Annotated in this window: 52 protein-coding genes and 1 tRNA gene; 26 read left to right on the top strand and 27 right to left on the bottom strand. The window is 38.0% G+C overall.

From position 1 onward, the window contains the following. Positions 1–134: 134 nt before the first annotated feature. Positions 135–803, top strand: a complete 669-nt coding sequence (locus VB797_RS17950; RefSeq protein WP_323239087.1) for an HAD family hydrolase — start codon at positions 135–137, stop codon at positions 801–803. Positions 804–862: 59 nt separating this feature from the next. Beyond that, complete coding sequence (locus VB797_RS17945) at positions 863–1363, top strand: SgcJ/EcaC family oxidoreductase (protein WP_323239086.1); 501 nt, start codon at positions 863–865, stop codon at positions 1361–1363. A gap of 214 nt (positions 1364–1577) precedes the next feature. On the opposite strand, the gene VB797_RS17940 is transcribed toward VB797_RS17945, so the two are convergent. The 5 genes from VB797_RS17940 to VB797_RS17920 form a co-directional block, all read right to left on the bottom strand. Continuing rightward, complete coding sequence (locus VB797_RS17940; RefSeq protein ID WP_323239085.1) at positions 1578–2597, bottom strand: 3-oxoacyl-[acyl-carrier-protein] synthase III C-terminal domain-containing protein; 1020 nt, start codon at positions 2595–2597, stop codon at positions 1578–1580. A gap of 24 nt (positions 2598–2621) precedes the next feature. After that, positions 2622–3782, bottom strand: coding sequence for a hypothetical protein (locus VB797_RS17935; protein ID WP_323239084.1), 1161 nt, complete (start codon positions 3780–3782; stop codon positions 2622–2624). Between the two features lie 13 nt (positions 3783–3795). Continuing rightward, positions 3796–4197 (bottom strand): amino acid-binding protein, encoded by a 402-nt coding sequence (locus VB797_RS17930; RefSeq protein ID WP_323239083.1) that lies wholly within the window; start codon positions 4195–4197, stop codon positions 3796–3798. 609 nt (positions 4198–4806) lie between these two features. Further along, positions 4807–5100, bottom strand: a complete 294-nt coding sequence (locus VB797_RS17925; RefSeq protein ID WP_323239082.1) for a hypothetical protein — start codon at positions 5098–5100, stop codon at positions 4807–4809. Between the two features lie 39 nt (positions 5101–5139). Beyond that, positions 5140–5433 (bottom strand): YggT family protein, encoded by a 294-nt coding sequence (locus VB797_RS17920; protein WP_323239081.1) that lies wholly within the window; start codon positions 5431–5433, stop codon positions 5140–5142. 303 nt (positions 5434–5736) lie between these two features. Here VB797_RS17920 and psbX point away from each other — a divergent pair, with 303 nt between their 5' ends. From psbX to VB797_RS17900, 4 genes are all read left to right on the top strand, one after another. Next, a complete protein-coding gene (gene psbX / locus VB797_RS17915) occupies positions 5737–5856 on the top strand; it encodes a photosystem II reaction center X protein (RefSeq protein WP_193923243.1) in 120 nt (39 codons plus the stop codon). A 397-nt stretch (positions 5857–6253) separates the two neighbouring features. Further along, positions 6254–7192, top strand: a complete 939-nt coding sequence (locus tag VB797_RS17910; RefSeq protein WP_323239080.1) for a Ycf66 family protein — start codon at positions 6254–6256, stop codon at positions 7190–7192. A gap of 26 nt (positions 7193–7218) precedes the next feature. Further along, a complete protein-coding gene (locus VB797_RS17905) occupies positions 7219–7788 on the top strand; it encodes a hypothetical protein (RefSeq protein ID WP_323239079.1) in 570 nt (189 codons plus the stop codon). Positions 7789–7857: 69 nt separating this feature from the next. Continuing rightward, positions 7858–8379: a Tol biopolymer transporter periplasmic protein gene (locus VB797_RS17900; protein ID WP_323239078.1), complete on the top strand. Its 522-nt coding sequence runs from the start codon at positions 7858–7860 to the stop codon at positions 8377–8379. Positions 8380–8382: 3 nt separating this feature from the next. Here the strand turns inward: VB797_RS17900 and VB797_RS17895 are convergent, their stop codons facing one another. The 9 genes from VB797_RS17895 to VB797_RS17855 all read right to left on the bottom strand — a co-directional run bounded on the left by VB797_RS17895 (position 8383) and on the right by VB797_RS17855 (position 15700). Next, positions 8383–8670, bottom strand: coding sequence for a hypothetical protein (locus tag VB797_RS17895; protein WP_323239077.1), 288 nt, complete (start codon positions 8668–8670; stop codon positions 8383–8385). Positions 8671–8853: 183 nt separating this feature from the next. Next, positions 8854–9690 carry a GNAT family N-acetyltransferase gene (locus VB797_RS17890; protein WP_323239076.1) on the bottom strand — a complete coding sequence of 279 codons (837 nt, stop codon included), beginning with the start codon at positions 9688–9690 and terminating at the stop codon, positions 8854–8856. A 130-nt stretch (positions 9691–9820) separates the two neighbouring features. Further along, positions 9821–10219, bottom strand: coding sequence for a bis(5'-nucleosyl)-tetraphosphatase (locus VB797_RS17885; RefSeq protein WP_323239075.1), 399 nt, complete (start codon positions 10217–10219; stop codon positions 9821–9823). Positions 10220–10338: 119 nt separating this feature from the next. Then, the gene (locus tag VB797_RS17880; RefSeq protein ID WP_323239074.1) at positions 10339–11541 is read right to left on the bottom strand and encodes an AAA family ATPase; all 1203 of its coding nucleotides are present in this window, start codon (positions 11539–11541) and stop codon (positions 10339–10341) included. Between the two features lie 765 nt (positions 11542–12306). Beyond that, on the bottom strand, positions 12307–13296 hold the full coding sequence (locus VB797_RS17875; RefSeq protein WP_323239073.1) for an RNA ligase family protein: 990 nt from the start codon (positions 13294–13296) through the stop codon (positions 12307–12309). Positions 13297–13457: 161 nt separating this feature from the next. Beyond that, on the bottom strand, positions 13458–13892 hold the full coding sequence (locus VB797_RS17870; protein WP_323239072.1) for a hypothetical protein: 435 nt from the start codon (positions 13890–13892) through the stop codon (positions 13458–13460). Between the two features lie 573 nt (positions 13893–14465). Beyond that, complete coding sequence (locus VB797_RS17865; RefSeq protein WP_323239071.1) at positions 14466–14858, bottom strand: alr0857 family protein; 393 nt, start codon at positions 14856–14858, stop codon at positions 14466–14468. Between the two features lie 16 nt (positions 14859–14874). Next, positions 14875–15435: an HNH endonuclease gene (locus VB797_RS17860; RefSeq protein WP_323239070.1), complete on the bottom strand. Its 561-nt coding sequence runs from the start codon at positions 15433–15435 to the stop codon at positions 14875–14877. A 58-nt stretch (positions 15436–15493) separates the two neighbouring features. Beyond that, positions 15494–15700 carry a hypothetical protein gene (locus VB797_RS17855; protein ID WP_323239069.1) on the bottom strand — a complete coding sequence of 69 codons (207 nt, stop codon included), beginning with the start codon at positions 15698–15700 and terminating at the stop codon, positions 15494–15496. 118 nt (positions 15701–15818) lie between these two features. On the opposite strand from VB797_RS17855, the gene VB797_RS17850 reads away from it, so the two are divergent. The 3 genes from VB797_RS17850 to VB797_RS17840 all read left to right on the top strand — a co-directional run bounded on the left by VB797_RS17850 (position 15819) and on the right by VB797_RS17840 (position 19535). Further along, positions 15819–16154, top strand: coding sequence for a hypothetical protein (locus VB797_RS17850; RefSeq protein ID WP_323239068.1), 336 nt, complete (start codon positions 15819–15821; stop codon positions 16152–16154). Positions 16155–16920: 766 nt separating this feature from the next. After that, the gene (locus VB797_RS17845; RefSeq protein ID WP_416350883.1) at positions 16921–18975 is read left to right on the top strand and encodes a GAF domain-containing protein; all 2055 of its coding nucleotides are present in this window, start codon (positions 16921–16923) and stop codon (positions 18973–18975) included. Beyond that, positions 18972–19535: an SRPBCC family protein gene (locus VB797_RS17840; protein ID WP_323239066.1), complete on the top strand. Its 564-nt coding sequence runs from the start codon at positions 18972–18974 to the stop codon at positions 19533–19535. Before VB797_RS17845 ends, VB797_RS17840 begins: the two co-directional genes overlap by 4 nt. A 64-nt stretch (positions 19536–19599) precedes the next feature. On the opposite strand, the gene VB797_RS17835 is transcribed toward VB797_RS17840, so the two are convergent. Continuing rightward, a tRNA-Glu gene (locus VB797_RS17835) sits at positions 19600–19672 on the bottom strand. Between the two features lie 372 nt (positions 19673–20044). Between VB797_RS17835 and VB797_RS17830 the strand changes: the two genes are divergently transcribed. After that, a complete protein-coding gene (locus VB797_RS17830) occupies positions 20045–21964 on the top strand; it encodes a cation:proton antiporter (protein WP_323239065.1) in 1920 nt (639 codons plus the stop codon). Here the strand turns inward: VB797_RS17830 and VB797_RS17825 are convergent. Further along, positions 21931–22572, bottom strand: a complete 642-nt coding sequence (locus tag VB797_RS17825; protein WP_323239064.1) for a cytochrome b N-terminal domain-containing protein — start codon at positions 22570–22572, stop codon at positions 21931–21933. The genes VB797_RS17830 and VB797_RS17825 overlap by 34 nt on opposite strands. Before the next feature lie 83 nt (positions 22573–22655). Next, the gene (locus VB797_RS17820; RefSeq protein ID WP_323239063.1) at positions 22656–23345 is read right to left on the bottom strand and encodes a lipase; all 690 of its coding nucleotides are present in this window, start codon (positions 23343–23345) and stop codon (positions 22656–22658) included. 629 nt (positions 23346–23974) lie between these two features. Here VB797_RS17820 and VB797_RS17815 point away from each other — a divergent pair. Beyond that, the gene (locus VB797_RS17815; RefSeq protein WP_323239062.1) at positions 23975–25678 is read left to right on the top strand and encodes a hypothetical protein; all 1704 of its coding nucleotides are present in this window, start codon (positions 23975–23977) and stop codon (positions 25676–25678) included. A 576-nt stretch (positions 25679–26254) separates the two neighbouring features. Here the strand turns inward: VB797_RS17815 and petE are convergent. The 6 genes from petE to VB797_RS17785 all read right to left on the bottom strand — a co-directional run bounded on the left by petE (position 26255) and on the right by VB797_RS17785 (position 30171). Continuing rightward, a complete protein-coding gene (gene petE / locus VB797_RS17810; RefSeq protein ID WP_323239061.1) occupies positions 26255–26674 on the bottom strand; it encodes a plastocyanin in 420 nt (139 codons plus the stop codon). Positions 26675–26825: 151 nt separating this feature from the next. Further along, a complete protein-coding gene (locus VB797_RS17805; protein WP_323239060.1) occupies positions 26826–27032 on the bottom strand; it encodes a hypothetical protein in 207 nt (68 codons plus the stop codon). Positions 27033–27228: 196 nt separating this feature from the next. Beyond that, positions 27229–27720, bottom strand: a complete 492-nt coding sequence (psbV, locus tag VB797_RS17800) for a photosystem II cytochrome c-550 (RefSeq protein ID WP_323239059.1) — start codon at positions 27718–27720, stop codon at positions 27229–27231. 281 nt (positions 27721–28001) lie between these two features. Beyond that, positions 28002–28838, bottom strand: a complete 837-nt coding sequence (locus VB797_RS17795; RefSeq protein ID WP_323239058.1) for a carbohydrate ABC transporter permease — start codon at positions 28836–28838, stop codon at positions 28002–28004. Further along, entirely contained in the window at positions 28835–29716 is an 882-nt protein-coding gene (locus VB797_RS17790; RefSeq protein WP_323239057.1) for a sugar ABC transporter permease, read from the bottom strand. Before VB797_RS17790 ends, VB797_RS17795 begins: the two co-directional genes overlap by 4 nt. An 80-nt stretch (positions 29717–29796) precedes the next feature. Beyond that, on the bottom strand, positions 29797–30171 hold the full coding sequence (locus VB797_RS17785; RefSeq protein ID WP_323239056.1) for a hypothetical protein: 375 nt from the start codon (positions 30169–30171) through the stop codon (positions 29797–29799). A 226-nt stretch (positions 30172–30397) separates the two neighbouring features. On the opposite strand from VB797_RS17785, the gene VB797_RS17780 reads away from it, so the two are divergent. The 5 genes from VB797_RS17780 (at position 30398) to VB797_RS17760 (ending at position 36372) form a co-directional block, all read left to right on the top strand. Further along, a complete protein-coding gene (locus VB797_RS17780) occupies positions 30398–31474 on the top strand; it encodes a glutathione S-transferase family protein (protein ID WP_323239055.1) in 1077 nt (358 codons plus the stop codon). A gap of 255 nt (positions 31475–31729) precedes the next feature. Next, positions 31730–33340, top strand: a complete 1611-nt coding sequence (locus VB797_RS17775; RefSeq protein ID WP_323239054.1) for a pentapeptide repeat-containing protein — start codon at positions 31730–31732, stop codon at positions 33338–33340. Between the two features lie 40 nt (positions 33341–33380). After that, positions 33381–33929 (top strand): YqeG family HAD IIIA-type phosphatase, encoded by a 549-nt coding sequence (locus VB797_RS17770; RefSeq protein WP_323239053.1) that lies wholly within the window; start codon positions 33381–33383, stop codon positions 33927–33929. A gap of 303 nt (positions 33930–34232) precedes the next feature. Continuing rightward, positions 34233–35342: a glutamate 5-kinase gene (proB, locus tag VB797_RS17765; protein WP_323239052.1), complete on the top strand. Its 1110-nt coding sequence runs from the start codon at positions 34233–34235 to the stop codon at positions 35340–35342. Between the two features lie 319 nt (positions 35343–35661). Then, positions 35662–36372: a methyltransferase gene (locus VB797_RS17760; protein WP_323239051.1), complete on the top strand. Its 711-nt coding sequence runs from the start codon at positions 35662–35664 to the stop codon at positions 36370–36372. A gap of 158 nt (positions 36373–36530) precedes the next feature. Here the strand turns inward: VB797_RS17760 and VB797_RS17755 are convergent, their stop codons facing one another. The 3 genes from VB797_RS17755 to VB797_RS17745 form a co-directional block, all read right to left on the bottom strand. Then, a complete protein-coding gene (locus VB797_RS17755) occupies positions 36531–37616 on the bottom strand; it encodes an iron-containing redox enzyme family protein (RefSeq protein WP_323239050.1) in 1086 nt (361 codons plus the stop codon). Between the two features lie 49 nt (positions 37617–37665). Further along, a complete protein-coding gene (locus tag VB797_RS17750; protein WP_323239049.1) occupies positions 37666–38451 on the bottom strand; it encodes a class I SAM-dependent methyltransferase in 786 nt (261 codons plus the stop codon). A gap of 385 nt (positions 38452–38836) precedes the next feature. Further along, positions 38837–39886: a helix-turn-helix domain-containing protein gene (locus VB797_RS17745; protein WP_416350882.1), complete on the bottom strand. Its 1050-nt coding sequence runs from the start codon at positions 39884–39886 to the stop codon at positions 38837–38839. Positions 39887–40637: 751 nt separating this feature from the next. Here VB797_RS17745 and VB797_RS17740 point away from each other — a divergent pair. Then, positions 40638–41408, top strand: a complete 771-nt coding sequence (locus VB797_RS17740; RefSeq protein ID WP_323239047.1) for a helix-turn-helix domain-containing protein — start codon at positions 40638–40640, stop codon at positions 41406–41408. 183 nt (positions 41409–41591) lie between these two features. On the opposite strand, the gene gatA is transcribed toward VB797_RS17740, so the two are convergent. Next, a complete protein-coding gene (gene gatA, locus VB797_RS17735) occupies positions 41592–43055 on the bottom strand; it encodes an Asp-tRNA(Asn)/Glu-tRNA(Gln) amidotransferase subunit GatA (protein ID WP_323239046.1) in 1464 nt (487 codons plus the stop codon). 256 nt (positions 43056–43311) lie between these two features. On the opposite strand from gatA, the gene VB797_RS17730 reads away from it, so the two are divergent. From VB797_RS17730 to VB797_RS17690, 9 genes are all read left to right on the top strand, one after another. Then, a complete protein-coding gene (locus VB797_RS17730) occupies positions 43312–44679 on the top strand; it encodes an OB-fold nucleic acid binding domain-containing protein (protein ID WP_323239045.1) in 1368 nt (455 codons plus the stop codon). 252 nt (positions 44680–44931) lie between these two features. Beyond that, entirely contained in the window at positions 44932–45465 is a 534-nt protein-coding gene (locus VB797_RS17725; RefSeq protein ID WP_323239044.1) for a hypothetical protein, read from the top strand. A gap of 317 nt (positions 45466–45782) precedes the next feature. Continuing rightward, a complete protein-coding gene (locus tag VB797_RS17720; protein ID WP_323239123.1) occupies positions 45783–46139 on the top strand; it encodes a DUF6464 family protein in 357 nt (118 codons plus the stop codon). An 86-nt stretch (positions 46140–46225) separates the two neighbouring features. Then, entirely contained in the window at positions 46226–47554 is a 1329-nt protein-coding gene (locus VB797_RS17715; protein ID WP_323239043.1) for an SWIM zinc finger family protein, read from the top strand. A 124-nt stretch (positions 47555–47678) separates the two neighbouring features. Next, entirely contained in the window at positions 47679–49202 is a 1524-nt protein-coding gene (locus VB797_RS17710) for a DUF5691 domain-containing protein (RefSeq protein ID WP_323239042.1), read from the top strand. A 59-nt stretch (positions 49203–49261) separates the two neighbouring features. Beyond that, a complete protein-coding gene (locus VB797_RS17705) occupies positions 49262–50407 on the top strand; it encodes an ATP-binding protein (protein WP_323239040.1) in 1146 nt (381 codons plus the stop codon). A gap of 261 nt (positions 50408–50668) precedes the next feature. Then, positions 50669–51646, top strand: coding sequence for a hypothetical protein (locus VB797_RS17700; RefSeq protein WP_323239039.1), 978 nt, complete (start codon positions 50669–50671; stop codon positions 51644–51646). Between the two features lie 95 nt (positions 51647–51741). Continuing rightward, a complete protein-coding gene (locus VB797_RS17695; protein ID WP_323239038.1) occupies positions 51742–52323 on the top strand; it encodes a Uma2 family endonuclease in 582 nt (193 codons plus the stop codon). Positions 52324–52415: 92 nt separating this feature from the next. Next, on the top strand, positions 52416–54845 hold the full coding sequence (locus VB797_RS17690) for a DUF5682 family protein (protein ID WP_323239037.1): 2430 nt from the start codon (positions 52416–52418) through the stop codon (positions 54843–54845). Positions 54846–54882 lie beyond the last annotated feature (37 nt).

The raw sequence follows: 54882 nt of genomic DNA, 5'->3' as shown, positions 1-54882 counted from the left end.
GATACCAACTGTTTCTGTTTTTATATAAGTTGAAATTTACTTTAAAATTTACTTTTTATTTAGATTACTTGCCAAAGGTCTGTAGGATGAGCTTTTGTGTTATATTTTGAGCGTTGCAAGAGATGAATTAACCAATGATAAATTCCCCATTTAAAATGTTAGCAACTGATTATGATGGGACGATCGCAACGAGGGGTAAAATTACAGATAATGTTGCAAAAGCCTTATTGCAAGCGAAAAATAATGGTTTTTTAATTGCTATTGTGACGGGAAGGGGATTTGATGATTTATTACGTATATGTCCCCAAATTAAATTATTTGATTTAATAGTTGCAGAAAATGGAGCAATCTTATATTTTCCATCTCAAGACAAAATAGAGCCTTTAGCTAGCAATCCACCGATAGAATTTATTGCACAATTAATGCACCATAGAATACCATTTTATCAAAATACAATTATGGCAACAGTTCGCCGTAGGTTTGTAAAAAAAGTTAACGATTTAATTGACGAATTTAAATTTCCTATACATATAATTTGTCATAAAGATTATGGTTTAATTTTACCTTTGGGGATAAATAAAGCAAAGGGACTTGAAAAAGCATTATTACATTTTGATATTACAAAAAATCAAGTTATTGGTGTTGGTGATGCAGAAAACGATTTAGATTTTTTGGATTTTTGTGGGTTTAAAGTCGCGGTGGGAAACGCTGAAGATACCGTAAAAGCGAAAGCTGATTGGATAGCAACTTCAGATGAAGGTGAGGGTATGGTTGAATTTATTCAGGAATATTTACTTGCTTGACGAATTATTTCCACTTCAAAAAATAGCTGCCCCTTCTCTCCGAAAACTTGGATTCAAACTTGAATAAAAATAGATTATTAAATAATTCACAAATAGTAACTTTAATCGCTATTATTATTTACATCTTTAGCTGCTCATCTAATATACTTGAAGATAATAAAGTAGCCAAAAATTCAACAACTAATATCTCTTCATCGAAAGATTTGAATCTAGACATTCAAGAGCTTTTACAAAGACAGGCTCAAGCTTGGGAAACTGCAAATTCTCAAGCAATTATCGCCGACTTTGCAGAAAATGGTGTATTTATTGCTCCTGGTACTTCTTTAAAAGGCAGGGAAGATATTAAAAAAGCTGCGGAAGGTTATTTTAAGGAATTTACAGATACAAAAATAAAAATAACGCGAATTATTACAAGTGAAAAAGAAGGAGCAATTGAATGGACTTGGAGCGATACAAATAAAAAAACTGGGAAGAAATCCCAGATTGATGATGCAATAATTTTTGAAATTAAAGATGGGAAGATAATTTACTGGCGTGAATACTTTGATAAACAATTTTAATCAATTATCAATGTTAGTTTGTAGTTTGTAGGTTGGGTTAGACACGAAAACCAATTTTAAGAAAGCGACAAAAATCTATTTTATCGTGTCTAACCCAACATCCGTATTGTGGGTAAATTAGGATATTGCTTCATATCGATAATTAAATATTGGGTTAGGATGCTTGGATTAATTTTTAGTTAAAAACCATTAATATTTGTGCATTTAACCCAAGCTAATCGCTATATTTTACAGTTAATGCTGCCCAAGAGAATCCAGCGGCGCTACTAGCTAAAACTACTAAATTTCCTGGTTTAATTTTATTTGATTCTAAGGTTTTAGTCAAACAAAAAATAGTATCTACGGCACCTAAATGACCATGTTCAGGTAAAGAAATGAATGTCTGCTCGTTGCTTAATCCTAATGATTCAAGAATCTTTATTGATAAGCTTTTTTTGACTTGATTGGTAAATAAAAAATCTACATTCTCAATAGAATAAGCGCTTTTACGTAACGAACTATGAATAACCTTCTGATAGTTTTCTAAATAAAGTTCTGATAATGTACCTTCTAATTCCTTCGGATTAGCAACTTTTAAATAACTTAATTTTCGATCTATTTCTGTGTTATCGATGGGAAACTTTGTTCCTGCCAAAGGCACTTTGAGATAATCAGCCATCTTCCCGTTAGTCATCGCGTGATAAGAAAGAATTTGGTTGCTAGGTTCTCCTTTTTTCAAAATTGCTGCTGCCGAACCATCTGCAAAAATAAATGTTGATAAACAATCTAAATCTGTATAATCAAGCAGCACGGATAGTTTATCGCTGCAAATAATTAATGCATAAGTTAACTCATCATCTGCCAGCAACATATTCCGACATAGATGTATACCCAAGTTACCGCTATTACAAAAATTTCTGACTTCAAAAGCAAAAGCGTTTTCTGCGCCAATTTCATCTTGAATTTTGGCAGCAGGGGACCAAAATCTGTAATCATAATCCCCCGCACCACAATAAGCAATCAAATCAATTTCTTTTGCTGTAATTTCTGCCCGATCTATGGCTTTTAATGCTGCTTTAATCCCCATATCGCTAGGATGCTCATCTTTTGCAGCAATTGGTTTGTTGTTTATGCCAATTTTTTCAGTAAAAACCATCTCTGGTAAATTGCTGAGTTTTGCCATTTCCTCAGAAGTTAACACTCCTGAAGGCAGATAATAACCAACAGATGCGATACCAACTGTTTTTGTTTTCATATAAGTTAAAATTTACTTTGAAATTTACTTTTTATTTAGATTACTTGCCAAAGTTAACTTATTAACTAATTCATCTTTGAGTTCCTGAAAATAACTTGCAGCATCTTCCAAACCAGATGCTTTAGCATAACGAATCAAAGGTTCTATTAACCAAGACTCTGTGGGACTCATTTGAGGTTGCAAAGTACCATGATGCAAATTCATATCTACCCATTGCAGACTGGAAGGAACGTGAGTTGAGTGTTTTTGAGCGCTTTTTATAGCTCCGTCAAAAATGACTTCTATATCTTCTTGTAAATCGTAAACTTTGACCATTTGTCCTACCCTAAATACTTGATCGACTAATTCACGAATCCGAGATTGATAAGCAGAATTGAGAATTTCTCCAACTGTTAAAAGTTGAAAATGCCCTTGGGAATCAATCGCTAATAACTGTCCGAGTAAATTAACCATAAGATTCACCAGCGCTTTATCAAATTCCACGCGAGTCGCCGAAATATTTGCAGCTTCTTCAAACCAAGCTCCTCGTTCTGTCAAAATATTAATACAACGCGATCTTGTCTCAGCATTTCCTCCAGCAATTTGAGTTCTTCCTTTAGGTCCTGGACGATAAATTGTTTTAGCTCCACTTCCGATCCGCAATCCGGTTTGAATCGTGACACCACGCAGCAGTCGGCAGACAATCTGGGGTATTATATCCGGCCATAAGTCAGGTAAACGGGCAAACAGCGTTGCTTCTTCGATTTTTTCAATAAATATTTGTCGAAATCTTTGAAAATAGATGCCGTTTGAAGCAAGGATAAACAACGGGAAAGATTCATTTGGTGAAGATATCTGTCCTTGCTCGTACACAAGAACTAGCAATTCTACAATGGTTGTAATCGTATCTAAAAGTTGGTCGGGATTGGGACAGATGAGAACCACTTCTGGCAAAAAACCAGACTGAGCGCTTTTAATTAAATCCGGTTTGAGAATCTCTTCTGTAGATAAAGACTTGATTCCTTCTGAGGTGTCAATATTTATTTTGCCATCCTTGCGTAAAGCTTTGGCACTTTTAGAACCCCGTCTTTCCAACAAGTAGACACCATCTAATTGCTTTAATTTGTTACTCAAATGATAAAAAAAAGCAACTCCCAGCGCTCCAGCTGGCAAAATGCCAATATTCCCCTTATTTAAGCAAGCCACAAATTATTTCTCCTTACAATTCTGTGAGGATTTGACAAGCCTTTTTCAAATCGGAAACTTTCAATATTAAACGCATTTTGTCATCAGGGCGAACGGTGCTACCGTAAGTATATTCAATATTAATTTGGGCGCTGCCTAAAGCCTGAGTTAGTCGAGCTAATTCTCCCGGACTATCGGTAAGTTCAATCGCTAAGACTTCTGCCTCAATTACGTACAATCCTTCTTTTACCAAAAGACTTTTGCAGATAGCGGGTTCGCTACTTACCAAACGAATCACACCTTGCTCAATATTGTCAACAAGACTAATTGCCATAATATTAATATCTTGTTGAGAAATAATACTGCTAACAGTAGCTAGACGACCGGGATAATTTTCTAATGCAACTGTCAATTGACGTTGGGTTGTAAAATTCATAATTAAATTTTTTTTGCAAAAAATAGCTAATTTAAACCCGACCGATTTGGCTATAACGTGATATTATCTCAAAAACTTATATTTATTATTAGGACTTAGCAAAAAGGCACATTTTTTTGTAGGGTGTGTGACTAGGATGTTGACTTTGATAGAATTTACCCGTTTTTGGCTCATGCATTAACTGGTTTAACTGGTTCCCAGCCGGAGGCTGGGAACCCATGACAGTCGGCTCTGCCGACCGTCAAAAGCCAACACAAAAACTATATGAACTTTTAGCCCAAAAAAAACCACAAAGTCAACACCCTAGTGTGTGACGCTATGAGAAAATTTGAACGTAGTAATAAGGTTTATAGCGTCACGTACCATCAACCATTTGTGACAATAATGACGCTACCGCGTCACGCTCCGCTAACGTAAGTCCTGATTATCTATATAGCAATCTGATACTTAATTTAAATGTAAGAAAATACGTAGATTCTAAATTCATATTAAAAGTTAAATTTTATTCAAACCTGGCGATTATAAATCGCGGCTACACAAGCGAAACCCACCTGCGTGGGTTATTTCATGAAGTCCACGCAAGTGGACTTAGTTTGTATAGTAGCGAAATTATATTCGCCGGATTATATATTTATTATTGTACCAACAGGCAAATTGGTAGTTTGTAATTCCGTAGGAAACAGCTACGATCGCAGATGATACTTGTGCTAGTTGATTTGCCATCCCTCCTAGCATTTTGTCATCTTTTATTGCCTCAACCTTCGTAGATTTTTTACGTAAATCAATTGAAAACCAGTGAAATTTAATGCAATCGACTAGTACTCCACCACATAAGTTATGAGGAGTTAGCGTAGTGCGAGCGTCTCGCTCACCAATTGTAACGAGCGACCAAGATGGTCGCACTACGAATGTTTTACCCCGCTTTCTTAATGTGGTGAAGTACTAGCTGGTATGAGCAAGCATGGTCAGCAATCCTTGCTGACCTAACAAAATTTCCCGTGCCAAACTGAATATTCCTACCCAAATAATCGGTGTAATATCTACACCTCCAATGGGTGGTACTAGTTTTCGCAGCACGATTAAAAATGGTTCGGTAGGTTTCACTATGACATTAAAAGGAAAGCGATTCAGTTCCGCTTGGGGATACCAAGTTAAAATAATTCGGAAAATAAACAAAAAGGTCATCAGCCCCAATACAAGACTGAGAATCAAATTGCTAGCATCAAGGGTATTCATGATTTATCGAGCAAGATTTAAAGAAATGCATAAGCATCTATAATTATTTTATCGGTAACTTAACCAACCATACTGTCTTCTAGCTGCCGGATTCAACGATTAAGACTTAGTACAACGTGAGATCGATGCTCAAAAACGACCTTTAAACCGCTCTCACAGCTTCAGAAGTCGGGTTTTTAGATGCGAGTATCTGTAATACGGTTACAAATTTGATAAAAACCCAACTTCTCATCCCACTCACGTTAATACAATTCATTTCGTGGTATTAGAATTAAAGAAGAATGTAAAAAAAAGGTTGTAATTATGACTCCCTCTTTAGCAAATTTTCTTTGGAGCTTAGCCTGGGGTGCGGCGATTTTTGTGATTCCCGCAACAGTGGCATTAATTTTTATTAGCCAAAGAGATAAAATCCAACGTTCATAAGAGAATTTTAGATTTATATTACTCGGCGGGAAAACGCTTTCGCGTCATATGGATTTCGGATTAAAGACAAAATCTAAAATCTAGTTTCAAGCTACCGACTTGGGTTGTAGAGAATAAATTTTCGATTCTTGTCTTTACCCTTAACTTCGGATACGGGGTCAATCCAAAATCCAAAATCTAAAATCTAAAATCGAATGATTATTCCTCCCGCAGAGGATAAGTTATACTTAACCGACACGTCTAGTCTTGTTGACTTTAAGTAATAATGTAAAGGCGCGATTTTGAATAACTCCCGTTTGGAGTCAGACAATTCGCGTCTTTACTATATTTGTGTTTGTTTGCTGTAGAGATTTTAGTTGTGAATAGCTAACATAGATTTGATATCGGGAAAATAACAATGCTAACTTTTGGGCTGAACTCAGCCAGCGTTCTGGCTCAGGTAAATATAGGTACTACCCCAGTTACGATTTTAGGAATTTTTCTAGCTGTTGCTGGAGCCGGACTATATTTTCTGCGTACCATACGTCCGGAACTTTCACGCGATCAAGATATATTTTTTGCTGCTGTCGGCTTATTGTGCGGTTTTATTCTTATTTTTCAAGGGTGGCGATATGACCCTATCATGCAATTTGGTCAATTTCTTTTAGTCGTAACTACTTTCTATTTTGCTTATGAGAGTCTTCGTTTGCGCGGGATTGCTACAGCCCAAGCCAAACGCAGCACTCCAATTGTAGATCGCGATCGCGATGTCAGTGACCGTTATGATTATGATGATCGCGGTAAATATGGTGCTGAGGTAGAAGATTACGAGCGAGAGCCTTTACCTTACGACCCCTATTATGAAGAAGAGCGTCCAAAAGAGCGTCCGCAAATTCGAGGAAGTCGGGACACTCGTTCATCCCGCAACGACTACTACGAAGACCAAGCTCCCCGTCGTCCAGAGCGTCGCAACGATATAGAAAGAATCGAAGACGACAAACCACCCCGTCGTCGCAGTAATAGTAGCTCTAGCAGCAAGCGTACTACAAATCGCAGCACTCCCAGACTTGAAGAAAGCGATTGGGGTTCATCTTCCCGACCCGCTGCTGATGACTGGGATAATTCTATTGCTGAAGAAAGAAGAGCATCTCGTCGGAGCAACAGACCCCCAAGCTCTCCAAGAATTGAAGAAGATATTCAACCTAGAACTTCAAAAAAACGTCGTCCTAGTAGAGATTCAGACCCCAGACGAGAACGTGGGATTGATGAAGTCATACCGACTGATTATGAAGATTACAACCCAATTGTTCGTTTAGAAGACGAGAAAGATAATCCCATAAATCTGGACGATGTGTAGAGCGATAAACAGCGGAAAACAGTGAGGTGAACAAATTTATCCGCTTATGGCTCCAATTCAAATTTCATTGGAGTCTTTATATTAGTTTGGTTAGTTTGGTTAGTTTGCTTGTATCTTGTAGTTACAACGATACTCCTATTGGCTCTAACTCGCTGAATACTCGTAATACCGAAGAACAGCCAGCTTTGAGTGGAAACGGTCGCTTTTTAGCCTATGTATCAAACCGTAGCAGTACCCAGCAATTGTTATTGTATGACTTAGAACAGCAGCAGTTGATTCCCACACCACGTTTAAATCGACGTAACGCGATCGCTGAAAGTCCCAGCCTCAGCTATAGCGGACGTTACATAGTTTACAGTACAAACGACCGTGGCAGACCAGTTGTAGGGCTTTATGATCGCGCTGTGGGACAGTCGCAAATCCTTACCCCGACTTACAACGGCTCGATTAGAAACCCCAGTATCAGCCCGGATGGTCGATATGTTGTATTTGAAACAACTATTCGCGGACAGTGGGATATAGAAGTACTTGATCGCGGAGCGAATGTAGAATTAGACATTCCCAACGGTGCGCCAGTCAGTGTACCCTCTCAGTAAGGAAGATGGGGACACAGAGGGAAAAAGTTAGGAACTGTAAATTTATTGATAATTGATCATCGATGGTTGATGAACCGCTTTATTTTATTTTGTTTATCTATCAGTTTTGGATTATTAAGTAGTTGTAGTTCTCCACGTATATTGAGTTACCCGTTTGATAATGGTGGTAGAAGTCTGAATTCTGGTGCTTCGGAGTTAAATCCTCATATTTCCGGTAGATACATTGTTTACACGAGCGATCGTCAGGGAAGCCAAGATGTTTATATGTTTGATCGCGTGACTCGCAGTTTAATTAACTTACCTGGGTTGAATTCCTTTGATGCGATCGCAAATCATCCATCGGTTTCTCAAGACGGTAGATATATTGTTTTTGCTGTTTCTCAAGAGGGAAGAAGTAATATCTTTTTGTATGACAAGGAAATTCGTCAGTCGCGTAATTTAACAAGTAATTTACAAGCAGAAGTCCGCAATCCGACAATTAGTGCTGATGGTAACAGGATTGCTTTTGAGTATACTTTAAACGGACAATGGGATATTTTAGTTTATGACCAATTGGGAAGACGTTTGAATATACGTCAAGAACCACAATAATATTTATTTATTCTGTGTTTGAGCTATTCCTAATATTCCCATACTAATCAAAATTCCTCCAAGTGCTACCCAAGTTCCATCAAAACCAACATTAATGCGATGGGTATTTTCTTTGTGAGATGCAATAAACAATTCTTTTTGATCTGCTCCTTCACTCACCAACTTATCGAAATTTCGATTTGCTTTTTCTAAAGCTGAAAAATCATTAATACCCCACCAAGTAGATGCAATTACAGCAGCACTACCAGGAACTACTAATAGTAAGAATAAAATCGCTCTTTTTAAATTCATACAGCAGATTTCGTTTTAATGTAGTACATTCGGACGGTCTAAGAAGCCCCGCAGTCGCTACAACGGTCATGTTCCTCCGCAACGCGCTGCTTTCCATCCCACAAGAGTTTCATGATACATTTTTGTACCTCATTTAGCTGCAAAGTGCTGTAATTATCATGAATATTCACTAGATCAAAATCTTCAACAAAAAGAATAATTATTCCAGTCAGCTACAGGTTTATAACCAATTTGTTGATATATTTTATTAGAAGTCGGATTAGATAAATCGGTAAACAGAAAGCAGAATTTATAACCTTTATTGAGTAAAGTTTGACTTAAAGCTGTAACACAAGCACCTGCATAACCTCGTTTGCGGTGTTCGGGTGGAGTGTAAACCATACTTATTCCAATTCCATTAGGAGTGGAACGAGTACTGCAAGCAATGGAAACTGGAATTTCATCTTGCCATAAATAAGTAGTACCTTTCTCTAAACTTCTTTTGACCCAGCTTTCGCTATCCGATTCAATAACACCTAATGCTTCTAAACAAAAAGCATCATGCCAAGTTTTGAGAATTTCTTTATCACTTTCTGTAGCTAATCTGAAATTACCTTTGGCTTGTAAAAACAACTCTACTTTTTCCAATTTGAAAATACGTAATGCTTCTTTTAATTGATAAGATTTACCCGTTGATAAACACCATTTTTCTGCGAAAGCTTGTGCTTCAACAACAGGAGCATTTATATTCGTTAATGAATCATTCTCTCGCTGCAAATATTGAACAATAATATCTACTGCTGTTAAATCTTGAATTTTTGATAGTAACAAGTTATGAACAACTGTCATCATTGCCACTGCAATAATATTTCCATCCCTTTCTACTGCTGCTAAATAAGGTTTATTCTTATATCTATCTGGATTATTAATTAAAGTACTGCTAATTCCCAACTGCAAATTATGTAATACTTCATCTGTTAATAAATAATCTTTTACCGTTGTATAAAACAGATTTGCATCTTCAAATCTATGTAGCTTCATAATTGATATCTTGGATCTTAAATAAACATTAATCTAAATTGAAAGTAATACTAATAATATTAAATTTAATTAATGCTGAAACAGTAAGGAATTGCATCCCCTAGTGGTATTAATAATCTAATTTATCTAATTAAAGAAAATAGTCTTCTAAATATGATAATAAAGGATCGATGGTTTGTTGCTGAATAGAATGTGGTGGATTCCAATCTATCCATTTATAATCGGTATGTTCTTTACTAAGTTTTATTGCAACTTTTTGCCTCAGCCATCCTAAAAATATCACGAGTTTTTTTTGTTTATTTTTATCGTAAACGTAATGTCGAAATCCCATATCTAAATCTATATCTTCAGGTCTAATCCCTGTTTCTTCAAATAATTCTCTTAATGCACAAGTTTTTTCATCTTCTCCTGAATCCATACGACCTTTTGGTATATCATATGTATTTCTAGAATCTGAATTGAGCAATATAAGAAAACTTATTATAGCTTTCTCTCTCATTACGATAACGCCACAAGTAGTTCTTACCATTATTTTATAATTTACATTTAATGGGAATTGACCAACCTCGAAACCCTCATAGGATAGCAGGCTTTCTTAATTCACACAAAAGGTTGTTTATACAAGTAATGGCAAAGATATTACTCAAACTAAACATACTTATGATTAAATTCATACATCAAATCAACTCTACCTTTACGCAACATTGCGGGGTCTAATCTTTCTGTAGTATTACAAGTCATTAACATCACTAATTTCTGCTGGATTTGCAGTCCTGAGTCATCAATCACACTTTGATACAAGGTTCCATCCAACAAGCTCAAGATATGTTCTGTCTTGTTACTGTATTGAGCCACTTCACTAGCGCGATTTTGCGCCAGATTATCAGCTTCATTAATTATGATACAAATTCGTTCCAAATAAATTGGCGGAACAAAGTTAGAAATAGCATCATGATCCAAAATGAAAATCACATATCCCAAAGGTACAAGAATTTCTTTCGCAACTGCTTGTGTCCATACGGTTTTCCCCGTACCGGGTTCACCATGTACCAATACTGCTAGTTGACTTTGATTTAAAATCGCTTGCTGTACGTTATCTGTAAAATCCTGAATATCTTGAGGAAAGCTATTAATCGAAAACTGAGTATTAATTTTCCCTACACGACTTTGATATCCGCTTAACATTACGGCTAAATCGTAAGTCGATTTGTTAATTAATGGTGTTAAACTTTGTGCCATTAAAGTATATTGTCTTCTTCCTCTTTCGTAAGGGTCAATTTGCAGCCAAACATCGTATTTAGACCAGTAAGCATAAACCGTATTAATAACTTCCAAACGTTCCCAACTATTAAATTTTTCAATAGGTAAATAAAAATCCCTTTCTAAATAATATTGAGTAATTAAGTCAGGAGTTTCTAATAATGTGAGAACTCGAAATACTGTGATTTCTTGGAGTCTATTTAACAGATAATCAATGGGAATGCTGCTACGGCTTACAAATTGAACTATCGGGGTTTCTGTACTCAAAACATCTTTGTAACGATGGTCTGGTGTTAGTGGATCGGGAGTGATGTAGTTCCAGTATTTCTCAAATTCATAGCGAGTATCTTCAGAAGCCAGATTTATGAAATTAGCCCACCAAGCATAATGATTTCGTCCTATTGTCTGAGCAAGACTGCTAGTTAAATTTAAAGTTTTTTGAGTTAATTCTTGCGAATCACGAGATAATAGTTGCCACAGAAATTCCCAGTTCAATTCCCGGTAAAAAGGTCTCCAACCGCAAGCAAGCAAGCTTTGACGGTTGCTATTGGAGCGAGAATTTTCTTGTTGTCCAAAATAATCAAATCCCATATTTTCAGGTTTAGAGCCGTTATTCAGTATTCAGGAAGCTTATACTATTTTAGATTTTGGATTATAAAGACGGGAAGACGCTCCCGCGTCATTATATTTTGGATTTTAATTAAAGGATAGGCGATTATAATTTATAAATTACTCTTTCCAAAGTATTGTTAATAATATTTAAGATACTGGATATTATAAGTATTTGCTATAAACCACTTAGGGCAATTTTTTATTTAAAATATCTATTACTTAAAAGAAACTCCGGGAGCATAAAATTTTATACCCAACTGAGTTCCTACTAAATTAAATGAATTTATTAAATTGGAAGTAGGACGGGTAGTTAGAGTAGCAATATTCCTAGACCGTTTGAACGCGGTTTTCCCAAATTTGGCATCAGGGTGGTTAAAGTGCTGTACGTAACTCAGTCGCTGTCGTGTTACATTGTAGTATGTATTTTTTGGTTTTGTCAAGCAATTTGTTAGAACTAAGGATAGATGTTCTAGATAATTGAAAAGTATTAGTTTATTATTCATTTTTTTAACGCAAAGGAACGCAAAGTTTCGCGGAGAGGAAGAAAGAGATGAAAACAAACAAGAAGATCAACTAATTGATAATTGTTAAGTAAGTGGGTCAAATTAAATATAAAACCTCATCCTTAGTCTGGCTTCCCTCTCCTTAATAAGGGATTGAGAAGCCACTGCGTTGCGCGGGTTTCCCGCGTTGTAGCAAGTGGCGTGGTGAGGTCTTATCTTATATTTAATTACGCCTATCTACTTAATGTAATTCGCTTCCACCTTTACGAAGTAGATATTGATCGCTAATTAATTTCAAAGCTACCCTACCGAAAAGTGGATGAGTTCGCTCGCAAGCGGGTTGAATTACGACACCTTCCATCATGCAATCTGGGGAAAGTGCGCTATCTTTATTATTGAATTTAGAGACTATTTCCTGACTGTAAGCACCAGTGTAAAGTAGTGGTGCCGTTGGTAAATTAAACTCTTCGCAGAAAGCAACAAAACCTTCGTAATCAAGGAATATGCCGTTACGACGTACAGCAAATAAAGTAATACCAATTTTACCGTCTTTCAATCCGTATTTAATATCTTGTACGCCATATATTTCTCCAAAAACTTGAGTATCTGGGGGCAATTTTTGCAAAGCTTCGTTTTCGTGGTAAGCACGAATATAAACTAAGTTTTTATTTGTTTCGTTATCTTTCCAGAAATAATTGTGACTACCAATACGAATAGAATCAGCATCTACCAAAACAGTAAAGTTAGTTCCGTGTATCTTTTCAGTAACTACTATTTGCTCTCCTTCAGTTAAAATATCTGGATAGCGTTTGAGGTGTTGTGGAGCCGGAAATTTATAATGTCCGACATGACTTTCCATATCCCCGTTCATTGTTTTGGGGATTGGATATTCATATTTAGTAACGCTAAAATATTCGGTATAATCATCTCCGACATTGACTGTAAAATTCTTGTTTACAGGAATTAGCAACCCTTCTGAGAAAATTCCCCGCAGTTTTGCCGCACGAAGTTTTTTTGAATAGTAAGAACCGATGCCGAATTCCTCTACATATCGATCGGGAATCACGCTATCAATAGGAAAATAAAATGCTAAATCTCCGGCTTTAAAGTTTCCCTTTGCTGAAATTACTTGATATCCCATTCCGTTTATGGAAATAATATCTAATTTATCGGCATTAGGATGAATATTTACGCTATTGATTTCTACTACTTCAACTTTAAATATGCTCATATTTCACCGAGTAAAATTTTAAGGTCTGAGCAAGACGGATTTATCCGTGGTAATGACTCTACCGAAGCCCCTAAATTTAATTTATGGGGCATTAATTACGAATTACGAATTACGAATTATACTCACCTCTTTTACAAAATAATGAGGCTATAAATAACCTTTTAAATCAAATTTAAATCGGGTTCAACCCAATTAGTACGCGCTTCCCAAGACATTAATAAATCCCGGCTATAGTATTGAAACGGTAAATACTTATCGTCGTAGGTGCGAGAAACGGCAATTGCCATTTCCCCAATCGAATTCTTCTCCTTAGTAACCGATAAATAATCACTCACCATACGAATCCAAAACAGAGTCAGTGTTTCATGATAACCTCCGTCTTTTGTATTTTTAATACCTATGGCTGTGTTATACCGTTGGATACCTTGACGAATGCAATTTATGGCTTCTTTGTCATAGTGAATCAAATACCATAGTACAACGATTAAATGTGCTGTATGGTTCCACTCACAACGCGGTAAAGTACAGTTTTTAAACGCAGCAATTAAGCTTTTAATTTCAGCTTCTGTTTGGTAATTCCCAGTTTCATCGCTCATTATTAGTTACTTAAGGGATTTTGCTTCTCCTGCTGCTAATTTTTGTTTAATATCTTCAGCTTCTGCGATCGCAATTCCGCTTTTTACCATTTTAAGTACGGATTCAACAGCTTCAAGTCAGTTTAAAGACTTTAAATGCTCTACAATATTAATAGTTTTAATATACATAATCGAACTTCATACTTAATTTTCAAGTAACAGAATAGATTTCTAATTTTACAAACAACTCCGACGCTCTAAATAGTAGATTTCTTGAATTCTACGAACATATTCCGGTGGTTTTATAATTTGAGTTTTTTGAAAATTGCAATTAGATTCTTTCCCAGATTGCCAACCTTTCGCAGACGGTCGGGATGGTATAAATGAGCGAATATACAACATATTTGTACAAGCAATATCTTTTTGTATTGCGCTCCATTATTTTAATACTACAAATATACTACATAACTGTCAATGGCTTTCCTGAAAAAATCTTATTATTAAGTTGATCGATAAAATACATAGCAAAAAAGACCGGATAAAAAGTAAATTTTTCCAATCTAAATTGCCTAATTATTCTCAATATTTCAGCGCTTACTCTATTGCTAGGGAAGCACTTGTATGAGCTTCCAACCACAGTTTGTGCAAAAACAATTCAGTGCTATTGTTCATCGCTGTCACAAATCCACCGCTGATGTTTTGAGCGTTAACTGATAACCAATAACCCCGCAGAGCAACTTCTACATAATCTGTATCGCAAGCATAAACATCAATAATTTCCCTGTTATTATCTCGTTTTACTTCAGTATGTAATTGTCCTAATCCTGGTAAATTAGCAGGAAGTAAAAAACAAGCAGTGCTGGGTTCAACGCACAAACTTTGACCGACTCGCAAAATTAATAGTACTCTGGCTTGTATCCATTCTTCTATAGACTCAGTTAAAAGCTCTAGGTAAAAACTGTTTTCTGTATAAGTGAGTTTTAGCATTCCTCATGCTCTCCTGTTATTCCAGGTTTGCTTGCACAACACCTTTCCAAAACTGTTCTGCAAAAGAGATAGTTGGATGGACGGGTGCTTTTGGTTTTGTCCGGAGTTGCATCCCAGCTTCTTTGGGAGTGCGATAGCGAAGCGCTGCTGCAAGCAGATCGCTTTTTCGGCAGTTACATTTAGAACAAGCGGCTACAACGTTGTCCCAGGTATGACGACCACCACGAGAGCGGGGAATTACATGGTCAAGCGTTAAATCTTTGTTGGTACCGCAGTATTGACAACTGTAATGGTCTCTTCGTAAAACCTCACGTCGATTTACGGGTGCTACTTTCCACGTCCGCTCGCGAGAAGCAATTTTTAAACGGATATGCTGTGGTACGTAAACCACCAAGCTGGGTGAGCTAATATGCCATCCATTATCCGTGGTAATCTCTAATGGTTCCGCTTTATCAGTTACTAAAAGCACGACCGCTCGCTTAATATTTACTCGACACAGCGGCAGATAATTTTGGGAAAATACTACCACGGATTTTTCTAATACTTGCATCACGCTCATTACAGCTTGGCTCCTCATAAAAAACCCCCGCTTCTTTTTCCAAGGAAGCGGGGGTTAAATGTTGACTTTGAAGTCTTTATTTAATATTAGGTACAGCATTTATATGCCAATACTTCCCGCTTGTTTTATTTGGTTCTAGTAATTCGATAAAAGAAATAATTTTTGTATATTCACAATCTTGATTATTTTGTGTAAATTGCCCGTGATGTTGATAACGTTTGCCCATAAATAAATACTCCACTCCTATTGTGGCTAATTCCCAACTGGCTTGGCAGATGGACATACATGAGGAAGTAGAGTAAGTAGCAATAAATATCACAGAAAATTTCACCTGTTGAACATTTCTATAAACATACTACACTTGTATTACTATCCTGTCTATAGTTTTAAGGAGAAAAATCATGCATACAATTGCTCGCACCCCTACCACCGAAATGGAAGTAACCAGCATCCGCTTGGAACGTGAGTTAAAAGATAAGCTTAAAGAACTATCTGGGAATCAGGGGTATCAAGCATTGATTCGAGATATTCTGTGGAATTATGTCCAGCAAAAATCTGGTGAGTGGAAGCCGAGGTTTTCCCGTGCGGATATTCGAGCAAGTATAGATGCTACGTCCCAGCAAGAAGAGCGCTGCGTACTTACAGGTCAATTAATTCAAGCTCAAGAACCCATGTTGCTAGGACTGACAAAAACTGGGGATATGGTTCCCTTAAGTATAGAGAGTTTAGCTGGCTAAATTCTTCAACGAACGCAGCCCAATGATTCCATTTCAACCAATTATTGGGCTGCCTTATCGCTAGCTACATCTTGTTTTAAATTTTTAATAAAAAACAATATAAAGTTATATTTAATTAACTTTGCAAAATTTATTGAGTAAATAAGATCGTCTCAAAAAGCTTTTTTGCAAAGTTTTGACGATTTTTAGGGGGTGTGACAATACTTGACATATGCAAATACTGAGCCTAATAAGTAAGTGACAATCAAGTGTAGGAGTTAAAAATCAACGCTAAATAATGTTCAAAACAAGCAAATCACCCTACCTCCTAGTTGTCTTTTTTCTCAGTTTGTCCTTAAATAACAATTATTTTGACGATAACCGATAGAAAATATTTTTCTCAGAGCTTCTTGCAGCAAAAATAAATAGTACGATTATAATTCTTCCTCTCAGTGGTAATGCGGATAATATTCATGGAGTTTTTGACTTTACTCTAGAGAAAATACGGTTTGTCTGGAGTTGTAGAGAGGATATTCTAGGTCTGAGAAAAGTAAATAAAGCCAAATGCATCCACTAAGGCTTGCCTTAAGTGCAACAAGCATTTCAGTATACTAATAATATTTTTACTCGCAGAAAGATTTTTTACATACCAGTGACAAAAGTCATTTTAGATAGAAAAGGGCTATAACAGGTGAAAGAATTTATTTGTAGAACTGAAATCGGTTCATCAGGGTGCAGCTACGGAAAAAGAGGTAAATAAAATACCAGGAGGTTGGGTAAAACGACAATGGAGTCATTATCCAAAAGTGTGCCACAAATGAAAAAGCATATAATAACGTCACCGCCCCAGCGCCCGGATGAACAAGAAGAATTGGAAAAATACCACTTTAAGCTGATGCAGCATACTCTTACACCTGCCCATCGGTTGGTATCCGAAATCAATCAGATTATTGCTAGCAGCATACCTACCGATCAGATGCTGCTAGAAATCGCTCAATTAGTAGGAAATGCCTTCAAAGTAGATTATTGTTATCTGCTCACAGACCCAAAAGAAGGAGAACTAACCACTGCTAGTTGGAATGCTCAAGAGAGTTATTTGAGTTTACCGAACCCAAATGAAGCATTTTCAATTGAACAACTAGAATTACCCGTAGTACAGTGTGCTGCTGAACCGTTTACAATTGAGGACATTTCTACAATTCAAGAAAGTTTGGCAATTGGATGTCAAAATTTTCCTTTACCAATAAAAGCCGTACTAGCAATTCCGACTCGCTTTGGTGATGAAAATAATGGCGTAATTAGTCTGATCAAATCCGAACCTTATGAATGGAGTAATTCAGAAAAACAATTGCTCAAAGCAGTCGAGTCTTGCTGTGCGATCGCCTTTGCTCAAGTGGCACAAGCAAGGGTAATTGCTTCTCAAAAACAGCAGGTGCGAAAAAGCGAGCAGCATCAAAGTTTGATTCAGCAACTAACTATACTCAACCGCAGCAATTTGGAATTTAGCCAAATGCTTCAGTTGGTGGTTACTTCTACGGCTGAAGCTTTAGGAGCCGACCGTGGTTTATTAATATTATTAAAATATTCAGACCCTTTATTTAGGATTCGTACAAAAACACAAATTCCCAAAGCTAGAGCGACTGTTGTTAGTGAATGGTGTAGAGAAACGGATTCTTCGCTTTGTGATGAGTTAAAATCTGTTGAGCAATCTTTCTGGCTTGGAGACTGCGGTATATCTCAGCGTGCTTTCAAAGCATCTAAGCCCGTAACTATAAATGACAATTCAGGTAGACGTAAGGACACTTCTACTATTGCTCCGATATTTGTTTTAGATAAGTTGCCAGCAGTAATGCTAATGCCTTTAGAAAGCCAAGGCAAAGTGTTAGGATTTTTAGTATTACAGCAAAGGCAAAGCCGCAATTGGCAAGAAGCTGAATTAAATATTGTCGAAATGGTTTGCGCTCAAATCAGTAATGCGATTATTCAGACGCAAACGTTAAAACAAGTGCAAACTCTTGTAGATGAACGCACCGCTCAGCTACAAAGGAGTTTGGAAGTTCAAGCAAAGCTATACGAAAGAACGCGACAATATGTCCAGCAGTTGCGCGAACTTAACGAACTCAAAGATGAGTTTTTGAGCAATATGAGCGACCGTTTGCGCTATCCTTTAACAAATATGCGAATGGCGTTGCGTAATTTACGTCACCCCGAAATCCAGCCCGACCGTCAAGTAAAGTACTTGGATATTCTGGAACAGGAATGTACTAAGGAAATTAATTTAATTAATGACCTGCTCACACTCCAGAAGTTGGAAACTCATCAAGAACGTCCCCAATTTGAAACAATTGATTTAAATACAAAGATTCAAGATGTAGCAGCATCCTTTGAGCAAAAATTAGCCGAAAAAGGATTGAATATTTCTGTTTGTTTACCTCCCGAACCACTCAAGCTGCAAACTGAAATAGAAAGTTTTGACCGCATCCTGCAAGAATTGCTGACAAATACCTACAAGTATTCCGAACGCGATCGCTCTGTAGAACTGCAAGTTACCCAGCTTCACGAAACACAAGGCAATCAAATACAAATTAAGGTGATCAACGTCGGACGTGGTATATCTGAACAAGAAGCCACTTTCATTTTTGATAAATTCCGTCGGGGCAAAGGTCGATGGACTCCAGGTACCGGCTTGGGATTAGCTTTAGTTAAGTCTTTGATACAGCATCTCAATGGAAAAATAACCGTAGAAAGTGCTTCTATAGAAGATTCCGAGTTAAGCACAATCTGCTTTACTTTAACTTTGCCTCAGTTTTCTGACGATACCGAAGTGAATGAACTTTCATGATTAAAGAACAAAACTCCGCACAATCCGATTCAAACCCCCAAGGGGATAACGGTCAAAATCCAAATTTAGAAGCCGTAACCGTCGAAGTTGAAAAAATTGCCGAACGTCAGCGACAAATTACGGCTAAAATTCAAATTCCTCATCCAGTAGAAACAGTTTGGCAAGTACTAACCGATTACCAAGCTTTATCTGAGTTTATTCCTAGCCTTGCTTCTTCGCGAAAACTAGAGCATCCTGATGGGGGAATTCGTTTAGAACAAATCGGTTCGCAACGTTTACTACGACTTAATTTTTCAGCACGAGTCGTTCTAGATTTGGAAGAATCTTTTCCAGATGCAATTAATTTCCAAATGGTAGAGGGAGATTTTAAAGATTTTAGCGGTAGCTGGCGTTTAAATAGCTGCGTTTTAGATAGTAAGACTGGCACGATGCTTTGTTATACGGTTAAAGTATGGCCTAAATTAACTATGCCAATCAGAATCATTGAGCCTCGTCTTTCTCAAGATATGCAATCCAATCTTTTAGCAGTCCGCCAACGTGTAGAAGAATTAGCCAGTTAGCAAAAAAGGTAGAACATATAGAATCTACCTTGACAAAATTATATTTAATTATTTTAACTGAAAATACCCCCAAGGGAATTCGAATCCCTGTCGCCTCCGTGAAAGGGAGGTGTCCTAGGCCTCTAGACGATGGGGGCATAGGTTTGAACTTTTATTAATTTAACGAATTAGTGGGGAAATGTCAATACTTTCAACCAAAATAATATTGATAAGTAGTTAACCCTTCCCTGCTCCCTACTCCCTCCCTGTTAATAACTCACCGCCATATTGCTGAGTGCAGGTTAAAGTGGGTAAATAGTTTGAGGCTGTTGTTTCCTAAAATGTTCTTTAAAAAAACGAATGGGTTTGGGGCGATTGTACAAAGTTTAGCAAAATGCTGTATCATAACCAACTTAGGAAAAAATTAACATTTCGACAAAAAATGAGGTGTACGAACCTTTTATTTATCGAGTTTAATATTTACTATTCTTAACAAAAGATTTTGAAAAACACGGGTCAAAATCTCCAATATGGAAGCATCTTTTGACATCACCCTGCAAATGGTGATTGCTGTCGTTGCAGGCATCAGCGCCCAAGTGCTAGCTGCTTACCTGAAAGTACCTAGCATTGTTTTTTTACTGCTATTCGGTATTTTTCTCGGATCTGATGGCATTGGGTTATTACATCCCCATTTGTTAGGCATTGGATTAGAAGTAATTGTTGCTCTAGCAACGGCAATAATCTTATTTGAGGGCGGACTGGACTTAGAATTGCGAGAACTGGGCAGAGTTTCGACTAGCCTGCAATTGCTCGTAACTTTAGGAACCTTAATTACATTAATGGGTGGAAGTATGGCGGCTCATTGGCTGGGAGAATTTCCTTGGCCAATTGCTTTTCTCTACGCTTCAATTGTGGTAGTTACAGGTCCAACAGTAGTAAGTCCACTATTGAAGCAAATAAAAGTAGACCGGCAAGTAGCAACGCTTTTGGAAGGGGAAGGCATTTTGATCGACCCCGTAGGAGCAATACTGGCTGTTGTAGTTCTCGATACTATTTTGAATGGCGATGCCGACCCGTTTAGCGCGATCGCAGGTTTGGTAGTGCGCTTGGGTATCGGTGCTTTTATTGGTGCTGCTGGGGGCTGGCTGCTAAGTTTATTTTTTAAACGAGCCAATATTTTGTCATTTGAACTGAAAAATCTCGTAGTGCTGGCTTCAGTATGGGGCTTGTTTACTTTGGCGCAGATGATTCGCAGTGAATCGGGATTAATGACAACAGTAATGGCAGGAGCAGTATTTGCCAATTCGTCCGTACCAGATGAACGTTTGTTACGCCACTTCAAAGGTCAGCTTACGATTCTTTGTATCTCGGTATTATTTATCTTATTAGCGGCTGACTTGTCTATTGCCAGCGTGTTTGCTTTAGGCTGGGGTAGTTTATTTACCGTATTGGCGCTGATGTTCATCGTGCGACCGATAAATATTCTTTTATGTACCTGGAATAGCGACCTGAACTGGAGACAGAAACTGTTTCTCAGTTGGGTTGCACCAAGAGGTATTGTTTCAGCATCTGTGGCTTCATTGTTCGGAATTTTACTGACGCAGCGGGGTATAAATGGTGGCGATGCGATCAAGGCCTTGGTATTTTTGACAATTTTGATGACAGTTTTTTGTCAAGGACTAACCGCAGGCTGGGTTGCTAAGTTACTGCAAATTACTTCAAAAGAAGCAACTGGAGCAGTAATTGTTGGCTGCAATCCTTTAAGTTTACTAATTGCTCGCTTCTTTCAAGAACGCGGCGAGGATGTAGTCATGATTGATACAGACCCGGAAGCAAGTCAGCAAGCACAAGCAAGAAATCTCCGAGTTTTGACTAGCAGTGCTTTAGATGCCAATGTCCTAGAAGAAGCTGGACTTGATTCTGTAGGCACTTTTCTGGCTATGACTAAAAATGGTGAAGTTAATTTTGTTTTAGCTCAACGAGCCGCAGAAGAATTTGATCCACCGCGTGTTTTAGCAGTTTTCCCCCGCGACCCTCAAGCCGGAACCCAAAATAATAGCAAAGTTTTACAAGCTTTTCTTCCAGACTTCAAAATTAAAATTTGGAATCAACATCTTGATGACGAACAAATAAAACTAGGAAGTATGACCTTGAAAGATCCTGGTTTTTCCTTGCAAAAAATTCAGTTACAAGCATTAATCCGAACTGGGGACTTACTACCGCTATTTGTAGAAAGAGACGACAAAATCAACATTATGGCTGCCAGCGAAACTTGGCAAGTTGGCGATCGCCTAATCTACTTATTGCATGACCCCAGACCGGATCTGCTCAAACGATTGTCTGGTGGACACCAATCAACTCGTCTTTCTTTAGAAAATTTACCAGAAGTAGAAGAAATTCCCATTGGGAGGTTATCTCAACTTTCTGCTACCGATGCTCCAACACCTTGAATTAATTCTTGCGGTGTGCTGACTTGTTTTTCAACCCACAGCACACTAAATAAATGTACTATCGCCAAAATTATTGCAGCAGTAGAGAGAATATAGCTGTGTATGGTATAAAGTCTCTGAACGGTCAAGGTACTAACACCACTACCACCAGTCAGAATTTCTCTTAACTGCTCGCCGATCAGAGGAATAGCTTCAATAGTTCCTAGCTCAATATTAAAGCGCCAAAATCCAACTTGATCCCAACCCAAAATCATCGAAGTCCAACTTAATCCAATTACAGATAAAGTCAAGAAGATTCCACTCACCCAAGCTGTATACCAACTTTTAGTAAATTTTCTGCCTAAGAACATCACCACAATCTGAATCAAGGCAACAATAATTACTCCATTGCCCGCAAGATTGTGAGCTTTACGGAATAACCAACCGTACTGAATTTCTTCAGTTATCACCTTTAATGACTGATAAGCCCTGCCGGAAGCTGGTTCGTAATAAATAGACAGTAAAATTCCAGTCGTCGCGGCAATCAAAGTCAAGGTAATAATTACTACCGACAAAATCGTTGCCGTCCGCCGCATCACCGTTTCAAATCGGCTTTCTTGTAAAACCATAAAACCTTCCTTTTTCAGGAAATACCTATTTTTATTACGATTTTAACTAAGAAATATTAACTTTTGACAAAAAGAATATACAGTTATGCTAAGTATTTTACCCAACTTTGCATTGATTCTGGCGAACCATACCAAATTTTAGGGCTTCTCGGAGAATGCATTACACCTTCAAGGACTAAATTTTTTGCACCATTTAAATGAGCAGCTTCGATGGGTGTAATTCCATCTCCCCAAGTGTTACCGTTACCACAAGTTAACTTGTAGCTATTGAAGGCTAACCAATTTCCCAATCGTCTTTGTCCGAAAATTGTTTTTCCCGCCACACATACGTAACGGACTTTTTCGTGAAATGCTCCGGGATAATTATTATTTACAAAATCCAGATTTGAGCGAGTCCATCGCTCCAAACTTGTATGAGGTGTACCTAAAGTAATTAGAGTTGCAACCTGGGAATGTCCTTGCCATGTTAACTTTGGGCTGCGTTTGCCATAGGGGACTTCTCCCAAATAGATACGCGATATCCAACCTCCTGCGGAGTGAGCGATCAAATTAACTTGAGAAACACCAACTTGTTGTAATATGCTTTTTACCGTGTAGTCTAATTGCTGCAAAATCGGAACTACAGAGCTTCCTCCCAAAGTTGCTATCCAGTCTCGTCTTTGTAGCGGTACCGTGACTGTAGGAAAACCAATATTTTGCAATAATTTTTCTAAGCTATAGTAAGCTTCAGCGCTTTCAAAAAAACCAGGTAAAATAACTGTAGGTAATGACATTTACTTGCTTAGAGTAACGAGATTTAATGGGTAAAACTTGCGAAAAAATTTAAATGTATAACTTATACGTAAGTAAATAGTGAAATTGGTATTATGTAAACATTGCTAGTGGATGAATATAATCTATAATTAATGATTATTTCAGCTTTACTTTTTGAAAGTATTTTTTGAAATACAGCTTTAGCTAAAAATTGGTAAATTAATGCTTGCCGTATTATTCTGCTTTACAAATGCTCGCAGGAACGACAATTCAAATGATAAAAAACTAAAAACTTCCGGAATCTCGCCAATAAATTGTAAAAAAATAGATATAACCTATAGCCATAGTTAGTATATTTACCTAAACAATCTATTTCCGTCAAACTTAAAAATACAGTTTTAAAAATGATGGTTTTCAAAGTCCTCTATCGGCAAACATCACTTCTGAGTACAATCGGTTTTCATTAATACGGGATACCGCCTGTACAAACAATCCTGTTATGATGGGATTTGCGGTAGGAAGTTATGATTTGCAAAGAGACTGCATCTGTGAGGGCTTACTTTAATCAAATCATTAATTGCCTGAAAATATTGCCAGATAGATTAAATTGCTAGTCAACCGCAACCAAGCCAAGTGAGCGATAATAGCCATGTCTTACGTCTCAGTATTCAAAAATATACCCGAATTTTTAAGCCAACCAGCCGGAATAGCAGCCATAGCCTCTGTCGGCATTCATGGTGCTATTGCTTTTATACTGCCTTTAATGCCTGTTGACTCGAAAGTAAACCAAAAAGCATCCCCTGAAAGTGTCGGGATAATGGAATTATCTCAGGCAGAACAAAGTAGATTACCCCAAAAGAATAGTCCTCAAATTGCCGGTTTACCCCAGGTTCCTCTACAGTCGGCAATTCCTCTACCGAACTTTGCGGTTCAGCCAACTCCTTTAAATCAACTACCACCTAGTCCCGATTCCACAAAGATGTTAATACCATCTTTACCTACATCGTCGGCTAATCCAAATATCTCGTCTTTACCCAGAAGTCAGTCTTTACCAGTACTTCCTCAACCCAATTTCGACTCTTCATTTAATGTCAAAGCAAAATCTGACGGTTCATATCGTCGTTTCAATCAAGACATAGAATTGGGAAGTTCGGCAGGGTCTACGAAAATGAGATCTATACCAAGACCATCTTCAAATTACAATTTGCCCGACATACCTCCAATACAATCGGCACCATTACCTCCCGAACTTACTGGAAATCCAGCACCACTAACCCTTCCTGCGACATCGTATAACGATCAAGTGGCGATCAATTCGCAAATTAACCAAGATATTAGTAATAATGGGGCTGTAACTCAACCAAGAAGCGTTAACCCCCAAGATTTTGTTGCTCCGGTTAACATGAATATTCCAAAACCGGGTGATGACTTAACATTAGCTGGACAAAGTTTACAGCAATGGGGACAATCTGGTACCCAACGAATTGAGTTACCAAATCAGCCATCATCAGCCACCCCAAACACAAATATTTCACCTCAAGATACAAGAACTTTAACTCTCGCAAAACAGTTTCAAGAAGTTAGGGAACGCTATCCCAACTCTGAAATTAAACAGCCAATTTCCGAGGTACTCAAAGCAAAGCCCGGAAAAGAAGGCAAAATCGAGGGTACCTTAGTTATTGATTCTGAAGGGAAAGCTGATTATTTAAAATTTGTCGATCGCTCAGTTTCTTCCGATCTTCAAAAAGAAACCAGAAATTATTTTAGGAAGTATTTCAAGGAAAATCCCATCCGTAGAAATGGGAAAGCTAAAGTATACGCCTTTACCCTTGATTTTAAATCCGATGCGACCGATACTGCGGACTTATCTAAGCCCCAAGAAAAAATAGTTGACCGTTTGCGTTCATCTAAAGAAGGTGAAGTGCAAATAAACCAGCAACCATCTAAACTTGATATATCTAGAAGTTCGGTTCCTGTAAAAATTGATGCCCAACCATCTCCTAGTACAGTAGTTGTTCCTACTATAACTTCAGCCCCGGTTACACCTAAGCCTGCTGTTGAGATTAGAACTAAGAAACCCGCATCTGCATCCGAAAATAAGCAGCCAGCGTTAGAAGTGCGACTCAGAAATAACCAGCAAATGCCGCCGGTTCCAGGAAGATCGAAACCCCAGGCACGAGTTGATATTAAGGAGCCTGCACCACAAGCTACTTCTAAGCCATCAATTGCAAACCGGCTCCGAGATGGTAAAGAGGATTCTCAATCAGAAGATAGCAAAAAAGCGTCTAATTCAGCTAAGAAGCTAATCCAACAGTTGCGTGAAATTAAGGAACAACGAGATAATTCTAAGTAAGTCCTAGTATTTCACCACATTAATTTTGCGGGGTAAGGGTAGTGCGACGCTGCGCGAATCTGCGCTTACGCACACGCTGGTTGCTTTTAGCTTGCTGGTTGTAACGAGCGACCAAGATGGTCGCACTACAAATTTATTACCTATCAGAACTAATGAAACGCACTATTAGTACTTGACCACATAAGTTATGAGGGTTTGGGGTAGTGCGAGCGTCCCGCTCGCTAGTTAATAGGAGGGAGCGGGACGCTCCCACTACCAATATCTTACCCATCAAAATTAATGTGGTGGAATATTAGTAGTCCTTTTCATTAATTTTGACGGCTTGCATTTCAGTCCTATTTATAGGACTTTCGCTATTAGACGGGGGTTGAAAACCACCGGCAGGTTATGATAAAAACCAGTCAAATTTAATGCAATAGACCATTAGTACCCACCACATTAATTTTGAATATTAGACCGATTAATTGAAATAGAGACCTAGCACTGCTACGTCTCTATATTTTTATCTCTTAAGATAAATGTTGGCTATTTTACCCTTTATAGTTAGATCGAGGATAAAATCTGCTTTCTTAAGGATTAGCCTTCAACAACAACTTTGCCAACCATACCAGCACCACGGTGAGGTTCGCAGTAGAAAGTATATTCCCCAGCAGGTGCATCAGCTGGAATGGTGGTTGTAAATTCTTGTCCCGGACTCATCATTAACTGCTTGTGAGATAACCCTTTAGCTAAATCCGCACTTTTCGCAGGGTTTTGATTAGCATCGAATACAACGTTATGTGGAGGAACTTTATTGTTAACCCACTTAATGGTGTCACCGGGTTGAACTGATAACTTCGATGGCTCAAATGCCAGCATTCCTTTATCGCTACCTAATTTAACGGTATATGTTTCAGCCGCAGCACTAGGAGCAAAAGCCGCAAAGCTGCTGACAACTAACAACATAGTCAAAGCGGCTAAACCCAAACGTCTTAAAGTGGACGCAATCAATCTCATTGCTTTCTCCTAACAACAGTTTAAAATTTATGTTTCTTCCATTTTAAATAAAATTGCGCCCAAATATGACAACTTGTCATATATAAATTTTTGTAAATTTTTTGCTCCTAAAGAGCGCGATTTAAATTAATTGTGTTAAACGCTAGATGATTTATTCGCCAATCCCGAAAGTATCAGTTCCCCAACCGGGAGCCTTTTTTGCAGCAGTAAGAACAAACGCAGCTAAACTTTTAATTTGTTGTTGAGATAATATATTGGGCGTAATTTCACGGCACCAAAAAGTTTCTTCGCTACCATCATAGGTCATCGGCTGCCGCATATAAGAAACCAAAGCATTGAAAGGGCTGGGGATTAGCACCTTTGAGAGTTTCTAAAGCCAAAGATTTTAGAGGATTGGGTCATGTCGAACCTCCAACATGGCAATTTATGCAGCTATCTTTAAATTATCTTTTATCAAACAGTTACTAGCCCATAGCCAGCTTTCTTAAAATTGAAATACCAACTATAGACTAATAACTAAGATTTATTATTCACTACTTAATCAAAAAAGATATTTAGTAGTAAATCTTACCACCGCCCCATTTTTGACCGACAATCTTAGGTTGTAACAGAATATGACCGGCGATCGCTTCCAAATCTTCATCGGTTAAATTTCGCATTTCCGTGAAAATATCCGCACTTTTGATACTGGGGTGCAATTCAGAAATTTCCACTTCTCCATCATAGGTAGTGGGATTTTTCATATAGTCCACCAAACCTTGGATATTATCGCGGGATGGGGTTGCTAATGCCAAAGCTTCGGGGTCTAATCCTACGTTTTGGTTTGTCTTGGTTACACCACCAGCATGACACTGAGCGCAAGCATAATTGAATAAGCGTTTACCTTCTTTAACTTCTTTTAAGTTCAGTACATAAGTATCGCCTTGTTCGTTCAACGGTACCGATCGAGTCGCTTCGTCGAGTTCTACAGAGTAAGCGCTACCTACAAACAATTGAAAACTTAGCAATACACAAGCGGCAAAAATGCCAATTGATCTTATTATCATGTTTCCCCTCAAAAATTTTAATGCTCAACACAGCAATATTAGCGATGCTTAATTTCTTATTGATAAGGCAGGCAAAACTCATAATGATTTTTAACTCAGACAATAAGATTAAGTCGCTGTAATACAATTATCACTCCAAGCGTGCAATTTGTTGCCCAAAGTACTGTTTGAAGTTGTAAAGAGAGGGAATGGGGGGATGGGGGATGGGGGATGGGGGGACAAGGGGAGAAATAACTCTTAACTATTCAATCTAAAATCTAAAATCTAAAATCTAAAATTTCTTATCCTTTAGTTCCTGTGAAGGAGACGCTTTGAATAAAGTAGCGGTTGAAGAAAGCGTAAATGAGTAGAACTGGTAGGGTGAAAACCATTGAAGCTGCCATAATATAGTTCCAGTAGCTGATATATTGACCTTTGAAGCTGTTGAGTCCGAGAGGTAGGGTAAACATTTCTGGGTCAAATAAAATCACTACGGGGAGCAAAAAATTATTCCAGCTACTCATAAAGATAAATACTGCTTGGGCTGCTAGCGCTGGTTTTGCTAGGGGAAGTACAATATGACGGAAAATTCCAAAGGTATTTAAACCATCTATTGCGGCAGCTTCTTCTAATTCTTGAGGAAAATTAACAAAAAACTGCCGCATCATAAAAATAAATGTGGCGTTTACCATGTTGGGAATAATCATCCCTTGGTAAGAGTTTAACCAACCGAAAGTTTTTAAAATTAAAAATGTGGGGATGAGTGTAACTTGTATTGGTACTGCTAGCACTGCCAAAATCAGGAAGAACCAAAAGCGTTTACCCCGAAATTGCAGCCTTGCTAAAGCGTAACCCGCCATTGAGTTGAATAATAAATTTAAGATAGTAACTGCGATCGCAATTATGACGCTGTTGAAAAACCAACGTATAAATAATGGTTCTTCTATAAAGATTTGTTTGTAATTATCAAGGGTAAAATTCTTTGGTAGAAAGTTAGGTTCCCCAGCTATAATCTCTGTTAAGGGCTTAAATGATGCCGAAAGCGCCCATAAAAAAGGAATTAAAGTAATAATTGCGTACAGTGTTAAAACTGAGTAAAGCAGTATCTTTAACCACGAAAGGTTCCAGATTTTGTTCAAATTTCGCCTCCAAATCGCCGCCCAATTAAGGTTATCGTGACAATTATCGCTGCTAAGAGGAAAGCTATAGCCGCTGCATATCCCATTTGCAAGTTACTAAATACCGCTTGATATATCAATAAAACAATGGTTAAAGTAGCGTTATTCGGTCCACCAGTACCTTTAGAAAAGATATAAGATTGGTCAAATAGTTGAAAAGTACCAATGATTCCCATTGCTACGACAAAAAAGGTAACGGGGTTGAGCAAGGGAATAGTGATATTAATAAATTTGTGCCATCCATTCGCACCGTCTAATTCTGCTGCTTCATAGAGGTATTCAGGTATATCTTGTAAAGCTGCTAGATAAATGACCATGAAAAACGGTGCTGTTGACCAGATGTTCATAATCATAATAGCAATGAGTGCAACTGCGGGGTCTCCCAACCAGTTATATGTAGGGAATCGGATTAAACTCAAAAAATCATTTAGCAGTCCATTGGTGTTGTAGATCCACATGAAAATCAGCGTCAAGACTGCCGAAGAAGTAACTGTGGGTAAAAAGAAAAGAACCCTCCACCAGCTTTTACCGCGAATCCCAGAATTAAGAGAAACTGCTAAGAATAAAGCTAAGATAGTTTGTGAAGGTACTACAATTGCCACGTATTCGGCTGTATTTTTAAGGGCAATCCAAACCCGTTCGTCTTCCACTAACTGAGTGAAATTACGAAAACCTACAAATTCGTATTCAATATCGCCCAGAAGCTGCACTTTTTGTAAAGAAAGAAATACAGCGTAAATTATCGGTAGAACCACAAAAATACCCAAAACCAAAATAGTTGGTGCAATAAAAAGATATCCAGCCAAATTTTCTGTTAGACGACTTTTGGTTTTGGGCATGGTGTATAAGGGATAGTTAAGACTACCGGAGTTATGAGTTAATCATTAATTATCTCTCTCCTTGTCTCCCCGTCTGTTATCTAGTAAAACGAACGATTTTGTAATTCTGCTTGGGGTGTAAAGCCTTTTTGTTGCAAGCAAGTTTTGAATGCAATTTCTGAGTCGCTTAATTGGGGGGTATCTGTAACGTCAAATATCCTTTCTAACTGATCGTTTTTCATTTCTGATAACGCATTAGCGATTCGATTGCCTGCATCTTGATTTTGAATGGTTAGTTTGGCAGGTAAGCAAGCGGCGATCGCCTGAATGCGTTTGCTGTCATTAGTAGATAGTGCTGGAGTACTGGTAATAGCTGCTTGGGCTTGCGGTACAACTGCCAACCAAAGTGCGATCGCGATTAAACTGCTTAAAACAGTTGCTGTTAGTTGTTTTAAGATATTATTGAATAAATTCATGATTGGTTTCTCTAACTTAATGTAATTTTTGCTCGTTTATTCACTTAACTTTAAAGCAAATAATATCCAATAACAGATAACTATGTTTAACTAATTTTTACTTCCATCTAAGTAAAGATTGTTACATATGTCTATAGGAATAGTTTCCAGAAAATATTTTGTTGGCATTTGCGGTCATATATATTGTTTGATTTTTTATTTGAAATTTAATTTAGGGTATATTAAAATGTCACCACCGATAGCTTCCCCCGAAAAAGTTCTAAATCAGAAAAACCCTGAAAAATCTACTTCTAAAGTTAAGAAAAAAGGTAAATCCTTGCCTTCAGGTTTAATTATTAAGCTCGGAAAATTTGTTTGGACTACTATGTGGCAAATAATGATGTCCAAGCTTGCACCAAGTAATCAGAAAGGAGAATATATTCGTCCTTCAAGTCAGTTTCGCAATTCTATCGGTGGGTTAGAAAAAAATTATCAACCAGAATCGGGACGTTATCTTTTATATGTTGGTTTAGGATGTCCTTGGGCGCATCGAACTTTAGTAGTTAGAGCCTTAAAAGGACTTGAAGATGCTGTGGAAGTGTCGATTGTGTATCCTTCACCCGATCAAGGAATCTGGGTTTTAAATAATCCGTCAGATGGTTGTCGAACTGTTCCGGAATTATATCAAGTTGCACAACCGGCTTATCAAGGACGTTGTACGGTTCCGGTGTTGTGGGATAAGCAAACAAAAACGATAGTTAATAACGAAAGTGCTGAGATTATCGTTATATTAAATTCTCAATTAAACGAATTTGCTAGTAATTCCCAGCTTGATCTTTACCCGGAAGAATTAAAGGAAGAAATAGAACAATGGAACGAAAAAATATATCATGCTGTAAATAACGGCGTTTATCGCTGCGGTTTTGCTCAAACTCAGGAAGCTTATAATAAATGTTGCGATGAACTATTTACTGTTTTAGATGAGATTGATCGAGCATTAGAAAATAATAGATACTTATGTGGTGAAAAGTTAACCTTAGCAGACGTGCGTTTATTCACTACTTTGTTTCGGTTTGATATAGTCTATTACAGTTTATTCAAATGCAATCGCCGCAGAATTGTGGATTATAAGAATTTAGGGGCTTATCTACGCGATTTGTATCAGCTTCCAGGAGTAGCTGAAACTTGCGATTTAGAAAGCATCAAGCGGGATTATTATGGAAATTTGTTTCCGCTAAATCCGGGAGGTATAATTCCTAGCGGTCCCGATATTTCTAATATGAAGGAACCTCATAATCGAGAGAAGGTTGGAAATAGGGAATAGGGAATAGGGAATAGGGAATAGGTAATGGGTAATGGGTAATGGGTAATGGGTAATGGGTAATGAAAAATCCTAAAGCGCAAAAATAATCAAAATTCAACTATTGTCTAACTGTTACCTGATTTTTGAGATTTAATGGATAACTAGTATAGAATCATAAATGCAAATTCTATTTGTAAGTAAATCAACACACACTTTACCAAAAAATATATTACCTTTGTTGGGTGCCTGGGTGGAAATGTAGGAAAATTTTAAGGAATGGATGGATTATCTTTTTCTTGGGGAAGAAGGATTATAGCTGTTTGTGTACGTGTATTGCTTGCTTTAACTATTGCTTTTGCAGTAATACTATTAGTTTACCGATTTGAAAACTGGTCATCTGTTAATTGTGATAATCCGAAATCAGTTTGTTCTCAAGTCTTTTCGGTAGTTCAAGTAAAATACGTTCAGGGCTTCAGTATATTAACCGCAGCGTTTTTATATGTTTTAGAAAGTCCAGAACGATTAAGAACCAGAATATACGAAGCATGGCAAGTTATTGATAATGCAGCAGCAGCAAAAGTTTCAACTAGCTATGCGAGAATTAGAGCCTTAGAATTTTTGAAAGATTACGGTATTTCTTTAGAAAGACTAAATCTTGAACAAACGGATTTACAACAAATAAATCTCAGTCAAGTCAATTTGAAAAGTGCAAACCTTTGCTGTGCTGACCTTAGAGAAGCTAAGCTTAAGGGTACTAACCTTTGTTTTGCCAACCTTAACGATGCTGATATCAGTAAGGCAATTTTAAAAGGTGCTAAATTGAACAATGCTAACCTTGAAGGTGCAAATTTAAATAGCGCAGACCTTAGAGGTGTAAATTTTAGCAGTGCCAACTTGAGAAGTACTAGTCTTAGAGGTGCATTTTTAGAAAATGCTATTTTTAAAGATGCCGATCTTAAAGGTAGTTTATATAACGAAAATACTAAATTTCCTGAAGATTTTAACCCCGATGATTATCAAATGTACCGCATTTCTGCCGATGCCAATTTAAAGGATGCTAATCTGAGGGATACTAACCTTACCGACGCAAATCTTAAAAGTGCAGATTTGACTAATGCAGACCTGAGAAATGCAGATCTTAGAGGTGTAGATCTAAAAGATGCCAAACTTATTGGTGCTAATCTCAGGGGTGCTGACCTTAGAGATGCGAAACTAGCTGGAGCGCAATTTAAAGGCAGTTTGTACAACGAAAAAACTAAATTTTCTGCAAATTTTACACCTGGGAATCATCAGATGTACCTGATTTCTCCGAATGCGAACCTCCAAGATGCTGATTTAGCTAATGCTCATCTTAGTGGAGCGCATCTCACTATTGCTAACTTGAGAGATACTAATTTATCTCGTGCGAATCTGCGAGGTTCCAATCTAAGCGATGCAGACCTTAGAGGTGCTAATTTGACTAGTGCGAATCTTAGAGGTACTAACTTAATTCGTGCAGACCTCAGAGGAGCATATTTTAAAGGTTGTTTCTACGATGAAAAAACTAAATTTCCTCAAAATTTCTCGATTAATGCTTTTAAAGCTTACTTAATTTCTGCTGGTGCTAATCTTAGCGATGCAAATCTTCGGTATGCAAACCTTAGAGATGCAGAACTGAGTAGTGCGGATTTAACGAATGCAAAATTGAATAGTGCCGACCTCAGAAGCGCAAATCTTAGTAATGCTAACCTTGATGGTGCCAATATTAGAAATGCTAACCTGAACGGGACTAATTTAACTAATGCCCAAAACTTGACTCCAGAACAAGTTAAATCGGCTGCTAATTGGGATAAAGCGATATATGATCAAGATTTTCTGGTAGTACTGGGTTTACCATTGGAAGAATAAGACTATTAATTATCAGTTATTAATTTCTGAAATATTGGTTATGAATTGGAATCGACTTTTGCAGCCGGATTTAATTTTAGAAGGTTCTATATTAAATCTGACACCAGAAATTATTCAGCAATATAAGCTTAAAGGGTTAGTTTTAGATGTTGATGAAACTTTGGTTCCCATAACTACAGCTTTCGCTTCTAATGAGCTGCTTGAGTGGGTGAATCAAATTCGTCCTTTGGTAAAAATTTGGTTGGTAAGTAACAACATTAGCGAAAATCGAATCGGTTCTATTGCTCGTTCGCTCGACTTACCTTACTATCTGGGTGCAGTTAAACCCTCAAGACGCAAAATTAGACAAGCACTCCAGCAAATGGACTTACCCGCGCATCAGGTAGCAATGGTTGGCGATCGCCTTTTTACTGATGTCGTTGTCGGTAATCGTTTGGATATGTTTTCGATCTTGGTTGAACCCATTGTTCATCCCGATACTGCGATGCGTTCTCACCCCATACGTAATTTTGAAGTGCTGATATCGGAAATTCTGGGAGCTTCGATTACTCCTAAGAAACGTAGAGTCAGAAATCCCGACAAAACTTGATCGTCAAAAATCTAAAAAAATCATAAAAAAATCGGGCTAAATTATCCAAAGGTGTAAGTATATATATAGATAAATAAATCGGAGTCAGCTTAATAAAGACTCTGAACATAATAAGATAATACGTAATTGTAAAGCGTCAACCTTCACTTTTAGAGGGATTGGCGCTTTATACTTTTAAATATTTGTTACAAATACGATAACTATAATATTGTCTTCTATTTGGGGACAATTTTTTGTTTGTACTAAGGACTTTAATCCTTAAAATGAGGGCTGAAGCCCTTACTACAAACTAAGGAATAAAAAATGAGTAAAATAATAGTTGTTAAAATCGGTACTTCTAGTTTAACTAGACCAGAAACCGGACATTTAGCACTTTCTACAATTGCGAGTTTGGCTGAAACTCTTTGTGGTTTGAGACGGAATAATTATAAAGTAATTTTAGTTTCTTCTGGTGCTGTAGGTGTAGGCTGTGCGCGATTGGGTTTAAACGAACGTCCCAAAGCAATTAGTGTAAAACAAGCAGTTGCAGCGGTGGGACAAGGACGCTTAATGCGGGTTTATGATGATTTTTTTACTAGTTTACAACAGCCTATAGCCCAGGTTTTACTGACTCGCACTGACTTAGTGCAACGCAGTCGCTATCTGAATATTTACAATACTTTTCAGGAATTATTAAAACTAGACGTTATTCCAATAGTCAACGAAAACGATACTGTGGCGGTCGAAGAATTAAAGTTCGGTGATAATGATACTTTATCAGCTTTAGTGGCTAGTTTGGTACGTGCAGATTGGTTATTTTTGCTTACAGATGTAGATCGACTTTATTCAGCTGACCCTAGAAGGGTACCCGATGCTCGACCTATATCTTTAGTCAGCAGCATTGAAGAACTGACTCAATTACAGGTAGATACAGGTTCATCCGGTTCGCAGTGGGGTACGGGCGGGATGACAACAAAAATTTCGGCTGCAAGAATTGCTACCGCTGCTGGCGTTAGAGCAGTAATTACCGAAGGTAAACAACCCTCGAATATAGAAAAAATTTTGCAAGGTGAATCTATCGGTACGCAGTTTGCACCGCAACCCGAACCAACCTCAGCCCGCAAACGTTGGATAGCATACGGATTAATGCCAGAAGGTAAATTATATTTGGATGCAGGTGCTGCGATCGCAATTTCTGGTGAGGGAAAATCACTGTTAGCTGCGGGAATTACAGCATTAGAAGGAGAATTCGAGCAAAACGAAGCCGTGCAATTGTGCAATAAAGATGGTAAAGAAATTGCCCGTGGGGTAGTTAATTATAGTAGTCGCGAACTTAAAAAAATCCGGGGACGACGTTCGAGTGAAATCCCGGAAATTTTAGGTTACGAAGGTGTAGAAACAGTCGTACATCGGGATAATTTGGTATTGATTTAATAGTTTTGATTTAAGAATTTAGCTATAACTTTTTTTTATTTTGGCTCCAAGATTTCAAAAAGTTAAGCTATCTTTAAGCTTTGGTTTCGTCTAATTTATCAATTCAATTTTTAATAAAAACAGTTAAAGATATACTCTTAAAAGATTGTATAACCCATAGGGTGCAATCTAGCAAGTGTCTTCTTAAGGAGATTTAGGAACAATGTTGAATAGAATCCTTAAGTTTCTTCACTAATGTATATATACAACTTACTTGGGGTAGATGTGAATGTAACTAAGGAAAGATTAAATTAACTTTTATATCTTCTTAACAGATCCAATGCTTACTCAAAAAACTTTAAAAGATGTATTTTATTGTCCGGAAGAATCTGAATTCTACTCTAGGTGCATCAAAGAATTAGTGCTGAAACAATGCAATAAATCTGAAATTATTGTCGAATTTGGTGCTGGTGATGGTATTCCAGCGATCAAATCTTTACTTGAAACGAAATTTAAAGGTAAAATATATGGATTTGAATTAAATGATTCAGCTTATGAAGTGGCTGAATCCAACGTTCGTAAACACGAATTAGACAGTAAATACATAGTCAAAAACCAAAGTTTTTTTAGTTCGCAGATACCAAATGCTGAGTATCTGATCTCAAACCCGCCATATCTCCCTGCAATAGATAATAATATTTATCAGCCGTTATTGCACGGTGGTATCGATGGTTCAGAAATTGCCAGAAAGCTTTTGTCTTTAAGTTATGAAAATGTGTTGCTGATGGTGTCTAGCTATTCTAATCCGCAAAGCTTGATTGAATATGCGAAATCGAATGGTTATTCTACTGGGAATTTTATCATTTCGCCTTTAAAATTTGGCTATTATAGCTGCGAACCAAAAGTAAAAAGTACGATTTTGGAAATGCAAGAACAAGGTCTGGCTTTTTATTCAGAAAACATCTATCTTTTAGCTGGAGTTTTGTTTACCCGCAATCAAGTAGCAGTTGATTTATCTTCCGAGCTAATTCAGATAATGACTTCTTTGTGAAAGAGAGTAGGGAGTAGGGAGTAGGGAGTAGGGAGTAGGGAGTAGGGAGTTAGGAGTTAGGAGTTAGGAGTTAAGAGTAGCGAGTAACTAATTAGTTATTTTTCTCCTTGTCCCGGTGTCCCTCTATCTCCTCATCCCTACTCCCTACTTCCTTTTACTCAAATTACAACTTTATCAGCTTCTTTCACTGCTTGAGTCACGGCTTTACGAGAACGAGAACCTAATAACTTTTGTTGTTCGTAGCCAAGCAGTATTTCCCAAGCATCTTGCGGATACTTCTCAATTAGAGGTAAGGCTGCATCATCTAACATCCATTTTCCATGTAGTTCATCTACTTTGATATGGATATCCCAGTAACTTGTCTCTTCTGCTGATAATCCGAGTCGCTTTCCGGCTGCTTGATAGGGACGTAACCCCGACGGTACGGAAAGTTCTCCGTACAAAAGTCCGCCGATGTAGCGTAGAAAATGGCTCTTTCGTTCGGTAACTACAAACATATGATTGATTGTTGCCAATAATTGCCAAGGAACCAAATCAAAGTATGCTTCTGGCTGAGTTTCCATTCCCAATTTTTCCAGCATTGTTATAAAGTAAGAAGAATGCTTGCGAGCAAGACGACCGCCACCGTATTCTTCTAATAACAACCTGGTCAATACGGCGTGGATTTCATTACTTACACCACCTAAAGTCCGAGAAATTTGACTCGCTTCCACTAATCCATCGAGAGAACCAATTGCTACTAAACGACGGTAGCCAGCGATAGTTAATTCGTCGCGATAATACAGATTATCTTCAGATAAAGGTGGTTCGATATCGGCTGCAACCTTTTCGTGCAATGCCTTTTTGACATCTATTCCTTTAAAGGATTCTACATCTAATTGAGCTATTTCCCATTGTTGCCAAACTGATTCAATTCGCTTCCGCAGCTTTTGCAGGTAAAGAGAATCTTCGTTAATGTAGCTTCGTAAACTATCGAACCAAAAAAGCTTCAACCGATTGATACGATAAAGTATTCTTTGCAAAAACAAATGTGCAGCATCATCCCCTGACGGTGTTTGATAAGCTGCTGCGATCGCAAAATCAATATTTTTTTCGATGTTATCTATTACTAAACGCAGTTCATCTAAATGCCGATCTAAATCTTCCGTTGTTAGCAATTCGATAAACTGTTTTTCTGCGCGATCGTAGTTGATAGCTGTTTTTGTTTTGATGTCGGTAATTGGAAGAGTAGTACTGTTATGCATTTCAAAATTTTCTCCTTTTGTTGCAATATTTCGTCTATGACTTGAGGAATTATGAATAGGGACCGATCTCAGGTTTAAGCGAACTGATAAATGTCCAAGCTGCCATGTATGTGCCAACATAGATATTGGCATAGTCAGCATTGCTATCTGCTACAAACCAATCGGGTGTAGTTTTCTGCCCTCTAACCCTTTCATCCAAGCCGGTAAGCAAAGAAATATTCCCATAAACCATACTTCCTTGAGCCTTTTCTACCATTGAGTTGACCAATTTTTGTAACAACTCGGCGCGAGCAAATAAAGTATGATTCGGATGATTGCCGTAACAAAAAGGCACAATTATAACTAAGTAGCCGCGATCGCTCACTAACTTTTGCAAGCAAAATTCAATGATTTCTTGGTCATCTTTTTTTTCTAAAGTATTTTTATCGGTGCTGTGAAATAACAAACCAGCCATAACGATCGCATCAAATTTTTGGTTTTGTTCAACCATTTGAGCCAATTTTACCGATAAATCAGCAGCAACAAACTTTCTTTGAGGAAAAAGCTTTAAACAGCGTTCAATTGCTAACTCGCTATGATCGATACCTAAATAATCGCAGCGTTCTGGTAAATACTTGCATAAAGCCGCATTTCCGCATCCCAAATCTAATAAAGAAAATGATTCTTCGGGAAAAGCGTCATTTAAAAAACAAACTGTGGGTTTGTATCGGGGTGTATTTTCAGGTGATTCTAAATAAGAATAATAGTCATCTTGAAAACGTTCTTCTTCGGATGTATTTCTATCTGGTGGGGCTTGTTGCATAAAATTTTGAGAAACAGACTTATTATTAAACATTCCTCAAAGAATTTTATCACCCCAACGACGTTACTAACGTTTCGCAAAATTTAATAAAAAAGTAATCTAAATTATACCTTTAGATCCATGACTAATCCGCATATCTATAGAATTCATTATTAATATTTTGGCATTTTAAAAGGTAATTATGGTGCATTGCGCTCCCAGGACAACACACCGACTTTAAAAGCATTCAGATTTGAATGACAGATATTTTTAATAAGATGAATAAATATTAAGTCAACATAAGATACATGAAGTTAGATTGAAGGGAAGATGTCCTTCCCCACAAACATTCTTAAACAGATTGCTTGTATATTTGATAAGACTTCGAGCATTTTATTACAGGCAATCATTTTTCGATTTGGCATTAGTTTGAGTTCGATTAGACTGCTTCTGGTGGAGCAATATCAGAACCGATAGATATACCAGCATTGCTAGATTTAATCCCTGGTTTGGCTGTATTCTCTTTATACTTAAATGATTCGGAGACATCTGAAGCAGGAGCTACTTCTGGATTTATGGCTTTCTGAGCGTTACTTTGTTGATGGGATACTAGAGATAATCCTCCAACCGCACCAGCAACTAGCGCTGTATAACCTACATACAAATGCATCGGGCTGATATCAAGTCCAATTTTTGGAGTTTTACTATCGGACTGAAACAATGAAGGAACCAAGGATTCTTGTGTTTCTGATGTTGGTAAAGTTGCAGCTAGAGCAGTACCGTTAAATCCTAAAGCATTCCCCATCACTCGAATAAAACCGCGAACGTAAACATCTGCTGGTAGCGATTCCATGTCACCCCTTTCCACTGCTTCCATCTGACGTACCGGAATATGAGTATACATATGTAGGTCGCTCAAACAAAGACCTCGGGACTCCCTACCTTGTTTCAATTGTTGACCGATTTCGCGAAACTTTTCTAAACGCTGTTCGACTCTAGTTTGCTTCGCGATTTGTGCTTTAGAAGGTTTTCCAGATTTAAACCATTGGAAAGGAGCGGTTTTTTTGGAGTTAAGGGAGGCTGTATGGTTTACTAACGTTGGCGAAGATGCAGTTTCTTCTTTAACAATATTGGTGCTTGGGGATGAGTTGACAATTGTCAAACACTCAGATAGGTCTTTAGCTGGTTCAACGGGTAGTTCAACCTTTTCTTCAACTTCTGGTGTCGTATCCGCAATGGTTTGATTGTGTAATGAAAGCTGACGAAATGCTACACCGATAGCTTCTCTTCCAACCGCTTTAAATAACAGCTTCGCTTGATCGGATGAATCACCCAACAACTTTTGTACTGTTGCTAAAGCACGTCGATAGACTTTGCTGTTATGCAGTTCTGCTTCTATTTCACTTAATAGCGATCGCAATTCGTCCTGAGAAATTTCAATTGCGGGTTGTCCGGAAACTGATAATGAGTACATAGATGACATGACCATAATTACGGGATAATGAAGAGTAGTTAAGCAAGGTGGTAAATTTACCTGTGTAATTTCTTCTAACCTTTCTTGACATTTCCGGATTGTTGCGTATAAAGCTATATTGTTTTCGGAAAATAATCGCGACGGTTGTTAGAATCAGCTTCTCACTAATTGATCTAGATTTTATAAGTATTTATTTGTTCCCGGTTTTTACGAAGTTACTGTTGTTAATGCCGTTTAAAGAAATCTATCAATATTTTTTAAAATAGATTAATGTATAAAATTAATCTGAGGGCATACTTGAAAAAGCGAAGTGGGTTGGTTGAAACTATTAATTATTAATTTATACTAAGCTGTTAGCTGAAATAGTAATTTAAATTGTGTATTAAATAGAATTGCTTTATATAGCATAGAAATACCACCTAGGAAGGATGACAAACGATCGCAGAAAATTTTTACTTTAATTGCCGCTTCCACGGTTTGAGCCATATATTTATATTGGAAACATTAAAAAATATGCAATTTTCGAGTCTTAAAAAAGATATTTAATTAATTAGCTGACAACAACCGCAATAACATCTACCATTAGTAGTAACCTGGTATTGTCTTAAATAGATTTTTGGTGCTGTGTGGACAAGATTAAATAGCCTTGCAACAAAAATGTATTATCAGAAAATAGTCTTTCATAATTTTGACTGAAAAGTTGCATAAAAGACATCTTTTTCAGTGATTTCTCTGTTGAATATAATACGTTAAAAACTATCGGGAGATGACAGTGAAGCCGTTAAACGAAGAGCAAAGGGAGAAACTTAAGGAGATAACGAATAAACTAAGGCAAGTAAGAGAAGAAAAATCTATACATATAGACGAAATAGCAGCAAAAATACTTGTCCGACCTGTTTTTTTAAGTGCTTTAGAAGAAGGAAGATTTGAGGAGCTACCCGAAGCCGTTTACATTCAGGGGTTTGTGCGTCGTTATGGAGATGCTTTAGGGCTGAATGGTACAGCTTTAGGTAAAGAATTTGGGGATATTGCTTGTCCTGTGCCAATACCCCAGGAAAATAACAATTTAAATAATAAAGCAAGCATATATATACCACTAGCCGTACCTTATATTTTATTAATAATAGGCGCTTCTTTGGGGCTATTTTATTTACTTGGTCCTAAACCAGCCGATCAAACTGTGAGTCAAAATCAATATTCATCAAACGTCTCGGAACAAAAAGATCTTACGGAATCGAAAGCTACATCACCACCTGTTTCTAAACCGACTCCAACACCAAAACCGATTGAAGGTGTGAAAGTTAGTTTAGATTTACAAGATGAATCCTGGGTAAGAGTAATAACCGATGATAAACAAGTATTTGAAGGAACCTTACAAAAAGGAGATAAAAAAAGCTTTACGGCCAAAGAAAAAGTAACTATACGTTCGGGGAATGCAGGTGCAGTACTAATTTCCGTAAATCAAAATAAACCCGTTCCCTTTGGTTCTAATAATAATCCGAAAACTGTGACCTACACACCTGGAGGTGAGGAGTAGGGGAGAGGAGATGGGGAGATGGGGTGATGGGGTGATGGGGTGATGGGGAGATGGGGTGATGGGGAGATGGGGTGATGGGGTGATGGGGAGATGGGGGGACAAGGGGTTAGGAGTTTTTAATTACCAATTACCAATTACCAATTACCCATGCCCAATGCCCAATGCCCCATCCCCTAAATGTTCTTAAGTGATTAAACTTGGTGTACGTAAATGCCAGTCTGTAGCTTGTTCGTATGCGTAGGCTACTTGAAATAGCTGGTCTTCGCGGAGTACTTTGCCAATTAACTGTAGCCCTATGGGTATTCCTTCGTCGTTGAAACCGCAGGGAATGCTGATACCGGGTAATCCTGCTAGGTTTACGGGAATTGTCATTAAGTCAGTTAAATACATATTTAAGGGGTCTTGTGATTTTTCCCCTGTTTTAAATGCAGTTATTGGTGCGGTTGGACAAACTAATACATCAACTTGTTTAAAGGCTTTGTCAAAGTCTTCTTTGATTAATGTCCGCACTTTTTGAGCTTTGAGATAGTAAGCGTCATAATAACCCGCGCTTAGAACATAAGTTCCAATCATGATCCGACGTTTGACTTCTGCACCGAAACCTGTAGAGCGAGTACGAGTATACATCGATAAAAGGTTGTCGGCTTCTTCTGCTCGATAACCATATTTAACTCCGTCGTAACGAGCCAGGTTTGCTGATGCTTCGGATGGTGCAATTATGTAGTAGCTGGGTAAACCATAGCGGAATCGAGGACAGGAAATAACATGAATTTCTGCACCCAATTCTTGCAGCACATCTATGGCTTTGGTAACTGCTTGTTCTACTTGCGAGTCTAAGCCTTCACCAAAGGTCTCCTTAATAATACCGATTCGCAGTTTGCCTCTAGGCTTTAAATCTGGTTTTAAAGTATCGGTGTATTTAGGTATATCAACTTTTAAACTGGTAGAGTCCTTTGGGTCATATCCAGCAATTTCACTTAAAAGTATAGCGGCATCTTCCACAGTGCGAGAAAATGGTCCGATTTGATCTAGGGAAGAAGCAAAGGCTACTAAACCGTAACGAGAAACTAGCCCGTAAGTTGGTTTCATTCCTACCACACCACAAAAAGATGCAGGTAGACGGATTGAACCTCCCGTATCGGAACCTAGAGAAACGGTGCATTCTTGGGCTGCTACCGCTGCTGCCGAACCACCAGAAGAACCACCGGGAACTCTAGATAAATCCCACGGATTAGCTGTAACCTGATAGGCAGAAGTTTCAGTGGAACTACCCATAGCGAATTCATCCAAGTTAGTCTTACCCACCATAACAGCGCCAGCATCGGCGAGTTTTTGCGTTACGGTAGATTCGTAAGGCGGTATAAAATTTTCTAGGAATTTAGAGGCACAGGTAGTGCGAATTCCTTTGGTACACATATTATCTTTAATACCGATGGGAATTCCGGCAAGTAAACCGATTTCTTCTCCAGCGGCGATTTTGGCATCCACGAGTCGCGCTTGTTCTAAAGCTTTTTCTTGGGTGACGTGCAAGAAGCTACGAACTTTCGGTTCTAGTTGTTCGATGCGATTCAAAGCAACTTGTGCGATTTCAACCGCAGAGCGCTCTTTATCAATTAATTGTTGGTGCAATTCGCGTATGGATGCCATGCATTACTACTCCCAAAATAATAACTAGCTCAAATGATTGATTTTAGTACATCTTGCTTAATATTGGTAATTGGGCATAAGTCAAAGGTCAAAGGTCAAAGGTGTAATAACTCTTAACTCCTAACTCCTAACTCCTAACCCCTAACTCCTAACTTTTAACTACTCCCTGCTTCCTATACCCTATTCCCTGAATAGTTTCGTAAATTAAAATATATAGATTAAACTAAACTTTACTTATTTTCTGGGGGTGAACATTATGGTCAAAATTGTATCTCGAAAAGCTTTAAATACTCAAAATGTATATGATATCGGATTGGAGCGCGACCATAATTTTGCGATCAAAAATGGCTTGATTGCTTCTAACTGTTTTAATAAATCTCACTCTACAGCTTACGGATATGTAACATATCAAACTGCGTATTTGAAAGCAAATTATCCATTAGAATATATGGCAGCGCTGTTGACAGCCAACAGTGGTGATAAAGATAAGGTGCAAAAATATATTGCTACCTGTATGAATATGGGTATTCATATAGAGTCACCCGATATTAATGCTTCGGAAGTGGATTTTACACCTGCGGACGGGAAAATTCTATTTGGATTGTCTGCAATACGCAACGTAGGAGAAAATGCGATCGCCTATATTTTGCAAGCGAGAGAAGCAAGTGAATTTAAATCCCTTGGTGATTTTTGCGATCGCGTCGATCTTGGTACGGTAAATCGTCGAACTTTGCAGTCTTTGATTAACTGTGGAGCTTTTGATAAAATTAATGCCAACCGCAATCAATTAACTCAGGATTTAGAGTTAGTATACGATTGGGCGCAGTCTCGCGCTAGGGATAGAGCCAGCGGTCAAGGCAATTTATTCGATTTGTTGGGTGGTGCCTGGGGCGGTGATTCGGGTGCAAATAATCCAGGAATGAATGCTGTATTAAATCCTCCTAAAGCTAAAGAAGTTGCAGATTTACCTCCTCAAGAAAAGCTGCGAATGGAAAAAGAACTTTTAGGTTTTTACGTGTCCGACCATCCGCTCAAATCTATACGTCAATCAACGCGGATTCTTTCCCCAATTAATATGACGCAGTTAAAATCTCAGGGAGAAGATGCAAAGGTTTGCGTGGTTGTCATACTTAATAACGTAAAAAAGGTGGTCACTAAAAAAGGCGACCCGATGGCAATATTGCAATTAGAAGATTTAACTACAACGGGGGAAGCTGTAGTTTTTCCTAAGACTTACGAACGAATTAATCAGGTTTTACAAGTTGATGCAAAATTAATTGTTTGGGGAAAGGTTGATAAGAAAGATGACCAAGCTCAATTATTAGTTGACGATGCAGAGCCAGTAGAAAATATCGAATTAGTTATTGTAGAAATGACTCCCCAACAAGCAGCTACCATTGAAGAACATCATCGTCTCAGATCAATTTTAAAAGATTTACAAGACCAATCAAACGAGAAAGAAAAAGGAAAAGTACCAGTTATTGGTATTATTCAAGGTGAAAATTCTCGCCAACTTGTGCGTTTTGGCAGACAATATTGGGTGCAAGATTCAACTACTGCGATTATGGCTTTACATAATGGCAGGTTTTTCGCCCGCATTCAACCGCTGACTGTGAAGTGTTAGGAGTTATGAAATTTTAGATTTTAGATTTTAGATTTTGGATTAAAGGAGTTAAGAGTCAGGTGTAGTTTAGTCACCCGAAGCAGGTAATTGATAATTGGTAATCTCGAAATCGTCAACAGTAAATTAGCCCATCACTGCAAAGGGTTCATCGTTTTTTTCGTTACTTTTGCTGATGATATCTTTCTGTAAGGAGCAGTATATTTTGATGCCATGACGTTGTTGGTGGCAAGCAGGGTGAGGAGTAAAAATTTGATGACGGTTGAGGGGTTAGATCAATTTGTTTCATACTGCAAAAGGATTCAACCTCAAAGTCCAGAAGATATAACTCGGTTTTTTGAGGGTGTAATCGGATTTCCTTATGATAAGGAACTTTTGTTACAGGCTTATTTGTATTTGAATATCCAAAACTTATTTCCTAATTGTTCTGAGTTGTTGCTGTTTGAAAAGTCTCCAATTGCTGATTATACGGATTTAGGCAAATGCGATTTTGTCTATTTAACTTCGTATAAAACGCTGTTTTTAGTCGAGACTAAGTTTATTGATACGACAGCATCGGGAGCAACGGAAAGAAAAAGAAGAAATAAGCATCGAAATAAAGTCTTTGAACAGGTGATAACTTTAAAAAATCGGTTTGGTCAATATTGGAACATTCAGGTGGACGAATTGGAATGTGGTGTTTTTACCACAGACCCCGAAATTAACTGGCGAGGGAATGATGTTAATGTAACGACTAAATCAGTTTCGATACGCAAATTAGAGGAATGGAGAGCTTCAAAAAATCGCTAACTAACATTAACTCACATTTATATAGTACATGAGTTCTACTTATGATTTTACTAAAAGAGAGCTAACAACGCGATCGCGAAGAACATTTTTTGCAGTGTATAAAATACCTTTTTACCTTCTTCCCTATTCCCTGTTCCCTCTCTTGGGATTTGAAAAAATTATAAAAATTTAAGTTAAATTTACGGTTTCGGTGATTAGAGCTATGCTGTTAAAAACGGAGTATGGCAATTTTCAGAAAACTGCTCCTGAAACCATCCGCATTCAGCGGAAAAGCCCGTTGTCCTGTATGTTTTGCAGATTCGGAGGTAACAAATAAGGTGTTAAAAACACTTTTGGTAATTGCCATTGGTTTCTTACCATCCCTATTCTCCCTGTGGTTGATGCGTAAAAACAGGGCTAGAACGCGCACGCTTCTTCGACGGGCTGCGGTTACAAGCTTCCCCAGATCTATAAGCCAAAATCATCATAGAATAAACAATCGCGATCGCCTCCTCAACAGCGAAACGGAACGCTATTATTTGGAAGGAGTAGGTTATCTTGTCGGAGATATTAGCTGTGAGTATAATGCTCGTTCTGGTTATCTAAGGTGTGCCGTAAATCCAAACGGTCCGTGTGATGGCTGCCGTTTTTACGAAGAACGTAAAGAAGTTGCTTGCACAAAAAATAATGTTTAACACTAGGAGCGTAATTCCCCATTCCCTGTTTCCTGTTCCCTGTGTACAATTGTTTTAATTTTGAATTGCGATCGCGATTTTATTAAATGTCTGCAACCTGGACGCAGGAAAAAATTTTGGCACTAGCACCAGATGCAAGTTCGGCCAAAAATGGTAAAGCTTTGGCTACTTCTTGTAAGTGGTCATCGTTGGGTTACAACGATACGGCAGTTTGGGGTGAGTGTCAGGGAAGTGGGAAAAATCCTTATCTAACCCAAATCGACTTGACGGAACCGGCTTTTAAATGCAGTTGTCCGAGTCGCAAGTTCCCGTGTAAACACGGTATCGGTCTGTTTCTTTTGTTAGTAAGTGAGAAAGAATTATTTACCCAAAGCGCACCGCAGCAATGGGTTTATGATTGGCTTGAAGCCCGGAGTCATAAACAAACAAAGAAAGAGAAAGAGAAAGTCAATATTGAAAAAAACGCTGTAAATAAAGAAATAAACCCTAATGCACTTCGTGCGGTCAAGCGTTTAAATAAAGTTACTGCGGGAATGCAGGATTTAGAAGTTTGGTTGCGGGACTTGGTAAGTAATGGGTTAGCAGCAGCACAAGAGCAACCATTAAGTTTCTGGGATGATGCAGCAGCGCGGTTGGTAGATGCACAAGCACCGGGGGTAGCTCGTTTAGTGAGGGAAATGGGAAGTATTTCTCATTCTGGTGTGGGATGGCAAGAAAGATTATTATCGCAATTAGGGCGAGTATATCTCTTAATTCAAGCTTTCAAGCATTTGGACAATCTAACTACTCCAGTACAAGCAGACATCCGTACTCAAATTGGTTTTTCCCAAAGTCAGCAAGAATTATCAACACAACCAGGAATAAATGATTCTTGGTTAATTTTAGGGCAAAGTTTAACAGAAGAAGACCGCTTGAAAACACAGCGTATTTGGCTTTGTGGTAAACAAACGCAACAAAAAGCATTAATTCTTAACTTCGCTCACGGTAGTCAGCCATTAGATACTAGTCTTGTGCCGGGAAGCTGTATCGATGGGGAATTAGTATTTTTCGAGAGTGCTTATCCTTTACGAGCAATAGTTAAAACACGTCAAGATGCAGTAACTCAGATGGATGGAATGCCGGGATATAGTAACATCTCAAATATGATGCAGGAATATTCCCAAGCTCTTGCTAGCAACCCTTGGATAGAAAAATTTCCTATTTGTGTTAGTAAAGTAATTCCGATTAAACAAAACTATAACTGGTTTATACGCGATGAAGATAAACGTTTACTTACTTTGAAATCAAGATTTAATCATAACTGGCAATTATTAGCGCTCAGCGGTGGATATCCTTTCGATATATTCGGTGAATGGGACGGAGAATATTTTTTGCCTTTGAGTGTTTGGGTAGAAAATCGACCAATTCAATTTTAGATTTTAGATTTTAGATTTTAGATTTTGGATTTTGGATTTTGGATTAAAAGCTAAGAATTCTTTCTACTCCCTATTCCCTATTCCCTACTCCCTACTCCCTACTCCCTATTCCCCATTTCTATAAATGAATATTTGGCAAGATTTAGTAAAAACGGCAGTTGTAGGTACTCAAAGACAAGATTTGAAAATTACTCCATTAGATAATCAATTGGGTAAAGTTTTGAATGGTGTTGATATTAATGACAAGGAAGGAAGTTTACTTAGTGCTGCTGGGACGATTTCTCTTTATCAACAAGCTGGTAAATTAACTGCGATCAATAATAAAATAACCTTGAAAACTTGCGAATTAGATGATTTACCATATTGCAAGCAATCAGAACAACATTTAAAAATGATGTTGAGTGGAGAATACAGTGCAATTTTACCTGAGTGGTTAAAACTTACAGCGTCAGCGAAGAAAGTTGTTTCACCAAAGTATTTACCCGAATTATTAACTTTAGGTAAACGACAACAGAATTTACGAAAAGATATTTTACCTGTTTTGGGGAAGCGAGGAATTTGGTTAGCAGCGCAAAATCCAGATTGGAATTATGTTATAGGTGAAAATATAGATAATATTTGGAAGAGTGGTAGTTTAGAAGCTAGAAGAAACTTGTTAGAAGAACTGCGTCAATCGGAAGCACAAAAAGGACGCAAACAGTTACAAAATATTTGGAGTAAGGAAAAAGCGTCAGAAAGAGCAATTTTATTAGAAGGGCTGAAAGTTGGTTTGAGTATTGACGATGAAGCGTTTTTAGAAGATGCTCTTGAAGATAGAAGCAAGCAAGTAAGAGATGTAGCAGCGCGATTGCTGGCACAAATTCCAGAATCAAAGCTTGTTAAAAGGATGATAAAAAGAGTTCGTCCTTTACTAAATTTGCATAATAACAATATAGAAGTTACATTACCTCAAAAATGTACTTTAGAAATGACTCAAGACGGTATAGATGAATCTAAATATATACCTTCTTTGGGAGAGAAAGCGAGTTTACTATTACAAATGCTTACTTCCGTACCGCCGACTATATGGAGCGATGATTGGAAAAAGACTCCTACTGAATTAATAAAAATTATCGCAGATAGTAAATGGGAAAAGTTATTTTTAGAAGCTTGGACAACGGCGACAGTTAGAAGTAAAGATATAGTTTGGACTGAAGCTTTCCTTAAATCATCTGTAAGGTTATATCAAAATTTAAATCATATCGATAATTCGATTATAAATTTTCTGAGAATCTTACCTTGTTCTGAGGTTGAAACTTTGATTTTAGATGTTTTGCAACAATCTGATACACTACCTTTTAATTTTGCTAGTCCAGCTTTTCCATTATTAATTCATACTCCACATATCTGGAATGAGGAGATTAGTCGGACAGTAATATCGAGTATAAAAAGCTGTATTGAAAACAACAATCAAGTTAATAATTGGCAATTTGGTTTGGCTTTAGGACATTTTTCTGTAAAAATCGCACCTTCTATATATCATGAAGCCGCTGAGATTTTAAACTTTGAAGAATCTGAAAATATCCACAAATCTTTAACTGAAGCTATTGATAAATTTTTAGCTAAATTACAGTTTAGATATGAAATGAGAAAAGCAATACTAATGTAGTCTCCAGAATTTCGGTTAAAAAACAGGTAAATTAAATATTTAAAATTATAGGGGGAAATATGGCTGAAGAGAAAAAAACCGCAGAGACGCAGAGTACGCAGAGTAAGAAGAAAGAGAAGGAAAGTAATAAAACATTACTCAGGGAACACGCGGAGTATCAGTTTGCTGAAGAGTTGGAAGAGTTGGGGAAGGTAGATAAGCGTCAACGTCCGCCAAATTGGAAGTTGTCCCCTTGGGCGGTGATGACTTATTTGATGGGTGGGAAGTTGGATAGCGGTTTTGAGGTGTCGCCAAAATATATCGGTGAGAGGAGGGTGATTGAGATTGCGATCGCAACTTTGACAACTGACAGGGGTTTGTTGTTGATTGGAGTACCGGGTACGGCGAAATCATGGGTTTCGGAACATTTAGCGGCGGCGATTTCGGGAGATTCTAAGTTACTAATTCAAGGAACTGCGGGAACCAGTGAGGAATCGATTCGCTACGGTTGGAATTACGCGAAGTTATTAGCTGATGGTCCCTCGATGGGAGCGTTGGTTGCCAGTCCGTTGATGCGAGCGATGGAAGATGGAAAAGTGGCGCGGGTGGAAGAATTAACCCGAATTCCGGCGGATGTGCAAGATACATTAATTACTATCCTTTCCGAGAAAACACTGCCAATTCCCGAATTGGGGGAAGAGGTGCAGGCTAATAAAGGTTTTAGCGTGATTGCAACCGCTAATGATAGAGATAAAGGAGTAAACGATTTATCCAGTGCTTTGAAAAGGCGTTTTAACACGGTAGTTTTACCTTTACCAAAGACAGTAGAAGAAGAAATTGACATCGTACAGCGTCGCGTAGAAAGCTTAGGAAGGGCTTTAGAATTACCAGCAGAACCTCCAGCGTTGGAAGAGATAAGACGTATTGTGACGGTGTTTAGAGAATTGCGGAGCGGGGTAACGGAAGATGGAAAAACCAAGATTAAATCTCCGACAAGCACCTTGAGTACCGCAGAAGCAATATCAGTAGTTAACAGTGGAATGGCATTAGCAGCGCATTTCGGTGACGGTATTATGAGCGCTTCAGATGTTGCTTCGGGAATCATTGGAGCGGTGATAAAAGACCCAGTGCAGGATAAACTTGTGTGGCGAGAATATTTAGAAACCGTGGTGAAAGAAAGGGATGATTGGAAAGATTTGTATCGCGCTTGTAGGGAAGTTAGTTAATAGTTAGGAGTTAGTTGTTAGTTGTAGGGTGTGTTACGGCTTAGAAACGTTTTGATTTTAAGTTATTAATTAAATGATGCCATAACCCACCATCGGATATTAGGATAAACAACTAAAATTGTCTTATTAAGTGCAACATTTCACCTTGAAATAAATTTCAAGGCTAATATACAAAGTACGTTAAAACGCACTAAAATATTTTTCCAGTCTACTTTAGTAGACTTTGACTATTAGCCTGGGAATTTATTCCTAGGCGGAATTGTGGAATGTATTAAAAATGCTGCAAGATATAATCCTCAAAGAAATATGAATCCTGAAACAGAAAAATTCCTTGGTATTCTCGAATTTTATAATCATGGCAGAATGTTTGTTTGGGATAGGAGTATCAAAGGTGATTTTAGTATTTGGAATCTTTTGATTTCAGAAGGATTTGTAACGGAATCAGAACTAGATAAAGCTATAAAGCATTGGTTACAAACCGAATTTTGGGGTACTATAACTAATCAAAAATATAACACTATTCAATACGCGCCATTGCGTCGAGAACGTAAAAATGATGATTGGAATAATTATATAAGACAAGAAAGGATAAATTATTATCAAGCTTTATCTTATTTCCTCAAAAAAAACTTACAAAACTTACAAGCATATTTAATTACTGGTTTTGGCAATTCTGATGCTTATGGAATAAGAGTAGAATTCGAGCATTACATTATTTTAAGTCAAACACAAAGTAGAGATTGGATTTGTTTAACTCCTACAATGGTTGATCAAGTTTGGGATTGTCGCAATAGTGCAAAACATCCATATATTCCTTCATTAACAGCTTGTCGTTCGGAAAATACTGATACACAAGATGTTGTGCAGAAAATTAATAAAATTCTCAGAAAATTAAAGCCTATAGAAATTTATGGGCATTATTATGCTGACTATAAACATAGTTATTATCATCAAATTTTTTGTACGTCTTCCTCAAAGAAATATAAGTCGATTGAACTTGCACTCAGAGCGAGTAGTATGCTTGATATGGATGGTAAATTTACTCTTTATAAAGGCGGCGATTATGATATGAATAGAGATGGAGAAAGAATTAGTAGATTTATGGATAGATATCTCACAAAACGTAAGTGTTTTACAGTAAGCTTTTGGGATGTTGGCTGTGGTTATGACATTGCTTGTACTTCTACAGGTGATTGGATTGGGTTTAAGTATACGGATGAATTTATTTATAATCCCTAAAAATAATTAAATGAATAAGGCTAAAGGACAACTACAAACCTTTATTTTGAATAATTAGATAAGATATTAATTATCAAATAAATAATTGTTAAATTATGACTCAAACTACAACAAAAACTATATATTCTTTTGAAGAATACCTTACCTATGATGATGGTACGGATAACCGCTACGAACTCGTTAAGGGAAAACTTGAATTAATGAATCCGCCAACTTTTAGACATCTACTAATATCTAAATTTATCGAACAAAATTTTGATGAACAAATCAAACTTCTCAATTTGCCTTGGATGTGTTTTCGAGAAGCGGGAATTAGAACCGGGTGGCGAAAATCGCGATTATCTGATGTTTACATTGTCACATCCGAGCAAGTAATAGAATTTTTGGATGAATCTGCTGTTTGTCAGTCTCCACCTTTATTAGTTGTGGAAGTAGTTAGTCCCGAATCGGTAAAGCGAGATTATCGCTATAAACGTTCTGAATATGCAGCTTTAGAAATACCTGAATATTGGATTGTAGACCCCATTGAATCAAAAATTACGATTTTATTGTGGGAAGAAGGCTTATACGAAGATACAGAGTTTACTGGTTATCAAAAAATTATTTCTCGTATTTTTCCACAACTCAATTTAACCGTAGAACAAGTATTAGCAGCAGGTAATATTAAACAAAAATAAATCTGCCTTTTGCTAAGTTTTAAAAAATATATACAAACTTCTTATTCTCTTCCCTTCTTCCTCAGCGTCCTCCGCGTCTCTGCGGTTAAATCATGACTACCCACATCTTTGGTATACGCCATCACGGTTCTGGCTCAGCACGTAGCCTACGTCAAGCCCTAGCACAACTTCAACCCGATATCATCTTAATCGAAGGACCCCCCGATGCCGAATCCTTGCTGCCACTAGTCGCTTCAACTCAAATGCAGCCCCCCGTAGCATTATTAATTTACCTCCCAGATAACCCCAAAGAAAGCGTTTATTATCCCTTCGCCGTATTTTCTCCAGAGTGGCAAGCGATACAATTCGGACTCAGTAATAATATCCCCGTGCGGTTTATGGACTTACCGTTAACGCATCGCATGGGTGTGAAGGAAGCACACGGGGACAAGGAGACAAGCGGACAAGGAAATGAATCCAAAATCCAAAATCCAAAATCCATAATTCCACAAGATCCATTGGGTTTACTTGCCAAAGCCGCAGGTTATAGCGATCGCGATTGCTGGTGGGAACAGATGGTAGAAACACGGGGGAATACTGTTGATTTATTTACCGCTATCCTCGAAGCGATCGCCGCCGTGCGCGAACAAATGCCGCCTTTGGAAGACCCCATCGAAGCCCAACGGGAAGCATATATGCGAAAAACCATCCGCGCCGCCGAAAAAGAAGGATTTGAACGCATTGCCGTGGTTTGCGGTGCTTGGCACGCTCCCGCACTTTCCCTGATGCCACCTGCAAAGGAAGATACTGCTTTACTCAAAGGTTTACCTAAAACCAAAGTCCAAGCAACCTGGATACCTTGGACTTACGGACGTTTATCTTACAGTAGCGGTTATGGTGCAGGTATCGAATCGCCGGGTTGGTATCATCATCTTTGGGAATGGAGAATGGGGCATGGGGCATTGGGCATTGAGCATGGAGCATTGGGAAAACAAGAAGATAAGGTAGAAAATTTCTCCCCATCTCCCCATCCCCCCCTTCTCCTTACGGAGACGCTTCGCGAACGGGTTCACCACTCCCCTCAACGGAGGGAACCTCCGCACGGGGGTGGATTCACCATCTCCCCATCCCCCCATCCCCCGATCCCCTCCATTTCAATAACCTGGATGACACGAGTAGCGCGGTTGTTAAGAGAACAAGGTTTGGATGCTTCTTCGGCTCACGTTATTGAAGCGGTGCGTTTGGCTGAATCTTTAGCGGCTTTGCGAAATCTTTCTTTACCTGGTTTACCGGAGTTAAATGAAGCTACACAAACGGTGATGTGTTTTGGTAGCAATTTACCGATGCAGCTAATTCACGACAAGTTGATTGTTGGGGAAAATTTGGGTCATGTCCCCGATGAAACGCCGATGGTGCCGTTGCAGCAAGATTTACAGCGACAGCAAAAGCGGTTGCGGATGCCTGCGGATATTACGGAAAAGATGTACGATTTGGATTTGCGTAAGGAAAACGATTTGGCTCGTTCCCATTTGCTGCATCGTCTCAATCTTTTAGATATTCCTTGGGGACAGTTGCAACAAACTCGCGGTAAGAAAGGTACTTTTCATGAATTTTGGCTGGTGCAGTGGCATCCTGAATTTGCTGTAAATTTAATTGAAGCGGGAATTTGGGGTAATACGATTGGTGATGCTGCGAATAGCAAAGCTTGTAGTGTTGCGGATACAGCTTCAGAGTTACCAACATTGACAAGTTTGTTAGATAAAGTGATTTTATCTGACTTACCCGATGCGGTGATTTATTTGATGTCGCGATTGCAAAATGCTGCGGCTAAAACCCGCGATGTCACTCATTTAATGAATGCGTTACCACCACTCGCTAACGTGATGCGCTACGGTAACGTGCGTCAAACCGACACGGCAATGATATCTCATGTAGTTGATGGTTTGGTAGTGCGAATCTGCATTAGTTTACCCGGTGCTTGCGCTTCCTTAGATGACGATGCAGCAGCAGCGATGTATGACAATGTGATGAAAGTGAATAATGCGATCGCAGTGCTACAAAAACAAGAACAGATTAATTCTTGGCAACAAGTTTTAGTCCAGATTGCAGATAATTCTCACGTACACGGTTTAATTTGCGGACGTTGCTGTCGTTTGTTGCTGGATGCGATGATATTGGGTGCAACAGAAATAGCACGCAGGATGGGGTTAGCTTTATCTACAGCTACAGAACCTTCTCAAGCTGCTGCGTGGGTAGAAGGCTTTTTGAAAGGTAGCGGTTTATTATTATTGCACGACGATAAGCTTTGGCAGGTTTTGGATAATTGGGTATGTACCTTTAGTGAAGATTTCTTTGTTGCGTCGTTACCTTTGTTGCGTCGTACTTTTGCAACTTTTTCTGCACCCGAACGGCGACAAATGGGTGAAAGAGTGAAAAATGGAGTCGATGGGAATGTGTTAGATGATGCTGATGATGGTAGCAATATTAATGAGGAAAATGCTGTGTTGGTATTGCCGATTTTGAAGCAGTTTTTGGGGGTTTAAGGAATTAGTTTATTTAAGTTAAATCTAGCGAGCAAGA

It is taken from the genome of Rivularia sp. UHCC 0363 (assembly GCF_034931125.1).
In the GTDB taxonomy this organism is placed as follows: Bacteria; Cyanobacteriota; Cyanobacteriia; order Cyanobacteriales; family Nostocaceae; genus Rivularia.
The sequence above is the reverse complement of the archived record's forward strand: the minus strand, read 5'-3'. Positions and strand labels throughout refer to the sequence as shown.

What these genes read in the sequence shown, in the direction of transcription:
- VB797_RS17950 (WP_323239087.1), top strand. Translation starts at nt 135, where the DNA reads ATGATAAATTCCCCATTTAAAATGTTAGCAACTGATTATGATGGGACG.
- VB797_RS17940 (WP_323239085.1), bottom strand. Translation starts at nt 2,597, where the DNA reads ATGAAAACAAAAACAGTTGGTATCGCATCTGTTGGTTATTATCTGCCT.
- VB797_RS17930 (WP_323239083.1), bottom strand. Translation starts at nt 4,197, where the DNA reads ATGAATTTTACAACCCAACGTCAATTGACAGTTGCATTAGAAAATTAT.
- VB797_RS17920 (WP_323239081.1), bottom strand. Translation starts at nt 5,433, where the DNA reads ATGAATACCCTTGATGCTAGCAATTTGATTCTCAGTCTTGTATTGGGG.
- psbX (WP_193923243.1), top strand. Translation starts at nt 5,737, where the DNA reads ATGACTCCCTCTTTAGCAAATTTTCTTTGGAGCTTAGCCTGGGGTGCG.
- VB797_RS17910 (WP_323239080.1), top strand. Translation starts at nt 6,254, where the DNA reads ATGCTAACTTTTGGGCTGAACTCAGCCAGCGTTCTGGCTCAGGTAAAT.
- VB797_RS17900 (WP_323239078.1), top strand. Translation starts at nt 7,858, where the DNA reads ATGAACCGCTTTATTTTATTTTGTTTATCTATCAGTTTTGGATTATTA.
- VB797_RS17895 (WP_323239077.1), bottom strand. Translation starts at nt 8,670, where the DNA reads ATGAATTTAAAAAGAGCGATTTTATTCTTACTATTAGTAGTTCCTGGT.
- VB797_RS17890 (WP_323239076.1), bottom strand. Translation starts at nt 9,690, where the DNA reads ATGAAGCTACATAGATTTGAAGATGCAAATCTGTTTTATACAACGGTA.
- VB797_RS17885 (WP_323239075.1), bottom strand. Translation starts at nt 10,219, where the DNA reads ATGGTAAGAACTACTTGTGGCGTTATCGTAATGAGAGAGAAAGCTATA.
- VB797_RS17880 (WP_323239074.1), bottom strand. Translation starts at nt 11,541, where the DNA reads ATGGGATTTGATTATTTTGGACAACAAGAAAATTCTCGCTCCAATAGC.
- VB797_RS17875 (WP_323239073.1), bottom strand. Translation starts at nt 13,296, where the DNA reads ATGAGCATATTTAAAGTTGAAGTAGTAGAAATCAATAGCGTAAATATT.
- VB797_RS17870 (WP_323239072.1), bottom strand. Translation starts at nt 13,892, where the DNA reads ATGAGCGATGAAACTGGGAATTACCAAACAGAAGCTGAAATTAAAAGC.
- VB797_RS17865 (WP_323239071.1), bottom strand. Translation starts at nt 14,858, where the DNA reads ATGCTAAAACTCACTTATACAGAAAACAGTTTTTACCTAGAGCTTTTA.
- VB797_RS17860 (WP_323239070.1), bottom strand. Translation starts at nt 15,435, where the DNA reads ATGAGGAGCCAAGCTGTAATGAGCGTGATGCAAGTATTAGAAAAATCC.
- VB797_RS17855 (WP_323239069.1), bottom strand. Translation starts at nt 15,700, where the DNA reads ATGTCCATCTGCCAAGCCAGTTGGGAATTAGCCACAATAGGAGTGGAG.
- VB797_RS17850 (WP_323239068.1), top strand. Translation starts at nt 15,819, where the DNA reads ATGCATACAATTGCTCGCACCCCTACCACCGAAATGGAAGTAACCAGC.
- VB797_RS17845 (WP_416350883.1), top strand. Translation starts at nt 16,921, where the DNA reads ATGGAGTCATTATCCAAAAGTGTGCCACAAATGAAAAAGCATATAATA.
- VB797_RS17840 (WP_323239066.1), top strand. Translation starts at nt 18,972, where the DNA reads ATGATTAAAGAACAAAACTCCGCACAATCCGATTCAAACCCCCAAGGG.
- VB797_RS17830 (WP_323239065.1), top strand. Translation starts at nt 20,045, where the DNA reads ATGGAAGCATCTTTTGACATCACCCTGCAAATGGTGATTGCTGTCGTT.
- VB797_RS17825 (WP_323239064.1), bottom strand. Translation starts at nt 22,572, where the DNA reads ATGGTTTTACAAGAAAGCCGATTTGAAACGGTGATGCGGCGGACGGCA.
- VB797_RS17820 (WP_323239063.1), bottom strand. Translation starts at nt 23,345, where the DNA reads ATGTCATTACCTACAGTTATTTTACCTGGTTTTTTTGAAAGCGCTGAA.
- VB797_RS17815 (WP_323239062.1), top strand. Translation starts at nt 23,975, where the DNA reads ATGTCTTACGTCTCAGTATTCAAAAATATACCCGAATTTTTAAGCCAA.
- petE (WP_323239061.1), bottom strand. Translation starts at nt 26,674, where the DNA reads ATGAGATTGATTGCGTCCACTTTAAGACGTTTGGGTTTAGCCGCTTTG.
- psbV (WP_323239059.1), bottom strand. Translation starts at nt 27,720, where the DNA reads ATGATAATAAGATCAATTGGCATTTTTGCCGCTTGTGTATTGCTAAGT.
- VB797_RS17790 (WP_323239057.1), bottom strand. Translation starts at nt 29,716, where the DNA reads ATGCCCAAAACCAAAAGTCGTCTAACAGAAAATTTGGCTGGATATCTT.
- VB797_RS17785 (WP_323239056.1), bottom strand. Translation starts at nt 30,171, where the DNA reads ATGAATTTATTCAATAATATCTTAAAACAACTAACAGCAACTGTTTTA.
- VB797_RS17780 (WP_323239055.1), top strand. Translation starts at nt 30,398, where the DNA reads ATGTCACCACCGATAGCTTCCCCCGAAAAAGTTCTAAATCAGAAAAAC.
- VB797_RS17775 (WP_323239054.1), top strand. Translation starts at nt 31,730, where the DNA reads ATGGATGGATTATCTTTTTCTTGGGGAAGAAGGATTATAGCTGTTTGT.
- VB797_RS17770 (WP_323239053.1), top strand. Translation starts at nt 33,381, where the DNA reads ATGAATTGGAATCGACTTTTGCAGCCGGATTTAATTTTAGAAGGTTCT.
- proB (WP_323239052.1), top strand. Translation starts at nt 34,233, where the DNA reads ATGAGTAAAATAATAGTTGTTAAAATCGGTACTTCTAGTTTAACTAGA.
- VB797_RS17760 (WP_323239051.1), top strand. Translation starts at nt 35,662, where the DNA reads ATGCTTACTCAAAAAACTTTAAAAGATGTATTTTATTGTCCGGAAGAA.
- VB797_RS17755 (WP_323239050.1), bottom strand. Translation starts at nt 37,616, where the DNA reads ATGCATAACAGTACTACTCTTCCAATTACCGACATCAAAACAAAAACA.
- VB797_RS17750 (WP_323239049.1), bottom strand. Translation starts at nt 38,451, where the DNA reads ATGTTTAATAATAAGTCTGTTTCTCAAAATTTTATGCAACAAGCCCCA.
- VB797_RS17745 (WP_416350882.1), bottom strand. Translation starts at nt 39,886, where the DNA reads ATGGTCATGTCATCTATGTACTCATTATCAGTTTCCGGACAACCCGCA.
- VB797_RS17740 (WP_323239047.1), top strand. Translation starts at nt 40,638, where the DNA reads ATGACAGTGAAGCCGTTAAACGAAGAGCAAAGGGAGAAACTTAAGGAG.
- gatA (WP_323239046.1), bottom strand. Translation starts at nt 43,055, where the DNA reads ATGGCATCCATACGCGAATTGCACCAACAATTAATTGATAAAGAGCGC.
- VB797_RS17730 (WP_323239045.1), top strand. Translation starts at nt 43,312, where the DNA reads ATGGTCAAAATTGTATCTCGAAAAGCTTTAAATACTCAAAATGTATAT.
- VB797_RS17725 (WP_323239044.1), top strand. Translation starts at nt 44,932, where the DNA reads ATGACGGTTGAGGGGTTAGATCAATTTGTTTCATACTGCAAAAGGATT.
- VB797_RS17715 (WP_323239043.1), top strand. Translation starts at nt 46,226, where the DNA reads ATGTCTGCAACCTGGACGCAGGAAAAAATTTTGGCACTAGCACCAGAT.
- VB797_RS17710 (WP_323239042.1), top strand. Translation starts at nt 47,679, where the DNA reads ATGAATATTTGGCAAGATTTAGTAAAAACGGCAGTTGTAGGTACTCAA.
- VB797_RS17705 (WP_323239040.1), top strand. Translation starts at nt 49,262, where the DNA reads ATGGCTGAAGAGAAAAAAACCGCAGAGACGCAGAGTACGCAGAGTAAG.
- VB797_RS17695 (WP_323239038.1), top strand. Translation starts at nt 51,742, where the DNA reads ATGACTCAAACTACAACAAAAACTATATATTCTTTTGAAGAATACCTT.
- VB797_RS17690 (WP_323239037.1), top strand. Translation starts at nt 52,416, where the DNA reads ATGACTACCCACATCTTTGGTATACGCCATCACGGTTCTGGCTCAGCA.